This is a genomic window from Pseudoalteromonas sp. Z9A6, from assembly GCF_011378805.1.
GTDB classification, from domain to species: Bacteria; Pseudomonadota; Gammaproteobacteria; order Enterobacterales; family Alteromonadaceae; genus Pseudoalteromonas; species Pseudoalteromonas distincta.
In genome coordinates, this window is sequence record NZ_WTKZ01000001.1 from 115,344 (window position 1) to 173,014 (window position 57,671).

The following is a 57,671-nucleotide window of genomic DNA, read 5'->3' on the forward strand; positions in this document are numbered from 1 at the left end:
AGTAAGGATGACAGGTTCCATGCCACGTTCTTTATAGTTAAATGCAGATTGTAATAACGTGGTTGATTTACCTGCGTTCATTGCAGAGTAGTAAAAGTATAATTGAGCCATTGCGGTGCCATTTTATAAAAAGTGCGCTTATGCTACCTTAATATTAAATTAATACCAATTTACAAACGCGAATTTAATGAGGTTATTTAGGTGGTTGTAAGTATTTAATATACACAGGTGCACTTTCAAATTTTGATAACCATTGCCACATTTGCAAGCTTAGAGTGCTATTTTCTTCGTAGAATTTAGGAAAAAATAAGGTAACCATGGCTGGTTTCGTACGGTGGGTAGATAGGTTTAACATTTTTACTTTTATAAGGGTAACTCGACACTTTTAAGCCATCTACTTGGCATAGATCGACACTTGCCTGCACCACGCCCTTATCTAGCAACTCAAAAGCTTTGCTTTTAGAGAACGTATTATGAATAAAAAATGGTTCTTCTTTCAACGCGCTATTTAGTCCATAGCCATTAGGAATAGCTATCGTAAATGCTTTATTTTGAAATACTTCGCGAGTCTCCCATTCCTTATGAAATTTATAACGCCCTATAAGGCAGCTGCCAAATTCACTTACTGCGTAGTCATCTTGTAACTTACCTTGCTCATCAACAGGGTAAACAGCAACGTTTTCTCGCCCTTTGCGGTAACTTGCAATAACAGCATTAACTCGATTAAATTCTAAATCGTTTAAGCATCTACGCCATGGCTTTCTAACAAATGATATTGCTACATTGGGCAATGCTAAATCAAGTTTTTGAAGTATTTCGATTGATGCACCAGGTTTATCTGTTGGTATATTTTGGCCATCACCTAAAAACATAGGAGCTATATTTTTGTCTTCGTAACAAAACACGAGACTTTGCGGCTTGCTAAACGCAGTAGCGGTAAACATTAAACTGGCAATAAAAAAGTACACTAAGCTATTAATACGCATAATAATTTTTATTAGTTGATTATTTAAATTATAGGTTGAGTTAAGCAGACTGGCTATATTTTATCAATTAATTTACATTAATCCTTCGTGTTTCAGCAACCAAAGTTTCCTATCAAGCCCACCAGCATAGCCCGTTAACTTTGCATTTGCGCCAATAATTCGGTGGCAAGGCACTATAATACTAATCGGATTTTTACCATTCGCAGCACCTACTGCCCTCACTGCTTTTGGATTATTGAGTTGGTTTGCAATATAGCCGTATGTTTGCGACTTTCCAAAAGGTACCGTTAATAGTGCTTGCCATACGCTTTGTTGAAATACCGTACCATTTGTATCAAGTGGTACATCAAAAGTAGTACGTTTTTTTGCAAAGTACTCATTTAACTGCGCAGCACAAATAAGCACCGCCTTGTTAGCGACTTGCTCAAATGGCGTATGAAGGTGCTCAACTGGAGGATAAAACCCAACGTAACTCACTCCTTTATCTGTCGCTTGAATAATTATGTCGTCTATAGGGCTCGAAATGGATGTTTGAATGATCATTATAATTGCTGCCAAAGTTGAAAAGTTAAGTAAGAGCGAAAAGGAGCGCTGTTAGCAGGTACGAAAGGGTTTGCCGCCGCTTGAGCTTTTTTAACACCTAAGTCGCCATCAAGTAATATATCGGGCTGGCTTTGCCCTCGCAACTTTGCATAATTTACCGTCCAAGGACCAATTCCCTTTAAATTAAGCCATTCGTCTAAATCGTCATTTTCAGGATTTAGTGCACAAAACTGGGCTAAGTTGTGTAGCGCATTTTTGCGTGCTTGTGGCATTTTAAAAAATGCAAAATCACTATTAGCAACAATTTTAGCCGTAGGAAAATAAACGGCATCGCCCTCTTTTTCGCCTAATTCGTCAACTAACTTTGTTACTAAATTATGCGCCGCAGTAACACTCACTTGTTGTCCGAGTACCGCCCTTATACCGGCTTCAAAACTTGACCAAATCCCTAGAAGTCTGAGCCCTTCACACACTGTAAACGCATTGTTTATATTGGCGCTTAAATGCGTTTCAATTAAATTAATATCAACATCTAAATCAAGCACACGGCGTATATTATTTATAACAGGTTGTAAGTACACCGTATTGTCTATATTGATAGATACACTAAAGTGATTTTTACTCGCTATAAATTCAGCGGTAAAGCTTCCTTTATATTCCTCACTTGCAAAAGTACGTCCGTAGCTCGTTTGTGTTATCCACTCCATTGGTTTTATCAAGCGCCTTTGTAAAAAGCTCTGCAAAGCAGGCCAATTATAAGGCGGCCTAAATGGCAGGGTTAAAATGAGTGTTGACGTTGGTTTTTTATCGCCACTGCGCAGCTTTGAGGGAGCTATATTTAACTGCTGTAAAAAAGCATCATTAAAACGCCTAATACTTTTAAAGCCAGCGGCAAATGCTATTTCGGTAAGGGGTAAATGTGTTTCTTGAATCAGTTTTTTAGCAAAGTGGCATTGGTTAAATAATCGATATTGCGTAATCGACACGCCAAAATACTGCTTAAACAACTGCCTTAAATAACGACTACTTACGCCTAAACGAGCTGCTAATTTTTCGCAGTCGTGCTCGTCATTTTGATCTATTAACTGTTTTGCTCTAAGTGCCGTCGTTTTTGTACCCTGCCATGCTGCGCTGCCTGGGGCACTATCGGGCCTGCAACGAATACAGGGCCTAAAACCATCTTGCGCCGCGTTATGGGCAAACTGATAATAAGCAACGTTTTTTTCGTGAGCCGTTGGTGCAGGGCAAATTGGTCTGCAATAAATACCGGTACTTTTTACCGCTACGTAAAAAAGCCCGTCAAAACGAGGATCGCGACTCTGACGTGCTTTTTGCCAATGTGAAGTGTCCATAAACGGCTCTATAAATTAATCTAATAGAGCCTAGCTTATAGAAAATAAACTGTATTACTAGCCATATTCGGCACTCAACTTACTGCGGCTAGGTAGCGTTTTTCAACTTCAGTCCAATTAATTACATTATAAAAAGCAGCAATATAGTCAGGACGCTTATTTTGATACTTCAAATAGTAGGCATGCTCCCATACATCAAGTCCCAAAATAGGGGTATTTCCCTGCATTAAAGGGCAATCTTGATTAGCACTATTTTCTACAATCAACTTTTTATCTGGGGTCACACATAGCCACGCCCAACCACTGCCAAATTGACTAATTGCAACAGCAGTAAATTCCTCTTTAAACTTATCAAAACTGCCAAACTGTTCATTTATTGCCTGAGCTACACTACCTTCAGGTTCACCTCCTCCTTGAGGGCTCATTACTTGCCAAAATAAGCTGTGATTAAAATGCCCTCCTACATGCTCTTGTACTGCTTTTTGTAAATTACTAGGCAGACTGTTTATTCCCTTAAGTAATTTTTCAGCATTTGCGGTTGCATAAACAGTATCTGCTAAAGCAGCATTGGCTTTATTGATATACGTTTGATGATGCAATGTGTGGTGAATATGCATTGTTTTACCATCAATATGAGGCTCAAGCGCATCGTACTCATAGTTAAGTGCAGGCAAAGTAAAAGCCATAAATACTCCTTTTTCTTTTAAATTAGTGCAGTTGATTGTTTGTAGTGCTCTCTGAGCATAAGCAAAAATTCACTTGCTCTATTAGCTCAGGTAAAAAATGATAGCGTCTTGCAAATAATACAAGTTCAGAGGACGTTTTAGTGTAATGATGCTTACTCACTTTTTGTATATCGTAATGAGTATGCTTAATTAGCGAACAGAGTGTTAAGTGTACTTCGCATAGCCATTTGCATGCATTTTCTGGCTGCTGCATAGCTATATAGGTATCAGCTAAATTATGCGACGCAACAACAAGTGCGGGTATACAATGCTCAATAGCATAAATGGCATTGTTATTAATCTGAGCATATAAAAACTGCTGAAGAAGATGATCTGCAAGTGTTTTAGCTAATAAGTATTTATCGCGGGCTTCGAGAAGTGCACCTTGTTCAAATGCATAATTACCTTGCATTATATTCGACTGCCAAGGGCTTAATGCTTGATCAAGACAAAGTAAATCTGAGTGGGATTGTTTTTGACCTGAGATCATATAATCATCTGCACGTTTATTTATGGGCGTGTAGTTAACTTACACACCCACAAAACTAAATGCAAATGATTTTCATTAACTATTTAGCGAAGTCTAGTAATTCCTGCCCTGTTAAGCGATATATAATCCATTCGTTTTGCGGCTTTGCACCAATGCTATTGTAAAAATCGATAGCGGGTTTATTCCAATCAAGCACTACCCATTCAAAACGACCACAGTTATTACTAATCGCCTTATTAGCTAAGTGCTTCATAATGGCTTTGCCTGCACCATTGCCACGGCTATCTGGGCTTACGTATAAATCTTCAAGGTATAGGCCATTTTTACCTAACCATGTAGAGTAATTATAAAAATAGACCGCAAAACCAATTGGCTCATCACCTTCTAAACAAATTATGCTGTGCGCAGTAGCACCTTCACTAAACAGAGTATCTAAAATAGCCTGTTCATCGGTTTTTACCGCATCCGGTTCTTTTTCGTATATGGCAAGTTCGGTAATAAAGTGCAAAATTGTTTTTGCGTCACTTGGTTTTGCATCACGTATTATAACGGGTTGGCTCATTGTATTTTTACCTTAAATATACTGCTCTAATTTATCTTTTAAAATATCTAATTGAATAGGTTTACTCAAATAATCATCCATTCCAGCGGTTATACAACGCTCTTTATCAGAGCCCATTGCGTTAGCCGTAATAGCAATAATTCTAATATTTTTGTGCTGTTCACCCGCTAATCCTTTGCGAATAGCCGCGGTTGAAGCAAAACCATCCATAACAGGCATTTGGCAATCCATAAGTACTAACTTAAAGAACCCTGAATCGTGAGCTTTTAATATATCAATTGCCAGTTGACCATTCCCGGCAATTGTAACGTCACAATTAAGCTTTTTGAGCATTAATGTAGCCACTTGCCGATTAATTGGATTATCTTCTACAAGTAATATTTGGGTAGGTTCCTGCACCTTTTCTTTTTTAAGAGAGGAAATATAGCCTGAAGTAACAAGTGGGAGTGTCTCATCTGAATCATTACTTGTTATGACTGACAGTGCAGAAATTAAATCGGCAGTGGTTACAGGTTTGGGGAAATATGCCTGAAAGCCTGCATTAGAATAGCGCTGCGCACCTTCCATACCAGCAATACTGGTCATCATTACAAGTGGCATTGATTTATAATGTTCATGTGCTTTTAGTGCTTTACACAGCTCTATACCATCCATTCCTGGCATTTGCATATCAAGCACTGCAATGTCATACATGCAATTGTTACTTTTATACTGCTGCGCGCACATATCAAGAGCTTCGCGTGCGTCACATGCAAGCGCAACTTTAGCGCCCCAGTGCTCAAGCTGCTGTGAAATTACAATTCGATTTGTCTCGTTATCATCAACAACCAAAACGGTTAGCTCTTCCATATTAATATTAGGAATATAACGTTCTTTTTGATCTCCCGGAGTCAGCATTATAGTGGCAGTAAAAGTACTCCCTTTACCGGCTTCGCTAGTGAGAGAGATAGCTCCCCCCATTAGTTCACAAAGCTGCTTACAAATAGCCAGCCCTAAGCCACTGCCCCCGTACTCACGCGTTGTTGATGCATCTACTTGAGAAAACGGAGTAAATAATTGCTGTTGTTTGTCTTCACTTATTCCTATGCCTGAGTCTTTTACACTTACAACAAATTCTAAACCTTGAACCACTTTATTAATTTTCGCACTTACCACAACCTCGCCTTTAGCCGTAAACTTAACGGCGTTACTCAGTAAATTAGTAAGCACTTGGCGAATTCGCCCGGGGTCACCACATAATTGCGAAGGCTCCAAGGCTAACAAATCTAAAATTATTTCAATGCCTTTGTCTTGAGCAGTAAATGCTTGCGCGGCGGCAACTTCGCCAATTAAATCTCGTCCATTAAAGTTAATTTCTTCAAGTTCGATTTTACCAGCCTCGGCTTTAGAAAAATCTAAAATATCGTTAATTACGGCTAATAAAGAATGTGCGCTTGTTTTGGCAATGTCTACTTTTGTCTCTATTGACTTAGGTAATGATTCTAATTGAACAAGCTCTAGCATACCGAGCACACCATTCATTGGCGTTCTTATTTCGTGGCTCATAGTTGCTAAGAATTGACTCTTAGCAAGCGCTGCATCTTCAGCTTTAACAAGCGCTACTTTTAACTCCTCACTGATTACTTTACGCTGCTGAGAAACTAAAGAGCTTCCCACTAAAGTAGCTAATGATCGAAGATACGTTTCTTCGCTTTGCGTCCAATTGTGGTGCTCGCCTACCGTTTCAGCACACAAAATACCTAAATTACCATCGCCAGTTGCTATCACTGCATCAAGCATCGATTTAATATTTAGTGGTTTTGCATACGCTTCTATAAAATCAGCAGTTGCTGGGTGCGTATAAACATCATCAATAGCTACTAAGTTTTGCTTATAAATGGCGTTATAATATTCAGGGTAGTCTTTAGCAGTTAAAACAGCATTTGTATCTACAAAACCTTGCCCTTTAATGTATAAACCATGACATGTCATCACATCTCTTTTATCGTTAAAAATCCATACCGAAGCGCGAGTAATATCTAGCACTTCACACATAGATTTAACTGCTAACTTTTTAACTTGTTCTACATTACTGTTTTGTACTTCAGGGGCAACAGTAAGTGCGGCTAAATTTTTGTTATACCTGTTTGTTTTTTCGCTTTCGAGTTCAAGTCGCTTATGCGCATCAATACTTTGAAACGAGCCAAAAACACGTACGCATTTTCCATCTCTAAGCTCTGCTTGGCCCATTGATTTAACCCAACGCTCCTGCCCCGAATAAGTTAAAATAATAAGCTCAACACTCCAACTTTCACCTAGAGTCACAGCGCATTCAAACAAGGTACTAATAGTGTCTCGGTGTACTCCTGGTTTATAAAAATCAATTGCGGTATCTATGCTAGGCTCATAGCCCTCTAGTACCTCATGAATAACTTTAACTTCATCAGACCAATAAAGCGTATGTGCCTCTAAGTCAATTTCCCATGCGCCAATCTGACCTTGCTTACTCATGGATTCGAGTAAATTTTGCTGACGATTTATTTCTAATTGAGTGTTGTAACGATCCGTAATATCTAAAATAAACCCATCTAAATACAATATGTTGCCATCATCTGCGTAAATCGCTTGGCCTTTTTCGTTTACCCAATGCAAAGAGCCATCGCGGGCTTTAATTCTATACTCAACAGACCATGACTGCTTAGCGCTAACACAACGGACAATTTCATCTTTTATTTTTTTAGAATCGTCTTCACATATTAAATCAAAGAAGCAAAGGTCTTCATTGTGTATCAACTCATCGGGTGAATAACCAGTTATTTCACTCGCTTGCTCGCTCATGTAAAGCATGCTTAATTTGTCATCAAACTTACATCTATAAATAATGCCAGGGATATTTGATACCAAAGATGCAAATCTGTCTCGGCTTCCTTGTAGCTCAAGCTCTGTAGATTTTCGATCTGATATATCTAAATGCGTACCGATCATGCGTTTTGGAGAGCCATCGGTATTCCACTCAACTATTTTTGCAGTATCGAGAACCCAAATCCAATGTCCGTTTTTATGCTTCATGCGGGCTTCACTAACATAATAGTCAGTCTCGCCGGAAAAATACGCTTGAAGTTTTTTCTCCGACATAGCTAAATCATCAGGGTGAGCGTAGGTATACCAAGTATCTATAGTACAAGGTTCAATATCACTGAGCTTGTAACCTATAATCTCGGCCCAGCGGTTATTAAATGTCACATTTTTAGTATCAATGTACCAATCCCAAATACCCACTGCTGTTGAGTCAATCACTAGCTGCAACTGTGTTTTGTGTTGCTCAAGCTCTAGCTCTTGTAATTTCAGGGCTGTAATGTCAGTACGAATAGCAATATAGTTTTGCGGTTTTCCATTTTCATCTAAAAATGGTGCAATGGTGGTATCTACCCAATAAAAACCACCATGCTTAGCTTGATTGCATATTTGCCCGTTCCATATATCACCACGTTTAAGCGTTTTATACATATTTTTAAAAAATGCTTTTTCGTGTTTACCTGAATTTAAAAGGCGATGGTTTTCGCCTATTAATTCGTGTTCATCGTAGCCACTAATCTCACAAAATTTCTTATTTACAAAAGTGATGGTGCCATGCAAATCAGTTACAGCAACAATAGCGTGTTCATCTAATGCACTTTTTTGCTCGGCTAATTGTTTTAATGCAATTTGAAGTGCAGAGCGTTGTTTTTGTAATATACTTTGTTGCTCTTCTTTTACGGCTACTAAATTACGTAAACCCAATGAAAGCTGGTTAAACTCAATACTGTCGTTTATTACAGGGACTTTTACCTTGTCTCCTTTTGTAATACTTTCAACAATTTTAGCTAAGTTAATTAAAGGTCTAGAAAGTCGACGCCCAAACCACCACGATGACGTTAATATAAACAGCAATGCCCCCGCATTTGTTAATAAAGCAAGCTGTTTATAAAAATTAGCACCTTGTAGTGCAACTTCTTTTGGTTTTGTTACAAGTAACTGCCATCCAGATTCATTTAAAAACTCTAGAGAATCAATATACCCGTATAAAGTCTCTTCATTTTTATTACTGTAAGAAAAGACACGTTGCGTTGGGGAGCCGTTTTGAGAGAAAAATACTGGTTGAGAATCGTCTGAATTATTATTTTTTTGAATTTTATTATTATGCATAACATAAAATGTTATGTCTTTATTTACAGCGTGTATTTTACTTAGATTATTTAATAAGCCGTTTAAATTTATATCTGAGAGCAATATGGCTTGTAGCTTATTTTCGGTATTTACTAACGGTAAGCCAATAATATGATACTCACGCCCTGAGACTGTCATTGACTGAAATTGGATTTTACCTGTATTTTTAATACCAGAGAGTATGTTATTAAAACGTTGATCTTTAATAATATTAAAAAAGGGAGATGAAGGTAGTGATTTAACGAGGTTTACATCAATAAGCTCTACATGATTAACAAAATCATACTGCTCAATAAATTGATTAATTAATTTTTGCTTTTTATTGGGGCTGATATCAAACTGCGCCCTAAGCAAATATAAATCTTTAACATGGTCTGTAAACCAAATATCAGCAAATTGCTTACCTATATTATTAAGCTCGTTAAGTTCAGTGTCTGCATTTTGTTTAAGCGTGCTATTTACATGTTCAAGACTAAACCACGTAAGTATACAAAGTGGCCCTAAGGCTATAATTATAAAGGTTATAATTAACTTACTTCGAACAGACTGTCCTTTACCTGTTAATTCACCAAAGTTTAAACCTTTGTCCATGCTTAATATCCAGCAACTTATAATCATTTAATATTACTTACATTAATGCACTAAATATATAAAGACGCAAGTTTTGAGCGGTAAACTCCTTAAAAACTGGGTATTTAGCGTTACAATCTTAAATTCACATTTTTTAAAAAATACGCCTTTATTACTAACTTATAATTACGCTTGCTTACGCTACAACTTCTGTAGCTGTTTTAAACTCCTCGTGATATAAGCAGTATTTAATCAATGCGTTTGAGGGCATTATGGCGCACGATCACTCACATAGTCATGTTGACGAAAATCAAAGCAATAAAGAGCTCACCGTTGCTGTGGTTATTAATGTATTGCTAACCGTAGCCCAAGTTATTGGCGGGATATTTTCGGGCAGTTTGTCACTTATAGCCGATGCACTTCATAATTTAAGTGATGCTGCCTCTATATTTATCGCGCTCGTTGCACGTAAAATTGGTAATAAACCTGCTGACACCACTCATCATTTTGGCTATAAACGCGCTGAAATACTTGCCACACTTTTTAATAGCAGTACATTGATATTAATTGGTGTGTATCTAATTTTTGAAGCCATTTCGAGCTATTTAAGCCCTCAACAAATTAATGGTTGGATAGTTGTGTGGGTGGCAGCAATAGCATTGATTATTGATTTAGCAACCGCATATTTAACCTACCGAGCTGGCGCAAATCACAGTATAAATATAAAAGCGGCCTTTATTCATAACGTATCAGATGCAATGGCATCTATTGTTGTTATTATTGCAGGCACCTTAATTATTTTATACCAGTGGTATATCGTTGACTTAATTGCCACTGTGCTTATTTCTCTTTATGTAATTTATCATGGCATTTTACTATTAAAGCAAAGCTGCAAAATTTTAATGCAAGCAGCGCCTAGCAATATTGATACAGATGCAATATCACATGCTATTAGTAATGAATTTAATATCGAATCGGTAATGAGCATCAAGCTTTGGCAACTAGACGATAAAGAAAATTATTGCGAGCTTATTATTAGCACTCAGCACGTAATTGATTTAGCCGCAGTTAAAAGTTTTTTACACAACAATTTTAATATCGAAAATTGCATAATAGAAATCCGACCAATCGCGAATAAAAGCCTAATTTAATGTTCTTAATAACAAGCTAAACCAAATACATAACTATTTAATTGAAAACAGCTCGTATTATCATTTACAATATTGTCATTAACTCATAATGAGATACCGTTTTTGAAACTTTGGTTACGTAGAATTCATTTAGGCCTTGCCCTAATTAGCGGACTATTTTTATTAATAGTGAGCCTAACCGGTGCTGTTATGATTTATGCAAAAGACATACAGCACCTAATAGAGCCTGAGAAATGGCAAGTAACACCCAAAAAAAACTTAATGCCTTACGATGAACTTATACAAAATGTACAAGCTCAAACTAAGCAAAAAATCACCTTTTTTATGCCCGAACAAGCGCCAAACGCAGCATGGCAATTTCGGTTAGCCAATAAACACTACGCCAGTGTTAACCCCTACTCTGGGAGTGTACTAAACATCTATGAATCAACCGATACGATTTATGGGTTTGCTATGGGATTACATCGTTGGCTGTTGTTTGAAAACAGTAAAGGTGAAAAAACCTTTCGAAATTGGATGTCGGTGTGTGCATTGCTACTTTTAATAAATGTATTACTGGGCTTTTATTTATGGGTAAAGCCCAAAAACAGAGTTAAACGTTTAGCTATAAAACCAAAAGCCAAATTTAGAGTGCTCATGTATCAATTTCATACAGTGCTTGGTGTTTACTTTTTTATACCGCTTATACTGATTGCATTTACTGGTATGGCATTTAACTGGAAAACACAAACTCAATCGGTATTAGAATTTGTGACCTTAAACAAGGTAGAACAAAGACCTAAAGCACCAAAAGTAATAACCCCTTCTCAAGCTGCTTTAAACTACAATGAAGCAATTAAAAATGCAGAGAACGTATTTCCAGACGGTAAATTATATAGAATTTACTTACCTAAAAAGGATGACGAAGCAATTGCACTGAGAATGCAAAACCCTGGCGAAAGCCACGCTTACAGCTGGGTTTGGACTAACCCATTTACTGGTGAAGTATTAAACTCATTTGACGCCAGTAAAACCAACTTCACAACACAAGCATGGAACTTTAAGTATAAGTTTCACATTGGTGATTTTGCAGGTCCTATTGTGCAGTTTTTATGGTTATTAATAGCCCTTTCACTCGCATTTTTTATTGTAAGCGGTGTATATTTTTGGTTAAAACGTCATAAATGGAAATAAATCTCATTAACACTTGCGTCATTAGTTGATAATAATTACCATTACGTAAATTGTTATCAACTAAGACACCCCATGTTAAAAACTTCGCTTTGCCTTATTGCTATTGCAATAAGTACTAACACGTTAGCAAATGAAAATAATAAAAATGAATACACTTCTGATCAGTTAGAGCATGTCATTGTTTCAGGCAGCCGCATATCAGAAAGCATTGACGAAGTACCTGCCTCGATTACCGTTATTAATCAGCAACAAATACAACAGCATTTAAAAGTAAGCTCAGAATTGGGAAGTTTACTCGCGCAAATGGTTCCTGGCCTTGCCCCAAATACAGGCAGCTCAAGTAATTCAGGACAAACGCTACGCGGCCGCGCGCCATTAATAATGATTGATGGTGTACCGCAATCAACTCCTCTTCGTAATGGTTCTTTAGGCGTAAAAACACTTGATGCAAGTGCAATAGCGCGCATTGAAGTAATAAAAGGCGCAACGTCTATTTATGGTAATGGTGCCTCAGGTGGCATTATTAACTACATAACAAAACAGGCTCGCAGTGATGGTAAACCAGAAGGCGAAATAAGTATTTCAAGCCGCTTTAGCGCTGTTAAGTTAGCAGAAAGTGGTGGCGGCAGAATAGCGGCTGCAGTAAACGGTAAGTTCGAAAAACTAAGCTACCTGTTAACAGCAAGCTATGAAGAAAATGGCGTACAACGCGATGCGCAGGGCGATATTTTAGGCTTGCAATATGGTTTATCAGACTCTGAGACTCAAAACTATTTTACCAAACTAACTTATGATTTTGACGACGAAAAGCAACTGCAGTTTAGCTATAACTATTTCAGTTCACAGCAAAAAACTGATTTAGGCGATGTTACTGGCGATGGCAATATAGGAGAAAAAACATACGCTATACACGTCCCCTTAGAGCTTCAAAAACAAGGTAAGCCGCAAGGACCCGATGGCAACGAAAATATAACCCTAAAATATGTTGATTACGCGTTGTTTGAAAACACACAAATGACCCTCGATCTTTATAAACAAGATATAGAAAACGTATTCTTTTTCTCCACTAACCTAGCTAACCTCGATGAAGGCTATACAGGTGGCCAATCCGTTATTAAATCAGACAAGCAAGGTGCAAGGGCTACATTTAATAGTCAGTTTGATTTTGAAAACGTAACAGCCACCTTAATCTACGGTATTGATGCCTTAAACGATAAAACCTCGCAACCTTTAGTGGATGGCCGTGTGTGGGTGCCCGAAATGGACATGGAAAGTGTGGCTGGCTTTTTACAAACCAAATGGGTAATAAACGACGATATTATTGTAAAAGCAGGTGTAAGAAACGAAAGTATTGATTTGAGCGTAAGTGATTACCAAACATTAAAACTGTGTAGAACCCCTTCGCAATGCTCAGTCCCATTAAATGTGCGTGGTGATACCATAAACTATGACGCTACAACGTATAATGCAGGCATAAAATACAATTTAACAGATGCATTCAGCCCATTTTTTAGTTATTCACAGGGATCTGATATTTCTGATATTGGGCGCTTACTTCGCGCTGCAACCGTCGACGATATTGCACTTATTCAGACACAAGCATCTATAATTGACAACTACGAAGTTGGTTTTACTTCACAGTTTGAAAACGTTCGTTTTGAATTTGCACTGTACAGAAGTACTTCAGAGCTTGGCACCAGTAATGAATTTAACGAAGTAACGGGTGTTTACGAACCCGTACGCGCACCTCAAGAAATATGGGGTTACGAAGGTTTAGTTAATTATACTATTAATCAAGATCTTAAATTAAGTGCTACATACAGCTACGTAGAAGGTAAAAACACCGAAGCGGATGAATATTTAGGGGCAAAACAAATCAGCCCGCCGAAAGCCACTGCTAATTTAACATGGCAAACCAACGAAAAGTTATCACTTGCAATGAGTTTTTTATATGTAGGCGACAGAAAGCGTTTTGATAAAAATGCACAGGGCCAATACTCTGGCGATCAGGGCCCTGTTAGCAGCTACAACACATTTAACTTAAGTGGCCAATACAATGTTAACGCCAGCTGGAGTGGCTATTTTGGTATCGAAAACCTGTTCAATAGCGATTACTACCCTGCCCGCGCACAATCTTACACTTACGGTGGATATAACATTAAAGGATTAGGAACAACGGCTACCCTAGGTGCTAAATACCAGTTTTAATTAGTAATAAACTCAATAAATAGGCATCATCAGCATGCCTATTTATTTAAAAAGATAATATGAAAAGCAGTATATCTACTTATTATTTATAAATACCTCTAGTAATCATTCTCAGATACTAATACAAATAAAAAACTTTCCACAAACCAAGCAGTAACGCAAACTTAAATAAGAATCAAAACCAATAGTAACGCAATGATTTTTATAGAGAAAACTTGCAATATTGGCTATTTGTACTACACTGCATACAATTGAAATAGTTAAGGCGATTTATCATGAAAGGTAATCAAAAAGTAATCGATGCGTTTAATACATTGTTAGCTAACGAGTTAGCAGCAATCGATCAGTATTTTATACACTCGCGCATGTATGACGACTGGGGTTTAAATAAGCTATACGAGCGCCTTAACCACGAGATGGAAGAAGAAAAAGATCACGCAGACTGGCTTATTAAGCGCATCTTGTTTTTAGAAGGTGTACCAAATATGACTAAGCGCCGTGATTTACTTATCGGTAACGATGTAAAAAGCATGATGCAAAACGATTTAACACTAGAGCTTGAAGTAGTTGCGTGTGTTAAAGACGTCATCGCAATATGTGAAGAACAACAAGATTATCAATCTCGTAGCATTTTAGAAAAACTGTTATTTGATACCGAAGAAGACCATGTTTACTGGTTAGAGCAGCAACTTGGCTTAATTGATAAGATTGGTTCTGAAAATTATCATCAAGCACAAATGGCTTAGTAGGAGCATATTATGAAAGGCGATAAAGACGTTATTGCAGCGCTTAATAAAGTACTCGCTAATGAGCTTGTTGGTATTAACCAATACTTTTTACATGCACGTATGTTTAAAGATTTTGGCTTTACACAGCTTGATAAAGCAGACTACAAAGTATCAATTCAAAAAATGAAAAACGCTGATCGTTTAATTGAACGTATTTTGTTTTTAGAAGGCTTACCAAATCTTCAAGACCTAGGCCGATTACGTATTGGTGAAAACAGCGAAGAAATGATTGCTGCTAACATGAGTTTTGAACTCGATACTATTGATGAGTTACGTAGCGCAGTTAAACTGGCTGAAAGTAAAAAAGATTACATTACCCGTGAAGCCCTTGATCACATTTTAAATGAACAAGAAGAGCAAATTGATTGGTTAGAAACCCAACAATTACTTATTAAAAATACGGGTATCAAAAACTACTTACAGTCTCAACTGTAAATAGTAACAAGCATAGAAAAAGCAGCTAAAAAGCTGCTTTTTTTATATCTAAATTTTATATGTAATTAAGCAACTTGATCCGTTACATCCGCAATTTGAATAAGTCTGCGATTAAGGATCTTTTTAGTACAACCACAACACTTACCGCATTGGCTGCCTACTTTAAGCTCTTTGGTTAATTCACGCATGGTCGTTGCACCATCGTCAATTGTTTGCTCAATTTTTTTATCAGTCACACCGTGACAAAGACAAATATACATCAATACAAACCGTGTTAATTACATTCAATAGATGCATACTAATCTAAACGACAATTGTTATCAATAGCTTCCTCACTAATAAATATAAATTATTTATTAAAAGATGGTATTTGTTCTCTTAACTATATTTACCTAAGAATAAAGTTATGGAATAATGGCCGCCTCTTAGGGGAGTAGCCCGCTCAGTAATGAGTAAACTTATCAACATAATTGCACCTCATGTGCATGGTAAGTTTGTAATGTTGTAGCAAGCGTTATCGGCGAGACCTAGGTAGACACTATCCTCATGGCGGGAGATAGTTGTTTGCCTTGGTTTAGTATTCCCGCCTGTAAGAATCAATAATGGAAGTTTTTTTAACCTCAACCGTCACTGTTACACTTGCCGAAATTGGCGATAAAACCCAGCTTTTATCACTCCTGTTAGCTGCCCGTTTTCGTAATAAAAGCGCACTTATTCTTGGTATTTTAGCCGCAACTTTACTCAATCATGGCCTATCAGCGTGGTTTGGGCAGTGGTTAAGTAATAGTTTTTCTTCTGAATATTTACCTTGGCTTGTAAACATCAGCTTTATTGTTGTTGGCCTTTGGCTATTAGTTCCAGACAAAGACGAAGATGTAAGTAGTAAATACGATAGCTACGGGGCTTTTTTAGTTGCTTTTGTATTATTTTTTATTGCAGAAATTGGTGATAAAACACAAATAGCGACAGTGTTGCTAGGCGCACAATATCAGTCTGTGTTTTGGGTAACGGTAGGAACCACGTTAGGTATGCTAATTGCTAACGTGCCTGTTATATATGCTGGTAATGCATTACTAAAAAGAATATCTCTAAACACCGTACGTGCTATTGCTGCTTGTGTGTTTGTGTCATTAGGTATTTATGGCTTAGTTACAATTTAATCAATGTTAAAGCTCGAACCTATTAATTTAAGTGCGAGCTTTAATTTTTTCTGCACGTTATTTACGCATTATTTACACAATAACATCCCTTGGTTTGTGTAATTAAGAGGTTTGAGTTAAAACCTGCAGCTAAATTAGTGACCGCAGTTTCAACAAAGCCACTTCCCTGGGCACACGCTAACCCTTCGGAGAGCGGCCCTGCATAAACAAAATCACCGTTTTTATTAATAATAACGGCGGCAGGCGTTGCCGGAATAACAAGTTTAAGCTTTGGTGTTAATTCAACTTGTACAACCTTCATAGCTTTATTGGCAGCAAAGGAGCTTAACGATGAAATATGCGGCTTGGCTTGTATGGTGCACCCGCAATTTTTTTCAGTTATAAGCACTAACGACGCTTCATTAGTGTCAACCCAGTCCAATTGCTTTTTAAAGTTATTAAACCAGTGCTTTTGCAATAAAACTTTTGAGCTATCAAACGGTTTAAGTTGCTCTAACTGAAAATAAACTAACCCTGCAACAACACAAACAAGCCATATAGTTATAAGCGAAAATACGAAAGTGTTAGATTTATTTAAACTTGGCAATGCTTTGCTCTAGTACATCTATACTTACATCAATTAGCTGCACTTTAGCGGTTAACTGCTGCACTATTTGCGTATCTTGGTATTGATTTTGTCGCATATTATCAGTACTACTTGCTATTAACTCAGTATTACCTGCTTGCTCAGCTACCACTTGTGCAACTGAGTCAGAGCTTGAAGACACAGCGGCTATTTGCTCGCTCATTGCCGAAATATTTTCTTTCATTGCAGCGCTAATACTTGTTAAATCAACTACGAAATTTACACACTGACTCATTGATTGCGTTGACGTTTTACTATTATTAACAAGATCTTTGAGTGTTACGCCTATTTTGTCGGTGGTTGCTTTACTGTGGTTCGCCAACGATCTCACTTCAGATGCGACAACTGCAAAACCTCGTCCATGTTCACCTGCACGGGCAGCCTCAATAGCAGCATTTAAAGCAAGTAAATTTGTTTGCTCAGCAATACCTGATATTTCATTAAGTAAGCCCGAAATAACATCGCCCGCTGCCACTAAGTGGTTTATTTTTTCTTCAGTATGATTAAGTAGTGTTAACAGCTCTCTACTTTTAGCGTCTGTTTGAAGTACTTCTTTTAATGCGTCGCTTGCAGCTTGTGTAATATGGTCTACTTGACGCTTAAGCACCTCACTTTCTTCTTCTACAAGCTTAAAACCATTAGCAACTTGAGCGCCAGAGTTAGCAATATCATTTGTTTGTTGTGTACGCTGCACTGCACCACCGGCCAGCTGATCATGAACATGTATAAGCTCTTGTGAGTTTTTTTGCAGTGATTCTGATTGAGTTTGTACCTGCTTAATAACATCAGATAAGTAATCTAGTAACGTGTTAAACCCTGCTACAGCCTGGCTTTTAGTGTCATCAGCGCGTAGAGATAGTTTAATATTCTCAGGATCTTTCATTATTTGCTCTGTCGCATAACTTAAAGATAAACCCGCACGACGTTCGCGTTGTAATGTTTTAGCTATATAACCTGCAACTAACACTTCAACTATTGCATATCCTGCATGTATAAGTACTGTAGTAAAAGCAAGCCTATCGGGGTCAAATACGTAGAAACCCGTATTTTGAGTTTGTAGATAATAAAAAGATAAATGGTGAACAGCTACAAAAATAATCGCGGTAATAAACACTCGCCACTGTACAAAAACAATTAACATGGGCATTAAAATAAATATTTCAAAATGTACTTCAATCAACCCAAAAGTTTGTTGTATGTGCAAAAATGAAAACATCATTATGGCCGCAGCCACCACATGCGGCGTTACAGGACTATCCCCCTGTGTGTTTAAAAGCCATATAGGTAACAAACACAATGGCAAACCTATCATAAAAGCCTGCGCTAACGTGTCGAAGTACAAACCAATAGCGATAGACTCGACAAACAAAAGACTGAAAATAATCGTAAATAACCGGCCAATACTAGACATAAGAACCTTAAAATTGTTGTTTGCATTATTGTTTATAAAAGCAGTCTGCAATATACGTACATAAACAAGTTTCAGTTCACTGAGCACAGTAATAAACTATCTGCACAACCATAAACATATTCAATTTACATTACATTCCGTCTACTTAATTATAGGCAGTATTTTTTTAAACGTAAGCGTTGCTGCTTTTTTTGTCCATTGAAAAATAACTATTTCAGCGCATGAAATTACCGCACCTGCTTGGCGTAATTGCTCAACTGCCAGGTTTTTATGTTCTGGATTTCTAGAACCAATTCCATCGTGTGCAACAATAATTTCAAAACCATTTTTAATTAAATCTAAGCATGTTTGTAAAACACACACATGTGCTTCAGTGCCAACAACAACAACTTGCTTTTTACCATAGCTTTTTAACTTATCAACAAAGCTAGGCTCTGCACACGCACTAAAGTACGTTTTATGAAGATACGTAGCATTAGGTAACGTATTTTTAATTTGCTGATTAGTCTCGCCCAACCCTTTGACATATTGCTCGGTTATTAAGACTGGGACACCGTGAATAATACCCGCCTGCGCTAACTGCAATGTACTTTTTAAAATATTCGGAAAGTCTTTAATTGCAGGAGCAAGCAACTCTTGTAAGTCTATTATTAATAACACGCTATTTTTTGCATCAATATTAGATAAAACCACTATACTCTCCTTATGAACATTAACTGTTATCTATATAGATTAGCTCACTATTTGAAAATAGAGCTTTTAACTTTACGTATATTATTTGTAATTAAAAAATAAAAACTTATGCTATATTTACTATCTAGCTAAGTATCATCCTATCCTCCACTGAGAGTGTTTATAAGTGCGTTTGAGCAAACTTTTTTTTCATATCACTATTGTTTTTTTGCTATGCATTCAAAGCACTTTTGCATCACAAAACTATGCTCAACAATTACAACGAATTTCTACTGACGAAGGCCTATCACAAAGTTACGTTTTGCAGACTCAAGAGGATGATATTGGTTATATTTGGATAGCAACCCAACAGGGTTTAAACCGTTTTGATGGATATAATGTAAAAACTTTTAGTGGCGGCTTTGGCCTAGATAAACACTATATTTATGCATTATTTAAAGCCGAAGACGGAAAAATCATTGTCTCAACAGACCTTTCTGGTGCTTATATAATAGATCCCCTCACTTTAAAAACCGAAAAAATCTATTCTGGTCAAATAGATAAAGAACAAAAAATGTTCTCTCCGATCTCTGCAATGACTCAGCAACAAGGTACTTTTTACTTCGCCATAGATGCCCAAATATATACATTTGATGAGACGAGTAAACGCTTCACATTTAAGCTAATCCTGCCAAATAAAGGTGACTACATTCGGTCATTAACAATATATAAAAACACTTTATATATTGGTACAAATGATGGTTTATACACTGCAAATATAGATAATTCAGAACTTGTAAAAATACCTCTTCATCCCCCTGAAAAAAATACGATAGATAATGTAAACGTCAAATTCTTAAGTGTTGATAATGAATTAGGATTACTTGTTGGTACTGTTGAAGGCATGTATCAATTAGCATTCGATAATAACAAAAATATATCTGCAGCAAATATTACAACTTTAATCCCTGATTATAATATATGGGATTATGCCAATACTGTTTACGGGGAGTTTGTAGCAACCCAAAGTGGATTGTTCAGTTATCACCGCGAAACCAAAGAACTAGAATTCGTATTAAATTATGAAAAAAGTAAGTTTAATATTAATGAAAACTCAATAAACGATCTAATGGTTGATAAGTCCGGCGTACTTTGGCTCGCATCTAGAACCCAGGGCGTGTTTACATGGCCAATTAAAACCCGACGGTTTAAACACATTACTTTACCCGGTAACAATACTATTCATGCCACCTACCAAGACAAAAATAATATTATTTGGTTAGGAACAGAAGATGGAATTGCACGGTACGACAAAGCAACAAATAAAAGTGATGTATATCTAAGCTCAACCGACTCAAAAGCAATATACGGGGCATCTGCCGTTTATGATATTTTTGCGTCTTCAATTGGTGATAATCAATTCCTTTGGCTTGTTACTTTCGATGGTTTTAAACTGTTTGATAAACAAACGGGTAAAATTATTGAAAATAAAGACACAGAAAAAGATGTAATTAACCAATCCAACTTATTTGGCTTTGCCCAGTTATCTGCAGACACATATGCATTTATGTCGGATGATAATTTTTATGTTTTTAATGAAACAACAGGAAAAACAAGAATTATTAAGGGGCTCAAAGAGCAAGTTGACCCTTTATTTTCTTATGCTTTTTATAAACCCCTCGACACACATCCTGAAGAGTTTGTACTTGGCACATCAAAAAGCTTCCTTAGGTACAACGAAAAAACGAAAACTTTAACGACTATATTTCAGTCTTTTAATCCTAAAGAAGATATTTTTTACACTGTAGAAAACTTTTACTTAGACTCAAAACGAAATATTTTATGGTTGGCAACCACCCACGAAGGCTTGCTTGGTGTTGACCCAGTTACTTATGAGAGAAAACACTACATAGGATTAAAAAATTCATTTAATACTGACTCTATCTATTCGTTACTTCCTGATAAAAACGGCTTTTTATGGGCAAGTACCGACAATGGTTTATATCAAATAAGCCTAGATACACTCAATGTGGTGAGTTATTCAGTAAAAGACGGGTTGAATATAAACCAATTTACTCCTATAGCAGCAACAACATTAAATGATGACCGGTTAATTTTTGGTAGCAATGCCGGAGCTCTACTGTTTAACCCTTTAGACTTTGATGAAAAAGAATTATTTAAAAAAAATAATGTAGCGATTACCGATATAAACCTTTTTACCAAAGAGCTCAATTATTACCCTCATAAATACCTTAGCCAACCACTTGATCTCAGTTATGAAGACATGGGCCTTACAGTTAGTTTTTCTAACTTTTCTTACCCTAATATTGATAAAGCATATTATAAAGTAATCCTTTCAGGGCCTACGTCTCTTACATATGAAGATTTACAATCTAATCAAGTGTTTTTCACAAAGCTTCAACCTGGTAATTACTCACTAAAAATATCAGCACATAATCGTGATGGTATTATTACAAGCGAGCCTACAACACTTAATATCAACGTGGCGTATGCTCCTTGAAGATCGCCCATTGCTATAGCCGCCTACATTATTTTAATTCTTGGGGTGTTATTTTTTGGCAGTATCGCAGCCGCCGAGTAGCAATTAAACAAGCCCATAGAGCGACTATTCATTCGCAAAAGCAAACAGAACTCGCGCTTAAAAATAATAAAAGCGGCGTATGGGATTATAACTTTAAAGACGCTTCCGTAAATACGCTCAGAGGAAGTGAATTAGGCTATACAGACTTACCTGAACGCGTGCATATAGATCAATTTTTAGCGCTTATACACCCAGACGATCGACGTCGTTTTGAAAACCAATGGGAAAACTACTTCAAGTACAAAAAACAACAAAACTGGCAAGCAACTTACCGTTTACAGCATAAAAATGGCCATTGGCTCTGGTATCAAGATACAGGACAAGTTATATACAATCCTCAAACAAATGAGCCTCTATATGTTTCTGGCATATATACCAATATCACCGAGCAACGAGCTAATGAGCAACAAGCAAAAATTTTAGGTGAAGCGTTTAGCCAAATAAACGATTGGTTACTTATACTCGATAAGCGTTTAATGCCATTTTCTGCGAACAATAGTTTTATTGAAACATTTTCAAACGAGCAAACGGCCACCAAAATTAGCCCTAAATTGTTTATTAAAGCAATTGGTAAAGATAAGTGCAGAGAGTTTGCTAGTATTTTAAAAAAATTAAAACCAACTGAAAACTGGCAAAGTGATGTTTATATAAGAACAGCAAAAAGTAACGAACATCCAATACATATAAGTGCCACAGCTGTAACAAAAGACACTGCAAGTTACTATGTGGTTGTTATTAAAGATTTAACTGAACAAAAACGTGCTGAAAACGAACTGCGCTATTTGGCTAATTTTGACCCTCTAACACATCTACCTAATCGTAGTTTAATGTATCAAAACATTGAAAAGGCGATTAAATATGCCGATAAAAACAATACCCAATGCGCATTATTATTTATTGATTTAGATAAGTTCAAACCTGTTAATGACTCTTTTGGTCATGCAGTAGGTGACAAGTTGTTATGTAATATTACCCAAAGAGTAAGCGGCATGCTTAGCGAAGACGCTATACTTGGCCGCCAAAGTGGTGATGAATTTTTAGTGCTGATTCAAAATATAAAATCACTCCAATCTCTTCGCGATACCGTAAGAAAAATTAGTAATGAATTAGCTAATAAAGTAATTATTGAAGACTTTTCTATTAATATTTCAGCAAGTATTGGCGTAGCTCTGTACCCATTCGATGCTATAACCACAGATATACTCATCCGTAATGCCGATGTTGCAATGATGCACGCTAAGCAAGGCGGGAGAAACGACTTTAAGTTTTTTAGCGATGAAATGAATGAGCTAATAAAACAAAAGTTACTGCTTGAAAATGATTTAAAAGATGCAGTAAAAGACAACCGATTTTTTAATCACTATCAGCCCATTATCGACATAGAAGAAAAAACAATAAATGGCGTGGAGTTACTCATGCGCTGGAAAAATCAAGGACAGTTGGTATCGCCAGCACTTTTTATACCGGTAGCAGAAGAAACCGGTTTAATAGAACTTCTTACTGAGCAAGCCTTGCACCGTTCACTAATTGAACTTGCACCTATACTCAGCGAAAACCCGTTGTTTTATATATCTTTAAACTTATCGCCTAAACACATTTTAAAAACAAACATAACACAGCGGCTGATGTCTATATTAGCTGACTCTCAAGTTCATCCAAGACAATTAAGGCTCGAAATAACAGAGAGTATTTTACTAGAAGATAAACTCAAAGCAGCCAAGCAGCTACAAAACTTAAAAGCTGCTGGGTTTAAATTATTACTTGATGATTTTGGTACTGGTTACTCGTCACTCACCTACTTGAGCCAATTTCCTATTAATGTTATTAAGATAGATCAAAGCTTTGTAAATAGTATTGGTATAGATAAGGGAGATGAATCAATTATTAAAACTATTTTTTCATTGGCAGAAAACTTAGATCTATACTGCATTGCAGAAGGAGTAGAAACGCGCGAACAGATGCTCTTTTTAGCCGAGGTTGGCTGCCATGTATTACAGGGTTATTACTTTGCAAAACCAATGAATGCTAAAGACTTACGTAAAAGCGATTGTTTTAGCAATATCATTGATTTGATTTGATTTGATTTGATTTGATTTGATTTGAAACATTAAAAGCGTGCTAATCATTATTACACGCTTTTATATTAATTAGATGCTATTAATGGATATGATGGCATTCATGGCTTTCAATTTGTAATACACTATTACGTACATTAAATTTTTCGGCTAACAATTGCTCTACCTTCATACGACACGCTTCATCATGTTTTTCAATCGTACAATGTTGTTTAAGGACAACGTGTGCGCCTACTACAATACCATTATACTTGCGCGTTACAGTGACGTTATGGACATTATAAACATGTTCCATATCTGTAATTTTACTTTTAATATCTGCAACTTTAGGAAGTTTGGCCTTATTTAAGCGTAAACCTTTTATACAACTAATAATGACCTTAACACCGGTAAACAACACGAAAGAGGCGATTAACATGCTCGATAAAATATCGATAACAACCCAGCCCGTAAAATATATAAGAATACCAGCCACAAATGTCGATACGGTAGAAATCAAATCAAAGAATGAATGTAAAAATACCGCGTAAACATTAATACTCGCTTTGCGGCCTTTATATAAAACCCATGCAGCAGCACCATGAAACAAAAAACCAATAGCAGCAATAACCGACATTAAATAACTATTAATAGCCAGCTCATTTCCTTCATGCTGGTGTATATAGCGCTCACCACCTTCATACAAAATAATTAAACTGATTGCTAGGTATAAAAATCCGTTCACCAGACCACCCAAAAGCTCGGCTCTTTGATGACCATCGTTATAAGTTTTAGCAAAATGAATAGCGAGACTTGATGCAATCAGTGCGATGAATAACGAGCTATTGTGAACAAACAAATGCCCCGCATCGGCAAGTACAGCAAGCGAATTAGAATAATAAGCACCTATAACCTGAATTACCATAAACGAACACGTAATTGCTAGCGCAATAAGTAACCGACGACGAGAAGCTTGGTGTGTAGTGATTTCTGTCATGAAATGCTTGAATAACCTATACTTAAAGTGCAAATAAACCAAAGATGGCTTAGAGTAGAAAAGGGTAATGATATACAGTATCAATTATAATACGTACTGCCCTCAAACGCACTAAAAACTTAGTAAATCAAAAAAAATGTGCTAATAATTAGTAGGGCTTGTTGAACTTCGGTGGTTGGATTTGCAGTAGTATTTTTGGTTTTGAGGCAAGGCAGAGTCTATGTAGTGTAGCTATTCCCCATAAATAGGCGATAACGCAGCATAAATACCAAGCATGAGCTGCCCTTTGAGCTCGATCTAAGGACGATTAACACGCCCAAGTAAAAACAATAAAAATACAATAGATAACAATTTAATTGTGGCTTAAACACATGGAGAGTTGAGTGAGTAATAACCTATCAAATGAAATATGGCGAAACTTGGAGTTACTGCCGTTTTGTGTATTACTTTATGATGCCAATGAAAATATATTTAAAGTTAACAGCCAAGCACAGGGCTTGTTTGGCTTAAGAAATAAATCACATTTTAATAAAATTGATTTTTCACACATCACTTTGACCAATCATCACAGTAAAAAAGAACTATTAGTCGAGGAGCTATTCTTTGATTATTTCACTGCAAATAACCAATGCCAGTTTGTTTTATCAAAACAGGTATCTAAATTGCTACTCAATGTAAAATTTGCAAAATTACCTAACTCAAGCTCCATTATTATAATCGATGTATTGAATAATAATGTAGATGAACAATATGATTTTGATAATATTATTTCGAACATATCAACTGACTTAATTGATATTCAAAACGACGACGTTGCTAAGCATATCAACTACGCATTAAAAGCTATTGGTACCGTTTGCCACGCAGATAGAAGTTATCTTTTTAAGTTTGCCGAGGATGGTAAAACCATAAATAACACCCACGAATGGGTCAATAATGATATACAAGCATTTAAAGAGGACTTACAAAACCTTCCGAAAAGCGATCTCCCATATTTTTTTAGTTTGATGGCACGTACTCACTTATTTAGAGTTAACGATGTAACGTCGTTACCCATTCAAGCAATGAGCGAAAAAACAATTTTCCAGCGACAAAAAATAAAATCAGTACTTTGCATTGGATTACGTTATGACAAAGATCTGGTTGGCTTTATAGGCTGTGATTGCGTTGTTCAAAAGCGAAACTGGACTGATTTAGACCTTATTCGCCTAAGGTTAGTAGGTGAAATGCTTGCTAATGCTTTCAAAAATTTAAATTATAAGCAAGAGCTTCAACAAACTCAGCAGCAACTCATTAACGCCAACCAAAAACTCAATAAGCAAGTCAATACTGATGGCCTTACAAACATTGCTAATAGACGCTGTTTTGATCAGACTTTAAAATGCGAAATTAAGCGCTGTGCACGTAATAAGGAACCCATTAGTTTAATTATGTGTGATATTGATTTTTTTAAGCGTTATAACGATAACTATGGGCATCAGCTTGGCGATGAAGTGCTAAAGCGAGTGGCCAAAGCGCTACACAATATTTGTAAACGGGAAGGTGATCTAGCAGCTCGTTTCGGGGGTGAAGAATTTGCGATAGTTTTACCTGCAGTCGACACAGAACACTGTCAAAGGTTTGCTGTTCTTATTCAGGAAAAAATCGCAGAACTCGCAATTGAACATAATTTTTCAAGTGCTAGTAATTACCTTTCTTTGAGTATTGGATTTTATAGCCTTATACCCAATCAAAAAACAACATCTAAAGAAGTTATAACTAACGCCGACATAGCCCTTTATAACGCAAAAGAAACAGGCAGAAATAAAATAGCCAGTTTTTAAAAAACCGACTAAGTCGGCGCGCTACAGTGAGTTTTAGTGGTTAAAAGTTCGCTGTAGTGACAATCTATACACGCTTAAGTTATAAACAATACAACCACTCAACGTTTAATTATTAACACAAAACAGCGCCTTCTCCATAGAGTACTTTGGAGTACTAATCAGCTATCACTAAATATAACACCTCACTAATTGTTGATGGAGTTAATTTACTTATCAGTGATTGACGCTTACAAAGCTAAGTATGGCGTTGAAATGAGGTCCCAGGTACAGAACAAGGTTTAACTACACATCAATACTCTGGTATCAGCTGGAAACTCAAAAGTGAGCAACCAATTATCGCCGGTACTGAGGTTTTAGTAACCAAAAAAGAAGTGGGTGTTATGTGGGTTACGCCTAAAAGCTAATCATCACTGTAAATTACAAGTCACAGTAAAACGGGCGGCTCAAACTGCCCTTTTTTTATACCGGAGATCTGAAATACAGCGCCTTGTTCACTAACAGTATTATTAATCGCTTCATCAAATGCCGATGTCACAAGTAACAATTCAGCATTTTCACCACCAAATGCGGTGCATGTCGGTTTTATTGCACAAAGCTTTATTGTTTTAATTAGCTCACCGTCTGGGGATAAACATATAACACACCCCATTCCCCACACAGCTAGCCACAAATTACCTAATTGGTCGGTTACGCAGCCATCGGGATCAACATCAGTATTATTAAATTGATAAAAAACACGTGGCTCAGAGCAAGGTTCGCCAGTTTGCTCATCCAAATCTAATACATAAATACAACTCGTTAAAGAGTCGCAGTAATAACCGCGTAAACGTGGCTTATCAAAGCACAATCCATTTGGGATACTCAAGTTACTTACAACGACTTTAAGCTGGTGTTTATAATAACGGTATATTTTACCGTCACCTTTTTTAGCATTTACGTCCATTGTACTTAACCAAAAACCACCCCATGGATCAGCGCGGCCGTCGTTTGAACGTCGATTTAGCTGTGTATTTTCAATACTAAGGATAAGATGGCGAGTGCTTGAATTAATATGGTATTTGTATATACCAGTACTTGTACCTAGCAATAAGTGCTGCTCATCAATCCACGCTATTGCACTGAGCGTATCGGGCATATTCACGGTTTTTAGTTGGCTTTTGCTGTGTATATTTTTGCTTAAAAGTAATTTTTTATTTATATCGACCCAAAAAAAAGTGTTCAGCATAGGATGCCAAAGAGGACTTTCTGCAAGCTGACTCTGTGTGCTTTCAAAAATGGTTACGCTAGGATCAAACATAAGTAATTATTCTTTATTACTAACAAAGCCTTGTAATACTAAACCTTACCAGAAAACAGTGAATTTCGCGATGTGTACCCGGCTTTAATTTTTTATCATCTTCAGTAATCTCTATCGCATTTTTTAGACTGAGTTGATAACATCAAATTTCATAAAAAGGATTGGCCATGAACAACAATAATAAAAACACACTCGTCGTTGAAGGCGGTGCAATGCGCGGTATATTTGCCGCAGGTGTGCTTGATGAGTTTTTAAAACAGCAATATCAGCCGTTTGAACGCTATTTTGGTGTTTCAGCCGGGGCAACTAATATAGCCGCATTTTTATGCAAACAACCAATGCGAAATTATAAAGTGATTACTGACTACTCATGCCGTCCTGAATTTATTAATTTAGCGCGCTTTATTAAAGGTGGTCATTTATTTGATTTAGATTGGTTATGGCAAGAAACTATTCGCGAAATACGCCTTCATACGGAGGTCTTTGAGCAAACTCCACACGATTTTTATATTGTATCTACGGCAATCGAATCAGGCAAAGCACACTATTTAAAGGCCACCAGCGCCGATATGGTGGATCAATTAAAAGCATCATGCGCTATACCCATTGCATATCGTGACTACCCTATTATTAATGACATAGCGATGACCGATGGCGGTGTTGCTGATTCAATTCCGGTAATAAAAGCTTACGAAATGGGTGCACGCGAAATCACCGTTATTTTGTCTCAATGTTTAGGCTATCGTAAAAAACCAAGTAAGGCACCTTGGCTCACTAAAAAAATGTATAAAAACTATCCCGCATTAATTCAAACGACCTTAAACAGGGCTGATTTTTATAATAAGTCTATCGATTTTATTATGAATCCACCTAATGACTGCAAAATCAATATCATTGCACCACCGGCTAATTTTAAAGTTGGGCGTACCACTAAAAAGTTTGAAATACTTAATAGTGGTTACAACATGGGAGTTGATACTGCTAAGGTCTTTTTAGCTAAATAACTGCATTATTTAACCTAATAATTGCGGTGCTTTACCCGCAATAACTGCGGTTAGTAAACCAGCTAACATAGCTCCCACAACGGTGCATATTGCACCGCCTAAAATACCGTAAACACTCATAAAACATATCAGTGCTAAACCAAATAGCAGTGCACTTAAAAATGTTTTAGTCGCTAATGTAAGTGTGTTTTTTCGTAGGTTGAGCATCATGAGTAGTAAACTTACCATCGCAATTGTAATTAGTAGCTCGTTCATACGGGTTGTACCTCAATTTGTAATTTTTGTGTGTTTTTTATTTTTAAGGCAACAAACATACACACGATACCCACCACCATAAAGCTTATATCTACTACCGCGACAAGCGAGCTATTAAGGTTAATAACATTGCTAACGCCAAGTAAAATATTAAGTGGCAGCACCAAAGCAAGCGAAGCGCCGCATAGTAAAAGTGTCAGCTTAAAATAGTTTTTATAACCTATGGGCAATACACTTAATAGTAACCATGCCAACCACGTATAAAAGAACACGGGTCCAAAAAAGCTATTTTGCGCCACACCAACAACGCTATAATTAAGTAAAACTTGCACAGGAAATAGCACAAAGCTTGCTAATACCAAACCGCCACAACTGCCAATAATAAAACGATTCCAGCGTGCATATGCCTGCATACTCAGTGAAGGGCTACTGCCACGTGTGCGCTTTGTTAGCCACATCATCATGCCCGAAATAGGTAAAAGCGCAGTACTTAAGCCAAGCAATACCCAAAGTAATTTTACAAACACTCCTGCAAAGTTCCCAAAGTGCAGCGGAAACATCAACTCAATTACTTTTATCGAAACACCTGAAATATCACCAAAACTACTCATCGACTGCACAAACTCACCATTGCCCTGATAATGCAGTAACTGAGAAGCAACAGCCTCGCCACCTAACAAACGCAAATATACCTGCGCATTCGCATCGTTATGCGCCATTATTGTGACATCCCTAATTATTGCTTCAGGGTAACGACTATGAGCATGCTCTAAAATAGTGTCTATTTTTGTAGGTTGCTTAATGTGGCTAACTACAGGTTCAGGAATGGCAGTAAACGTTTCTATTAACTTATCTTGATCGCCACCAAAGCTCACAAACGCAGCTGCTGGTAGTAAAATAACGGTCGCGAGCCCTAAAAATGATCCTGTAAAACCAATCACAATATTAAATACGCTGCCCCAAATACCTATAACCTTATGAGCATCGCTTACTGCAATATCTAACCCTTTATCTCGCCTAAACGTAAAGAGCTCTTTTATCAATTTGCGATGAATAAACAAGCCTGTCACTGCACTTACTAAAAGCGTTAAACCTAAAAACCCAGTGAGTATTAACCCAATTGGTCGCCCTAAATGCAAATCTGCATGAAACTCACCTATATAAGTTGGCGCATCCGTTTTTTTATTGGCGTAAAACTCTTTACTAGGCCCATAGTAAGTATTTTCCAGCGCCAACGTATCGGGATGAAATTGAAATACTCTGGCCACCTCTTGGTCGTAATTTTCATCGCCATGGTGGGATTCAAATAACAACGTTAACAAATGAAAGTTATGCCCACTTGGTAAAAACACATGAATGTTTTCGCCAAATTCACTAGGTACTTTTTTATGGTATTCGTTTACTAGTCGGTTAATTTGCGCGCTGGCAACGTATTGGCTAGATTGTAGTTCTGGGTTAGCCCATATTTTTAACTCAGGTCGCGACAGAACTGCTAACGCCCCACTAAATGCAACAATAAATAGCAGTACCGCAGTAATAATTCCTACCCAGCTATGTAATAAAAATAGCTTTTTTAACGTAATCGACTTCATCCCTGCCCCTGCGTTAACGCCCAAAAACTCAATAAACCATGTAATACACACAATGCAATCATTACTACAAAAGGTTGCCATACTTTTTGCGCCAAATACGCATAAATAAACAACGCAGTCCAAATAACAGGAAAGAGTAAAATAGGCAGTAATATTTGTTCATTCATTTGAAACGGTAAATAGGTTGTCATACCCGGAATCATTATTACCGCTGTAACTAGCGCTAATACACACGCAATTAAGTGCCTTCGCCGTGTAGCTGTAAACGTTTTTTTATTATTCATTATTCGCTCAATAAATTTGCCCAAACATATACAAAACAGTACATACAAATGATAACGATTGTTATTATATTGTGCATTTACTGCTTAATGCAATTTATTAAACACATTAAGTCTAAAAATACTGTTGGTTTGCTTTAAGAGCTTTTATGCTACGCCTCGCAATTTAGGTACGCAGTAATGCGTCATTTCAGTTAAGCCGAGTTCGGGCTTTTTAATTTTTCAGGAAGCAGTAAACCGTGGATATAATTAACGCGATTATTTTAGGTATTATTGAAGGTATAACAGAATTTTTACCCATATCATCAACCGGGCACTTAATTGTAGCGTCAAAGTGGTTAGGCATTGAATCAACAGACACTAACCTCGCCTTCGAAGTCATTATTCAACTTGCCGCCATTTTAGCGGTACTAGCTAACTATAAAGACAAGTTTAGCCCTAAACATTTTAATTTATGGATTAAAGTTGCCATTGCATTTATTCCTTTGGGTATTATTGGTTTTATATTTAGTGATGTAATAAAAACACTGTTTAGCGTACCGGTAGTAGGTGTTATGTTTATTGTAGGCGGTGTGATTTTTTTACTATTAGAGCGCAGTTATAAAGAGGCTCACTGCACAACTACCGATGTAACCCAAGTTACTTATAAACAAGCACTTTGGATTGGCGTAGCACAAGTATTTGCGTTAGTTCCAGGGACTAGTCGTGCTGGAAGTTCTATTGTTGGTGCCATGTTGTGTGGTTTAAACCGAAAAACCAGCGCTGAATTTTCATTTTTACTTGGTTTACCTGTACTTGCAGCAGCCTCAGGGTACGACTTACTTAAACATTACCAACTGTTTAGCTTAGATGACCTAACTGCCCTTGCTGTGGGTTTTTTAACGTCTTTTATAGTTGCTTATTTTACTATTAAACTATTCATACGCTTTCTAGAAAATTTCACTTTTGTTAGTTTTGGTCTTTACCGAATCGTATTTGGTGTTATTTTACTAACTAACCTGAATTCTGGTTAAGAGATTTAAAAACACTATAAATAATAACGATATTTAAGTCTGTTTCTCTCTAGCTAGAAATTTTTGGTGAAAACAAGGCGAATTTACGCGTCAATAGCTGGTCTATTGCAAGGAAATTCAACGCAGTTAGCGCTAAAAATAGCTGCTTGAGATAGATTTATTATCCAGAACTCAGGTTAACTATAGCCTACACATAAGAGAATATTATGAGCGAAAAAATAAACGAAGAAGCACTCCACGCCCTAAAAATAGCTTTTACTTACATGCCTAAAGCGATTGAAGTGACAAAGTATGAATATGGCGAGCGCTACCAAAGCGTACTTGATCACATTGAGGCTGTACGTGAAACACTGCTTATTAACGATGTTGACCCAGAGGAAGTAGGCGGCGATATCAACCCGCAATATACCCCAAATTCAACGTATTAAAAGTATACCGCTGAGTATTATATGCTCGGCGGCATGCTGCGCTATATACAAGGGCCGGTTTATCTTTCGAGGTTAAATTTGCAGCAGAGTGTTTGGTATTTAGGCAAGGCAGAGCCTATTTAGTGTGGTTATTCCCCATAAATAGGCGATAACGCAGCATAAATGCCAAACATGCGTTGCCCTTTGGGTTCTGCCTAGGGACAATTTTTAATCCTGAAAGGTCAACAGGCCCTACTACTATTAATAAACCACTAACTTAGTTCATAAAAACATAAGGTTATAAAATTTAATACGTATCAATTTTAGTTATTAGTAATTAAAACTGCTAAACTGGATTTTAAATTAATACCAATGCCCTTATTGGCCTATGTATTATATAAATTGAACAAAAGCTTACGGGGTGTTTTCTTTTGAATTTTTTACGATGTTTTCACGATATAGTTTCTAATCAATCTCTTGATTTTGAAAATAAAATTAATAAGCTCTTAGTGTTTGGGTTAGAAGTTTTTGACCTTGAGCTAGGTATTATTAGTAAAGTAGATAAAAACAGCTACACCGTTTTATATGCCAAAACCCCTGACAACTCACTTTTACCCGGTACCGTGTTTGAATTACAAGGCACCTATTGCGTACATACGCTCGCTGCTGGCTCTGCACTTGCCTTTCATAAAGCATCTCAAAGTGCAATTGCAAACCACCCCTGTTATATAAACTTTCAGTTAGAGTCTTATATTGGCGCGCCAATAAAAATTGGTGATAAAATATTTGGCACCGTTAACTTTTCATCCGCAAAAGACTCCCTCGCTTTTAACGATGATGCTTATGACTACATCGAATTATTTGCACAATGGCTTGGATCGGAATTTGCTCGCACCCAAGCTAAAGAACAACTCATAAAAAATAGTAATACTTTATTAAAGTTAGAGCACATTGCAAATATAGGCACGTGGGAAGTTGATCTAATCTCCGATAAAATTACCTGGAGTGAGCAAACCTACCTCATACATGAGGTGGATGAACAATTTCAACCGCAAATGAATTCTGCAATCGAGTTTTATAAAGAAGGCCCAAGTCGTGAAGGCATTACTCGCGCGGTAGAATTAGCCATAGAAAAAGGCAAAAAATGGAATTTAGAACTAGAAGTAGTAACCGCTAAAAATAAACACTTATGGGTGGCTACCTTTGGTGAGGCCGAATTTGATGAAGGCCGATGCGTGCGGTTATTTGGCACCTGCCAAGATGTAACCGAATCAGTAATGCTACGAGAAGAGCTTAAACAAAAGCAAGCTCAAGCAGAGCGCCTACTTGAAGACAGAAGCATGCTATTTGCTAAAATCAGCCACGAATTAAGAACCCCACTCAATGGTATTACAGGTATGCTTACAACATTAATCGACGAGCATAGTGAAGAAGTGCGTGCCGAAAAAATTAAAATCGCACTTAGAAGCGCCGATATTTTACTCAGTATAATTAACGAAGTTCTCGATTTTTCTAAAATTAATCATGGTGAGCTAAAGCTTGAACCTACTGACTTTTTACTAAAAACAATTTTTACCGATTTAACTTCTTTGTATACACCTCTATTTAAAAACACGCATGTAACGCTACAAGTAAATAATACAATTGATGACAACTGCTGGGCGTTTAGCGACAACACACGCCTTAGCCAAATAACCTCTAACTTACTAAGCAATGCGCTGAAATTTACTGAAAATGGTTCAGTTACATTAAACACAAACCTTTCTAAAATAAAAAATAAGCTAATTTTAAATATTGAAGTGTCTGATACCGGCCGAGGAATGAGTAAAGGCTTTTTAGAATCACTGTTTTCTCCTTTTTCTCAAGAAGTAGATGCTAAAAATTCAAAAGGTGGAACAGGCCTTGGCCTTGCAATAGTAAAAGAACTTGTTGAATATATGGGCGGCAAAATAAAGGTAAAAAGTACACCTAATAAAGGCACTACGTTTTTAGTAAATATTCCTATTGAGCAAGGGACAGAACAAAAACAAGAAAGTCTTAAATCAACGTTAGATATCAACGGCAGTGAACTATCAGTGCTTGTAGTAGATGATAACGACATTAATAGGTTGGTACTTCATGCTTCTTTAGGCAAACTTAATATAAAAGCCGACTCTGCAGTTGATGGCCAAGATGCTGTATTAAAATGTCGCCAAAAACATTATGACCTTATTTTTATGGACTGCATAATGCCCATACTCGATGGATTTGAGGCAACAAAGCAGCTTAGATCAGAAAACATCTGCTCGCATGAAGAAACCTACATAGTGGCTATAACTGCTAATACTTCATCACAAGACAAACTTGCCTGCAAACAAGCCGGTATGGATATGTTTATATCAAAACCGTTTAAACTACCCATACTTGAAAAAGCGGTTATTAACGCGCTTGAGCATACAGCTAAAGTTAGCTAACGTTTGTAGTCAACTGATTGGTTATATAGGATATAAAATGAAAAACATAATTAGAACTATATTACTAACAGTACTTATTGTTGCAGTATTTAAAGGCGTTTCCACTGGGCAATGGAGCTCATCAATAACAATAGTTATCGTATCAGGCGTATTGCTGTTAGTTACATTTATCAGTGCTAAGTCATCACGTGGATCATCCGCTTATACTGGCAGTGACTCATCAGTTTCCTCTAGCAGTAACTCATCGCATTCTCATACAAATTGTAGCGGCGGCGATTCTGGTGGTGGGTGCGATTAAATCGTGTGCTAATTCTTAAGCATTAAAAAAGCCGCCTTTGGAGAAGGGCGGCTTGGGTTAACAAACAGCTATGGGTGTAGCCTTGCTGTTATATCAAGAGAGTTTTTACTAATTACATTAAGCAGCGCTTTGATCAGCTTCTTCAGAGTGACGAATTAAATAATCAAATGCACCTAAACTTGCTGTTGCACCGCTGCCCATTGCAATAATAATTTGTTTAAACGGAGTATTGGTTGCATCCCCCGCGCCGTAAATTCCTGGTAGTGAAGTTGCGCCTTTAGCATCAATCAGTATTTCACCAAATTTGCTTAATTCAAGGTCGCTGTCTTTTAACCATTCGGTATTTGGTATTAAGCCTATTTGTACAAATATACCGGCAAGTTCAAGCTCTTTGCTCTCTCCCGACACTCTATCTGTGTACATTAAGCCAGTTACTTTTTTACCATCACCAAGTACTTCGGTAGTTTGTGCACTTTTGATAATAGTAATATTAGCCATGCTTTTAGCTTTACGAATAAGCACTTCATCAGCACGTAGTGTGTCTGCAAATTCAAGTACCGTAACACTTTGCACAATATTAGCTAAATCGATTGCTGCTTCTATACCTGAATTACCACCGCCAATTACGACAACAGGTTTACCTTTAAATAAAGGGCCATCACAATGTGGGCAATATGCCACACCATGGCCGCGATATTCTTGCTCCCCTGGTACGTTCATTTCGCGCCAACGTGCACCAGTGGCAAGTACGAGCGACTTAGCTTTAAGCACTGCGCCATTTTCTAGTGTAATTTCGTAGCCATTGTTATAACCAAGTGCCGCTGCACGCTGATTATGCATTACATCTACATCGTATTCTTTAACGTGCTCTTCAAGCTGAGCAACCAATTTAGGACCTTCAGTCGCTTTAATCGAAATAAAGTTTTCTATTGCTAGTGTATCGGCAACTTGTCCACCAAATCTATCAGCCACAATGCCTGTATTTAACCCTTTTCGTGCTGAGTAAATTGCAGCCGACGCGCCCGCTGGGCCGCCACCAACTACCAGTACATCAAACTCGTCTTTTTCGCTTAGTGCTGCTGCTTGTTTAGCAGCCCCTTTGCTATCTACTTTATTAAGTATGTCAGTAAGGCTTAGTGCACCTTGGCTAAATGGTTCGCCATTTAAATATACAGCCGGTACAGCTAAAATATTTCGCTCTTCTACTTCATCTTGAAATAATGCACCGTCAATCATGGTGGCTTTAATATTACTGTTTGTTGCTGCCATAGTGTTAAGTGCTTGCACTACTTGCGGGCACGTTTGGCAACTTAAACTTATGTATACTTCAAAGTTCAGCTCTTGAGTAAGCGATTGTATTTGCTCAATGTCTTCGCTTTTAGCTTTACTTGCGTGTCCGCCAGTATGCAAAAGTGCTAACACTAAACTTGTGAATTCATGACCCATAGGTACGCCTGCAAACGTAATATGAGTGTTTTTAATAGGTGAATGTACAACCATTGACGGGCGACGCGCGCTTGTATCTGGGTTGTTCATTACCGTAAATTTATCGCTCAGTGAGGCTAAATCGTTCGCTAAGCTTTCTACTTCTGCTGATTTTTTGCTGTCATCCAAGGCAATAAGCAGCTCAACAGGTTGAGTAAGCGATTCAAAATGGCTTTTTAATTGATTTTTTATGTTGTTATCTAACATGGCTTAACCCTTTTAGGAAAATTTAAACAGCAAGCCTCCCATGCCAAATAATGCATGTGCTTAAACAAGTATATTGATATAGGAGGCACCAACAAACGGATGTTCGTTGATTTAAGGGCAGTTACCTGCCCTTATAGTAGGAATAAATCTATACTTAGATTTTACCAACTAGGTCTAGTGAAGGTGCAAGTGTGTCTTCACCTGGCTGCCAAGATGCAGGACAAACTTCACCGTCGTGAGTTGCAATGTATTGTGCAGCTTGTACTTTACGAACAAGTTCTTTAGCGCTTCGGCCAATCCCTAAATCGTGAGTTTCGATAATTTTAATTTCGCCTTCTGGGTTCATTACAAATGTACCGCGAAGTGCTAAGCCTTCTTCTTCAATCATTACGCCAAAGCTACGAGTAATACGTCCTGTTGGGTCGCCAATCATTGGGTAAGTAATTTTACCAATTGTGTCTGACGTATCGTGCCATGCTTTGTGAGTGAAGTGAGTGTCAGTAGATACTGAGTAAACTTCTACGCCCATTTCTTGAAGTTGTGCGTAATAATCTGCAACATCACCAAGTTCAGTAGGACATACAAATGTAAAGTCTGCTGGGTAAAAGAAGAAGATTGACCATTTACCTAGAACATCTTTTTCAGACAATTCTACAAAGTCACCGTTGTGGTAAGCGGTTGCATTGAATGGTTGTAATTTAGTATTGATTAATGAAGTGCTCATGGTATTTCCTCATCTATATTTAATGTATTTAAAAAGTAATCAACGCTCTCGTTTAAAACGACCTTCTGCGTTGGCTTGGTTAATACAATAAGGCTAATGGATAATTAAATAAAATTGATTGTTTAGATTAAAACAATCGGTTTTTTTGGATTGAACTATATAATCCCTGTTATCGTAAGCATTATTTGGATTGTAAACGCTGGCGAATTATTAAGATCGCTAATCGCAATACTGCTACAATAGCCGCGCTTCAAATAAGTCATTAAATATAAGGCACGCCGTAATGGAAAAATTTTTTAACCACATACAACTAGGTTACTTAGGCTTAATCCCGTTTTTAGGGTGTGTGGGTTGGCCACTTATGTTTGGCAGTAATAGCCTTAACTTAGAGTTTTTTACTTTTTACAGTATCGCCATTTTAGCATTTATGGCAGGTAGCTTGTGGCGCGCCGGAGAGCAAAGCTATAGCAATGCAATTAAAGCGGTATTACCTGTTATCCCAGTTCCATTTTTATCATTTTTACCTGTAGAGTGGGCACTGGCTTGGCTAGGTGCTAGTTTTTGGTTAGTACTTATATTTGAAAAAGCCACGCCGCAATGGCAAACCTATCATAAAGATTATCAAAAAATGCGTGTAGTACTTACCTCTGTTGTGTTTGTTTGTCATATCCTTACTATTGGTATGAGTATTTACCCTAAATAGCAGCTGTAAACTTAAATATTGCGTGGTAATAAGGTAATATCCGCGCACTGCTATTTGAGGACACACCATGATTGACCAACTACGCCAACAACTCGATGAACTTGGCGAAAACTACGTAGAAAAAAACGCTGCATTTAAAATCAAAGTGATCCCATTTTTTTGTGCTATTCGCATTAAAAAAGATCATAAGAGCGAAGGTCGTTTAAGCTTTTATTCAAGTCAATTACTCGAAATATTTTTAGTTGTCTTATTTTTGCTATTCGGTTTAACACTGTACGATACAGATGCAGGGTTCACTCACGGCCCTATTCATATTGCCTTTGCCATTTTAATTACCTTTAATCTTATTATTAAACAAATCGCTATTGAAGGGTTAAAAACCAGACTTGCGTTTCATCGTTTACTAGCAAAAGACTCACAAACAAATAGCGATATAAATAATACTGCTACAAACATAAACGCTAAATAAAATATGTATTTAAATCCTCAATGGCGAATACTCACCGTAGGCGATGGCGATTTATCGTTTTCGAACGCTATTTACACTCATCTATCGCCAAAAGCTTTGGTTGCATCCACTTACGATGACCAAACTACTATTGAGCAAAAATACCAGCACAATGCACTTAGCAACTTAAAAGCGCATAACGTTGAGGTACTTAATAGTTTTGATGTAACAAACCATGCATGTTGGCAAGCTCTAAGTGAAAACCAGCACAGCTTTGATGTGGTTATTTTTCAGTTTCCGCTTATACCTGCATTTGTTGGCCGTGAAGCGTTTGAAAACAACACGCGCCAAACCAGTATGAACGTATTAAACCGCGCTTTACTGCACCAATTTATTAAATACGCTAACGAATACGCGCTTGATAAAAATGGGCCAATGCTTTGTTACATCACCTCAAAGGATGTAAAACCTTATCGTGAGTGGAATATAGAGGGGAGTTTAAATAACGGTTTAACCGCAGATTATTTAGGCCAAACCCCATTTGATATTAGCCATTTTGAAGGTTATAAAATTCGTAATGTTGACCGCGACAAACACGTTAAAGACACAAGCGGCATAACTTACGTTTTCAGCCCAAAAAGTCTCGATAAACATACTAGCGAATTAAGCTCACGCCTTACAAAGCCTGCATACTTAACATCTAACCATTGCCCCCTATGCCGCGTTGGGCCTTATGTGGCAAGCGAGGACGAAGCCAAGCATCTAAACGCTAAAAAGCATCAGCAAATGCTACATCTTGAAAGCGATTGGCAACAATGGCTAAATGAGTTTTATCGCTAATTAATAGCCCTGCTATTGTTAATTCAATTATACGTTTTCGTGTTTAATTAAATCAGCCGCTTTTTCAGCAATCGCAATTACCGGCGCATTTGTGTTGCCGGTAATAATAGTAGGCATAATCGACGCATCAACTACGCGTAAGTTACTTACCCCGTGTACTCGTAAATTAGTATCTACTACTGCCATTGAGTCTTGCCCCATTTTACATGTCCCTACTGGGTGATATTCGGTATCTGCAGTTTGGCGTATAAACTCAATTAGCTGCTCATCATTATTTATATCAAGCGGGTAGAGCATTTTACCGCGTATGTTATCAAAAGCGTTGCTTTGCATAATAGCGAGTGTTTTTTTAAGACCAGCAAGCATTACAGTTAAATCATCTGGATGGCTTAAATAATTAGGGTCAATAAGCGGTGCACTACGCGGATTGTTATCAGCTAATGTAATAGTACCTCGGCTTTTGGGGCGCATAATACTGCTGTGTATACTGTAACCATGCCCAGTGTGTAATTTACGACTATGATCGTCCACCAGCCCAATTACAAATTCTAGCTGCACATCGGGCGCTGGCGAGCCTTCAAATAATTTAATAAACGCGTGCGACTCTGCAAAATTACTGGTTAATCGCCCTTCTCGTTTACTAAACCAGTTAACGCATCCTTTTAAAATGCTGGCAATGCCAAGCGGGCTTATACCAAATGTGCCTTTACTTGTTTTTGATTTATAAAGTGGCACTACCGTTAAGTGATCTTGTAAATTAGCGCCAACACCTTCAAGTACGTGCTGAACCTTAATGTTATGTGCACTTAACTGCTCTTTTGGGCCAATACCCGAAAGCATTAATATTTGCGGCGAATTAATAGAGCCAGCACTGAGTATTACCTCTTTTTTAGCACGTAAATTAATAACCTCCTTATTACGCCCTATTTGCACGCCTTGCGTTATCTTATTAGCTATATTTATTTTATTAACGTGGCTATGGGTTAATACCGTTAAATTCGGGCGGTTTAAATGCGGTGTTAAATATGCTTTTGCTGCACTACAACGCTCGCCATTGTGCTGAGTTACCTGCGATAAACGCGCGCCGCTTTGCTCTTTACCATTTATATCACCGCTTAAATTAACGCCCTGCTCAGCACAGGCATTTAAAAAATATTGGTTTACATTGCTTGGGTTACTTAGCTCTTGTATATGTAGCGGGCCTTTTATTCCGTGCAACTCATTATTTATAAACGCTTTATTGTTCTCAGCTTTAATAAAGTACGGGAGTAAACTCTCAAAATCCCATCCCGTATTGCCATTAGCAGCCCATTGGTCGTAATCGTATTTGTTACCGCGAATATAAACCATTGCATTGGTAGAGCTTGACCCACCCAATACTTTGCCGCGCGGCACAAAACCACAGCGGTTATTAAGCTCTTTTTGTGGCACCGTATTGTAATGCCAGCTATTTATGCCATAAGGCACACTCGCTGCTATGCCAGCTGGCATTTGCACAAATGCACTTTTATCGCTGCCGCCAGCTTCAATTAAACACACACTGACATTTTTATCCTCAGACAATCGCGATGCCATAACGCAGCCGCCACTGCCTGCACCAATTATGATGTAATCATACTCTGTGCTCATACAACTTGCCGTTTACTTTTTATTTACACCACAATACATAAAACCAGCTCATTAATCGCTATTTATATTGCATAAACCCTCAGCTAAAAAACGACGTTAATTAAAGCCTAAACACATTAAAAACTTAACCTTTAAAACAAACACGCCAAAATTTAAAATGATACAATTATCGCTCTTATATTTTCCAAGGAGTGAGCATGAACTTTGTTATTGTTGGCACCAATTTTATTAGCGACACATTGTTAGCCGCTGCAAATACGTTAAACGATTTTAATTTATATGGGGTGTGCTCGCGCGCAGTATCTAGCGGCGAAGCATTTTTAGCCAAACACCCACAAAATGCACAAGCAAAAATTTTCACCTCAATCGAGCAAGTTTGCCAAGATCAAAATGTCGATGCTGTCTACATAGCCGCCCCTAATAGCTTACACAAACAATATGCCGTTATGTGTCTAGAAGCGGGTAAACATGTCCTTGGCGAAAAACCATCAGCTGCCAATTCTAAAGAGCTTGCAAGCATTATAGCTACAGCAAAAAAACATCAGCGCCTTTACATGGAAGCCATGATGACCACTCACTTGCCTAACTATGAACAGCTACAACAGGCAATGGTAAAAATTGGCACACCACGTAAATATATTGGCCAGTACAGTCAATACTCATCGCGTTACGATAAGTATAAAAATGGAGAACGCCCAAACACATTTTTACCCGAGTTTGCAAATGGTGCTTTAGTTGATTTAGGGATTTACCCGCTGTATTTATTAATTGCACTTTGGGGGGCACCAAAAAGCGTGAGTGCCAGTGGCGTATTGCTCGATACTGGTGTAGATGGTGCGGGCGATGTATTACTAAACTATGCAGATAAACAAGCCGTTATTAGTTACTCCAAAATATCGCAAGGCGACAACATAACCGAAATACAAGGCGAGCTTGGGCGCATACGTATAGAAGCCGTATCGCAACTTAAAAAAGTGGAATTTATTACTAATAATGGTGATGTAGAGATTATATCCCAGCCGTTTGATGAGCACTTTATGAAATACGAAGTTGAGCATTTCATGTCATTAGTGAAGCAAAATATCCTTGAGTCACCTGTTAATACGCACATTTTAGCCAGTAACGTAATGAGCGTTCTTGATGAAGCGCGCAAACAGCTTGGGGTTGTGTACCCTAACGACTAATTAAATAAAATATGGGCGTTAACCAACGACAGCTAACGCCCAGAAGAAAGCTTAAATAGCTCTCGTACAACGACACATTTTACAAAACACTTTAAAATAGCGATCCCCATCCATGGGCAATCAAATACTTCTACAACAAACTTAACACTGACAACCCAACTCGGTTTATTACCAATATTTATTACTCAATAACCTTAAATCTAACCTAACACATAAAAACATTACCAATCAAGCTGGCCAATTACATTATTTTAAACTAAATTGGTGATACAAGAATGCAACCGTTGGTGTAAAGTGGTTTTTAACCCTAACATCGCGTTAGAATTTTGACATAATAGTGAATTTTAAGGTAACCTCTGACATTAACAGTTGGTTTTGACTTATAGGCCCCAGAGGCCACTATTCCTTAAGGTAATGAAGGTAAAGTATGGGTAATCGTCGCTTATTTTGGCGCATAGTTGATAAAATTGAGTCTTTAATAAATCAAGGCGAATTTTCTGCTGGGAGTCGTTTACCACCTGAACGTGAACTTGCAGAAATGTTTGATGTAAGTCGCCCTACCATTAGAGAAGCTATTATCGCATTAGAAGTACGTGGCCGAGTTGAAGTTAAAACCGGCTCTGGTGTTTACGTAGTAGAACAAAAAAATGCATCTATAAAATCAAAAGAGATCAGTGCATTTGAACTTACTCAAGCTCGCGCATTAATTGAAGGCGAAATTGCCGCTTTAGCTGCTCAAAGCATTACAGAAGAAGAACTAGAGCAACTAAATAAAACATTAATTGCTATGGAAAAAGGCCTGTATGTTGAGCAAGCCGACCGTGAGTTTCACGAAATTATAGCTAGAGCAACGCGTAATAAAGCACTTGAATTTGCAGTGTCTAACTTGTGGGATTTACGTTTAACAAACCCACAAATTGTTGCTGACTATGGCAGTGTGTGTAAAAACAATAACGAATGCGTTATGGACGAACACACCGCTATTTATACAGCCCTAAAGTCGCATGATGCAAATGCAGCGCGCAGTGCAATGCACAAACATTTTAACCGCTTAATTAATGCTTTATTTGACGCTGTAGAATCGCGTGCACTTGAAGAAATTAAACGCAAAAATGATGAAAAACGAGGCCTCTACTCGCTTGATGGCTTAGTTAATAAAAGTGCCCACTAAGGCCTTTTAACCAACTGATTAAAGTTAGCAAACGCCTGTTTGCTAACTTTACCTCTTACTTTATTTACCTGCCCTATTTAATATACTTTTAATTGCGCTATTTTTGGTCGCAAACACTTACCTATAAATTTAAAAAAAGATACTATGCCGCCATTAATATCGGGCGGGTTTAGCTTTTATACTCCCTGCATTACAATTTAACTAATTGATAGAGTTACTCAACTCAAGGATAAAAATGCAATCATCTTCAAAAAGCTTTTTACTAGCAGTGTTGTGCGTACTAATGGCTATGGTCACCATACAGTCTGGCGCCTCAATTGCTAAACAACTTTTCCCAATTGTTGGCCCTGAGGGTACGACGGCACTTAGGCTTGGTTTTTCTGCTCTAATACTTTGTTTAGTGTTTAAACCGTGGAAACACTTACCCACACGAGGCAATCGTATTCCTATAGTTGTGTATGGTTTAAGTTTAGGCGGTATGAACATTTTGTTTTATTACGCCATTGAACGTATTCCACTTGGCATAGGTGTAGCGCTTGAATTTACAGGCCCGCTTGCTGTTGCCTTATTTTCATCGCGCCGTAAACGTGATTTATTTTGGGTTGCCTGTGCTATTGCCGGTATTTTGCTTCTGCTTCCAGATATGAGCGGCCAAGACAGCCTTGATCCATTGGGTGTAGCGCTTGCGCTTGGTGCTGGTGCATGTTGGGCAGGTTATATATTATTTGGTAAAAAAACGGGCACACAAAGCTCTGGTGGAGCAACTGTCGCATTGGGTATGACCGTTGCCGCTATAGTGCTAGTACCATACGGCGGCATTATGCAAAGCGCCGCGTTTACGTGGGAAATTATCCCACTGGGTATTGGTATTGCTATTTTATCAAGCGCACTGCCTTACACACTTGAAATGGTTGCACTGCGTAACATGCCTTCACAAGGGTTTAGCGTAATGATGAGTTTAGAGCCTGCAATAGCTTCGCTCGCAGGGTTTATTATACTGGGTGAATTGCTTACTTTATGGCAGTGGCTCGCTATTTTACTTGTAATTATTGCATCTGTTGGTAGCTCGTTTTCAAACGCAAAAAAACAGACTACTTAGTTAACTACCAAATAACCTAAATAATCTAAATAAAGTCACCACGCAACATGGTGACTTTATTCTGTTGTATCCAGTAATTTTTTAACTCACAGCCTTACTTTGCTTTTTAGTTGTAACCAAATAGCCAATCAACGAAATAAGCGGCATGCCCGTCGCGACCAGAGCAATACCTGTCCACCCGCACGCTTCATATAATGGGCTGGCAATAAGCGAGCCTACTGCGCCACCTACAAATATACTCGTCATGTAAATAGCGTTTAAACGCGCACGGCTTTGCGGCTCTAGTGCATACACTGCACGTTGACCCAATACCATATTGGCCTGCACAGCAAAATCAATAAACACACCGGTTAATGCCAATACTATAATGCCGTAAGGTAGCTCAAATAAGCTTGGTAAAAAGCACACTGCTGCAATTACTTTGGCCAGTAACGATACCTGATGTGTATAGCCTTTATCTGCCAAGCGACCAACAATGGGGGCAGCTACAGCACCTGCCGCACCCACTAATGCAAACAATGCTATTTCTGATTGCGATAAACCATACTCACGGGCAAGCACAACCGGTACGCTCGTCCAAAATAAACTGAACGATGCAAACATTAATGCTTGAAAAAGTGAACGTTGGCGCAGCATTGGTTGGCTAATCATTAACTGTTTAAGCGATTTTAATAACTTAAAATACGTTGTTTTATGGGTAGGTTGCCTGCTTGGAATAGCAAAATAAATTACGCCTGCAATAAACACCATACACCCTGCTGCAAAGTAAAATACAGCACGCCAACCAAAGTGATCGGCTATTAAGCTCGATATTGGCCTTGCAAGCAAAATACCTAACAGCAAACCTGCCATAATATTACCAAGCACCTGTCCGCGTTTTTCATCCGACGATAAATGCGCAGCAAGCGGAATAAGAACCTGAACAGACACCGAGCTTATACCTATCATCAAACATAAAATAAGCATTACATTAGGTGAATCAGCCAATGCCGTACCCACTAAACTTAAAAACGACACAGCGAGCGTTATAAGCATTAAGCGTTTGTTTTCTATTAAGTCAGCTAAAGGCACTAAAAAAAACAAACCTAAGGCATAACCTATTTGTGTAAGCGATACGATAAGGCTGGCACTATGCGAGCTTAACCCCACCTCTGGTGCTAGTAACTCAATGATAGGTTGAGCGTAGTAAATATTGGCAACAATAAGGCCGCAGCACAAAGCAATAATAGTGACGAGTGTATTGCTAAGTGGTTGTGGTGAAACGCCTGTTTGGGTCATGTGTATCCTACTTTACAAAAATAATAAAACCCAACCAGCAAACGCTGATTGGGTTTTTACAAAAAACTAAACTTTACTTAATTGGGGATGGCTGCCCATGTGGGCTTGAGCGTAAATACTGTTTAGGTGCAGTCACTGTAGCACCAAGCTCTGCAGCAACATGCCACGGCCAATGCGGGTTATATAAAATACCACGCGCAAGTGCTACGCCATCGGCTTGCTGCTCACTAATAATATCTTCGGCTTGTTGCGCCTCAGTGATTAAACCAACGGCTATTACAGGCATTTTAACAACGTTTTTTATCGCTGTTGCAAATGGCACCTGAAAATTAGGTTTTACTGGTATTTGTTGCTCAGGACTTAAACCCGCCGTACTTACATGAATAAAATCACAGCCGAGTTCATCAAGCGCTTTACTAAGCACTATCGATTGCTCTAAATCCCAGCCGCCTTCAACCCAATCGGTTGCCGAGATACGCACACCCACTGCTTTTTCACTTGGGAATACCGCGCGTACTGCTTTAAATACCTCAAGCAATAAGCGCATTCTGTTTTCTAGGCTACCACCGTAGTTGTCATCGCGCTTGTTTGAAAGTGGCGACAAAAACTGGTGTAACAGGTAACCGTGCGCACCATGTAGCTCGATTAAATCAAGGCCGAGTTCATCAGCGCGTTTAGCTGCACTGACAAAGTCTTTAATTAGTGAGTCAATATCGGATTGGCTCATTGCTTTTGGTACTGGGCTGTTAGCGTCATACGCAATTGCCGAAGGGGCGAGCGTTTGCCAGCCATTAACATCATCAGGTGCAATGGCATCGCCACCGTCCCATGGTTTTTCAGTTGATGCTTTGCGCCCAGCATGCGCTAACTGAATACCAATAGGCATAGGGCTGTATTGCCTTACTGCTTTTAGGCTTTTGTCTAGGGCTTGCTGGGTTTCGTTATTCCAAAGCCCTAAATCGCCATAGCTAATACGCCCTTCTGGGTTTACTGCTGTTGCTTCTAAAATAAGTAATCCTGCACCACTTAAACTCAATTGGCCCAAATGAATAGTATGCCAATCGCTAGCAGCGCCATTGTTTGCTGAATACTGGCACATGGGTGCAATAATAATACGGTTATCTAACGTTACTTGCCCAAGTGATAAAGGCGAAAATAGTTGGCTCATTGTTAATCCTTAAAAACACGCACAAAAAAGTGCTGACAAAACAAAAAAAAGAATACGAAGCGGCAATCAAACACGCTCACTCAATAACTTACACAGTTACTTATAATTCCGACTTAACACTCTTAATGGGGATAAAAATATACTTTAATAGTGCTGATAAAAGCATAATTAATAACATTATAAACTATCAATTTTAATGTAATAATTTGTTTAACGAGCACATCATAAAGCCATTTTTAAAAAATGAATGACTATTTACCTTTAAACAAGAGTGCGATTTTTAACCTAGCTGTACCTAATAGGACTAAGCTATTGCTTATATTGCCTATTAACTAAATACCCCCCCCCCACAAACAAAATATATTTATTCTATAAAAGTGAATTAAAATTCCAAGCTACTTCACTCCCTGATAAACTGCTTAACTTAATTTACTAATGTAAAACATTTGAACCGGGGATCACTTTTTATGTTTAAACCAAGCTTGTTAACCTTGGCTATTTCGAGCGCTGTTTCTAGCGTATTTTTATTGCCTAATGCCGCACTTGCTCAAGAAGAAGTTGCAGCTAAAAACAAATCACTCGAAGTAATCGAAGTTACAGCAACAAGGCGCAGCGGCTCTGTGCAAAATGCACCGCTAAATATTACAGCCCTTGATGCAGATATTATGAAAGATCAAAATATCAATGAGCTTGCCGATGTAGCGCGCTGGGTACCTGGTTTAACAATTACCGATCAAGGTGGTCGCTCAGGCTCGCCTATTATTGTTCGTGGTTTAAATACCAATTCATCTGGTCCATCATCAGATGGCGGCACGGTATCTACTTACATTAACGAAATTCCGGTTTCGGTAGATATGCGCCTTGTAGATATTGAGCGTGTTGAAGTATTAATTGGGCCACAAGGCACCCTTTATGGTGCAGGCACATTAGGCGGTGCAATTCGCTACATGCTTAAACAGCCTGAGCTTGATTTTACATCGCTTGAAGTTTACGGCGACCTGTTTCAAACAAAAGAAAGTGACTCTCTAGGTGGCGAAGGCGGTTTTATATTTAACCTTCCTATTATCGAAGATAAATTAGCGGTACGCGCCAGCTTAAATGTATATGAAGATCCGGGTTTTATCGATTACGGCTATGTAGTACGTGAACCTGGCGTATCGTTGCCAGATCCAGATTGGAGCGATAGCTCAGCAGTTAATAACAACCTTAAAAATGTAAAAGACGCCAACGGCGAAACCACCACAACAGGTCGTATTTCCGTACGCTTTAAACCAAATGAATCGTTTGAAGGTACGCTTAACTACTTTTACCAAAACCAAGACAGCGAAGGCCGCTCGATTGTTCATTACAACAGCCTTAATGCAAATAACGGTTTAAGCGATGTAATAGGTAAATACGAATCGGCTTATCGCTTTGAAGAACCTCGCGAGAAAAAAGATCAATTACTAAGCCTCGAACTAAAAGCCGACCTAGGTTTTGCAGAGCTAGTATCGGCAACCGGTATTTCAAGCTTTGATGCCGACGGTCAACGCGATCAAACAGACTTACTAATTCGTCTTGATTACGGTTATGAAGAGTTTCCTTCGTTTTCAACGTTTACCCGTGAAATTGACGAAGAAGATACCTTTACTCAAGAAATTCGCTTAGTGTCGCAAGGCGACAGCGACTTTAACTGGATTGTGGGTGGCTTTTACAACAAAACAGAAACCGAAGCATCAAGCCGAGAGTTTACCCCTGGGTTTGACCAATTCGCTATCGATAACTTTGGTGGCGAGCAGCTAAGACCTGACTCATTAGAATACTTAGAGCTTACAAAAAGTACCGTCACTGAGTCTGCACTATTTGGTGAAGTTGGCTACCAAGTTACCGACAAATTAGATGTGACCATTGGTGCCCGTTTTTACAAATACGATATAGAGTCGCAAGCGGCTTTTGACTTCCCGCTAGCAAATACATTATATGGTGGAGTAGATCCTGATGTAACCACCGTTGCATACGAAAAAGACGAAGCAGGCGATAACGGTAACTTATTTAAATTTAATGCTAAATACCAGTTCACTGACTCAGTAATGGGCTATGTAACAGTAAGTGAAGGCTTTAGAATTGGTGGTTCAAACGGTTTAGTGTCTTGCCCTGATCCAATTGTTGAGGATCAACAAACAGGTTGTGGTAAACCTGACGAATTATTATATGAAGCCGACACCACAACAAACTACGAGCTAGGCTTTAAAAGTACATGGTTTAGAAGCCAGCTACACTTTAACGCCGCGTTATTTAACGTAGATTGGGATGATGCACAAATTACAGGCGCTACAGATATAGGTCAATTAACGTACCTTTCAAACGCAGGCAGCGCTAATGCAAGAGGGGTAGAAATTTCAACCCGTGCTATTTTATCTGACTCGTTTTCAGTTTACGCAACCTATGCTTACACAAAAGCAGAGCTAACATCAGACGCACCATTTTTGTTTAATGCCGATGGTACCGATGGCGCAGAAGACGGCGACCGTTTACCAGGCTCACCTGAAAATCAATTTTCTATGGGTGTAAACTATCAAACAGACGTGTTTAACGACAAAACGCTTGATATTAACTACGGTTTAACCGCGCAAAGCGACGTGCTTTCAAGAGTAGGGCTTCGTGATAACGGCGAAACACTACCAGGTTACAGCTTAAGTAATATATCAGCTAAATTAACAGCCGATGCATGGTCAACTACGCTATATGTTGATAACCTATTCAACAAATACGCGGTTACATCCGTTCGTCGTTCAGATGAAGACATAACATCAGCTAATGGCGCCGACATACAACGTAACTACGGCCATTACATTAATCGCCCGCTTACGGTAGGTGTTAAATTTAACTACAAATTTGAAATATAATTTAAGCGACTTTTAAACAGTCTCACTTTTTAAATACTGTTTTAAGGCTCAAATTTATTTGAGCCTTTTTATTTTCTTTTACAAAATAATAATTACCAAAACCATGCAGCCAAATTTAAAGCAACTTCATCAAAGCGCAATACACTCCCTAAACCAAGGTAAAATAGAGCAAGCACACAAAGCCCTAGTGGAGTTAGTGACACTCAAACCAGACTTTGCTGATGGGTATTTTTTGTTAGCTATGGTTAATTTAACTGTTGGGCAAATACACAAAGCAATAAAGCTCATCGAAAAAGCCCTTACCCTTGGCCAAAGTATTGAATACACCGCGCAACTTGCTAAATGTTACGCACTTACTGGCGAATTACAAAAAGCAAAAAATACCGCACTATCGGTGCCATTAAAGCAAATAACTAAAGCCCTTGATGCCGACACACTTGGCGTTGCACTTACTCAAGCAGGTATTCACGAGCAAGCACTTAACTACTTTGAGCGCGCTATTACACTGGCTACAGCGGCTAACAAAGCTCAACCACCGTTTTATTATAACTACGGTGTAAGCGCTAAGTTTTTAGGGCTATTTGATAAAGCCCAACTCGCTTTTGAAAATGCCATAGCGCTTAACCCGCTGCACCACCAAAGTCATTTTGCATTAAGTGATTTAACTAAAGTAAGTACACAAAACAATCATATTGAGCGCTTAAAAAATGTATTTGAGCAAGTAACACACCCCGATGCAAAACTGCATATTGGCCATGCACTCGCAAAAGAGTATCAAGATATTGGTGAATATTCAGAGGCTTTTAACGCGTTAGAGCAAGGTAAAATAGTAAAACGTGCTGTGCAGCCGTTTGATCATAAAAGCTCAACTGAGTTATTTGAACACATTAAACACTTAAGTGAGCAGCACACACAAGCGCTGACACAAGGTAACCCAACGGCCGAACCTATTTTTGTATTAGGCATGCCCCGCTCTGGCACCACATTGGTTGAGCGTATTTTATCGAGCCACAGCGACGTGCAATCAGCCGGTGAATTACAAGACTTTGGCCTAAGTGTTAAAAAGCTGAGCCAAACACAAACACCCCATGTGCTCGACACTCAAACGCTCAGTAAAGCCTACGAGCTTGATTTTAATCAGCTTGGGTCAACCTATTTAAACGCAACACGCGTAATAACAGGCAGCCATAAACACTTTATTGATAAGCTCCCGTTTAACTTTTTTTATATCGATTTAATAACCAAAGCACTGCCAAACGCCAAAATAATTTGTATGCTGCGCGATCCAATGGACACCTGTATTGGCAACTATCGCCAATTATTTACCATTAATAACCCCTACTACGCGTACTCGCTCGACTTACTCGACACAGCAAAATTTTACAGCCGTTTTTACAAACTAATGCAGCACTTTAGTACCCTGCACAGCAATATAAAATTAGTAAAATACGAAGAATTAGTCGCACAGCCCGAGCAACAAATTAAAGAGTTAGTCAGCTTTTGTAACTTAGAATGGCAAGCACAATGTATAGACTTTCACTTAAACACCGCTCCGGTATCTACGGCCAGTAAAGTGCAAGTACGCCAACCATTAAATAGCAAAGCAATTGGCCGTTGGAAGGCATTTAAGCCCCATACTGATAAAGCAGTGGAGTACTTTTTAAAGCAAGGTATTAGTATTGAATAAACGTTTTATTTTACCGGTGGGAAAATCCAAATAGGCGGCTTTGTGCCAATGTAGGTCGGATAAGCGAAGCGCCATCCGACACAGTAAAATACCTTGCCAATTATTATCAACATTTTATGTTGTGGAGTGGCGGAGAATGCCAACAGCAGATATTACCTTTCAAAGCCTTTGAGTGGGACTGCTAAGCCACCATTGCAGTCATTGAGGTTTAAGTTAAAGAGCCAATAAAACTAACACTTCACTTTGTCATCCATTGCTCTACTATGTATAACCAAAATCAGGATGAAATAAGGCCATACATTTCTGTTATTATGAAAAATCTATTATCTATTCGTTCTTATAGCACAAAACCAACCCGTCACTCACATCACTTTAATCAATTGGTTTTACCTTTACGTGGTGTCATAAATATATGCGTTGGTGATTTCAATGGTAAAGTTGCGCCAAGTGAATGTGTTGTAGTTAAAGCCAATGAAGAGCACTTGTTCACTGCAGATACTGAAGCTAGATTTGTAGTTGTGGACATGAAAAACCTACCCCTAAATATTTCATCTTCACACTGTATTGTTTTTGCAATTAACTCATCCCTTAAAAGTTACTTAACCTTTATCGAAAACCAATTAGAAAATAAAGTTAATGCTCAATTAGAACAGGCGATGTTTGAAATGTTCAATTTACTGCTTGCAGAGCAACCTTTATTGCCAAAAGTAGATAACCGTATTGGTACAGCAATATCCTTCATAGAGCAAAATATTGCAGAGCAACTTCACATTAAACGCCTGGCTGAATCTGCTTTTCTAAGCGAAACGCAGTTTAAGAAACTATTTAAGCAACAAACAAATATGACTGTGATGAAATACGTAACCAAACTTCGTATGGAAAAAGCGCAAGCTTTACTAACACACACAGATTATCCACTATCAATCATTGGTGAAAAAGTAGGCTGCAAAGAGCCGTCAGCCTTTAGCCGAAAGTTTTCACAATACTTTGGCCTACCACCTAATAAATTCAAAAAGTAAACTTAGTCTTTATTGTCAACGATAGCGTCTTAATTGTTAAAAACTCCTTTCATCATTAGCATACAATTTCTGTATTGAAATAATAAAAAAACAGGTATCACTATGCAAAGTCATCACGGAAGTTTTAAAGGTGTAATTGCTATCATTATTGCTAGTTTTTTGTGGGGAACAACAGGCACCGCAGCAAGCTATTCCCCTGATGTGAGTCCGTTTGCAATTGGTGCATTCTCTATGGGAATAGGGGGAGTGCTACTTGTTATTACAGCACGAAAAACGTTATTTATAGATTATAAGCTCATGATTTCACAGCCTAAGGTATTACTTTTAGGTGCCGCTTCTGTCGCTATTTATCCATTAGCATTTTATACTTCAATGCGTTTATCAGGTGTTGCAATTGGCACTGTAGTTTCAATTGCTACGGCACCTTTTTTTGCTGCAATCCTTGAAAGCCTAATTAGTAAAAAAAATATATCACTGGAATGGGTACTGAGTTTTGTTATTGGAGCTATAGGTATTACTTTATTAACGTTAGGTAGAGATCAGAGTAATGATCCTTCATACAGTATTAATCAACAGAGCCTGGGTATTCTTTTGGGGTGTATTGCTGGATTAACCTATGCAGGTTATTCATGGGCAGCAAGGAGTTTAATTGAAAGTGGAGTTCATTCGAAATCGTCAATGTCAGGACTGTTCGGTTGTGCTGCTTTATTGTTACTCCCTTCATTATGGTTTACAGGTGATAACTTATTTTCAAGCGCAACCAATGCATTGGTATCTTTGTATATGGCAGTAATTCCAATGTTTTTAGGATACTTACTATTTGGTTTTGGCTTGAATTATATAAATGCAAGTAAAGCGACATTACTTACCTTAATAGAACCATTAGTTGCAACTGTTTTAGCCGTTTTCGTTATTGGTGAAAGGTTTAAGATAATTGGTTGGATAGGTGTGGCTTTGGTATCACTATGCCTATTAATGCAAACCATCAAACCTCAAAAGCAATTAAGATTACCTATTAAATCTATGTAGCTTAAGAGCATTAACAATACTTTTAAAAGCCTGCCATAGGGTATGATTCATTTGTATAAAGTAAAAAACATGAACGCTCGTAACGAACGTTCATAAAATGTAATAACCAAGGAGACGAGTATTGACTTCATACATCATAATTTCTCACAGTCTGCCTCACGCTCACAGCCGAACTTCGCTAAAGTGCCATTTATAGTATTTGAATTTAGGTCTAGATTGATGATCGTAAATGCCAGCATAGCGGTTGTTCAAGTATTTATATTTAGATGACTTATTTGTATCCCCCTAATCTCTGCCATATTAGAAAGTTACTGGTTAAGATTAGGTTTTTGTATCGCTGATAAAGATGCATATCATGTTCATCACTCTTCTTTATCCAGCAACTCCATTAATCCAACCAGTGCAGCGAAAAGTACAGGCCAAATTATCCAAGTTACGCCCCAATCCATAGTCCATAAGCTCCAACCAAGAAAGATAGCGATTAGCAAAGGCCAGTAGAATGCAGCGAGTTTTTCAGCACGTTTTACACGTCTACTCTTTACGGTATCTAGAGGCTCGGCGAAATTAGACAGCCACTTTAATTATACATACCAAACTGTGTCATAAAATTTATCTTTTAGGTTAAAAATTTACCTTTCCTACCAACGGTGAAACTAGACAGCCACTTTAATTATAATTAATCCAACCAGTGCAGCAAAAAGTACAGCCCCTACAGGCCAAATTATCCAAGTTACGCCCCAATCCATAGTCTATAAGCTCCAACCAACGGCGAAGCTAGACAGCCACTTTAATTATACATACCAAACTGTGTCATAAAATTTATCTTTTAGGTTAAAAATTTACCTTTCCTACTGGATTACTTCCATTTCACCTATTAAATAAGTCATTAACTCTATTAAACCTAAATCACACGCATAAAAATGGCTGCATGGTGCAGTTGTGATTTATTACTGAATAGTTTTACTGAGTAGCTTAAGTTTTATGCAAGTAGCTTTTCGCAGTTACTGATATTCGCCCGTCGCTTTCTGTTTAAATTTTACAGTAACTTGCTTGTGAACTTGGCCTGCCTACTGCACCATGAAATACACGCGTAAATTGTGTGGTGAGTTTTAACCAGTTTTCGGGGGGATATATTCACTCTTTCGAGTAAGGGTAGGTGCGAACTTTCAATATAACCTCGTTTGTCTTCTCGTATACAATGTCCAGTTAACTCAACAAGTTCAAGGTACGATTTAAACTGAAACGGCAGCCCTTTTGGCATAATTTGACATGGCATGCCTGCAAAGCGCAGTAGTTGTTTTGGTTGCTTGCCAACCTTTACATACGTTAAACGCTGTTTGATGCTGGTATGGTATGACTCCTCTGGGGTGTTAGCCATTTTGGCTCTAATTGGGTTTAAATCGACATACGCCATACAAGCAGCAAGTGCCGCTTCATCCAGAAGTGCTTGGGACGTAAAACGTCCCTCCCAAAACCTACCTGTGCAATTATCTTCTTTGTTCGCTCTGCGGGCAATATCTTCATTTAGTAATCGCATAAACCAGCTAATACTGGATAGGCGCTCGCGGTATTGGTTTACTGTTTGATTGAAAAAGATAAGTTCGGCTTTACTTAGCTTTTCACCTTGTACATATTTTTGCGTAAGTACAGTGCCTTTACAGAGCTTATGCCAGCGAATGATAATCGCTTTATCGTTTAATCGATTCGCTTTTTTATCATCAACATACAGTACTAAGTGGGTGTGATTACTCATAACAGCGTAAGCACATACATCAATACAAAATACCTTCGCTAATTCAAGCAGCTTATCTTCAACCCAGCCTCTGCGGTGCTCGTAAGACTTGCCTGTAAAGTGGTCTTCACCACACAAAAGCACGACGCACGCAACGAGAAATACAGTGGTAGTATTTTGTATCAACCAAACTTATTAGGCCCTTTCTTGCGATAGCCATAAGACACTCTGCTTGTTTTGTGAACTAAATAAAGCCCAGTACTTCTTTTCATAAAGTGCAAAATTTAGAGTGGGTGTCTTTTCTATTGTCTATCCGACACAGTAAAATACCTAGTCAATTATTATCAACATTATATGTTGTCAAGTGATTGGAGGGTGGCCATAAGCGGACTTTACCTATAGTATTTTCTTATGTGCTTAAAGCTTGAGCTCTAAACCATAGCCAACAAATTACAGAACTGTTTTAATTTTATATCCTTTTATTGGCATTACATTCTTACTCCAGAAATCTTATGCAGCTCAATTGTTTTATAACACTGCAGATATATCGCTATTTCTCGAAGTGATTTACTTGCTGCCAACCCTCGTGAAATGCTTTCTCGTTGTGCAAGAGTTAGTGTTACTTGTGAGCATTTCGGCTCAAGCGGCCATACGCCGCCTGTTTTATGGATAATACCTAATATAGATGAATAGTATCGTCCAAATAATCTTCCTATATCATCCGCACTATCACCATGCTAATTTCGACCCCAAATTAACCTTTTTTGTTCTGCATTATTATAAATACGCTTTCTCTGTTTCATGTAAACGCTTCTTTAACTAATAATAAGGATAGCGTTGCATTCTTCAGTTGAACTCTCAGCCTCAAGCAGAAGTAATGTAACTTGATTGTTCAAAAGTAGCACCCGATCGACAAGTTAACACCAAAAACTTAAAAGATTGTTTTATGTTTTGAATAGTAAGATAAAATTTACACCTTAAAAGTACAAAACATTTATAGTAAACGTTTAATAAAGCTTAATTGGATCGCTTTATTTCGGCATGACCAAGCCATAAACTTATCGCTACCAATAAAACTATAATAGCTAAGTATAGTAGTTCAACCATAGATTTAGGTTTAATTTCAACAAGGTAAGCAAATACCTTGATCACTAATAGCATGATAACAACTTTACCTAGCTTAGCTTTTAGCTGATCTATCGTTTTTATCTCATAAGCTTTTGATGTATGCTGCCGTGAATTTTCTATTGGACTGATAAACAGTTCGTATAAACCAAAAGCAAAGATAAATAATATAGCTGACAGCAGAAACGTATCTAAAATTTCAACTACAAAAAGAATAATATTGTCGCGGGTTACATTGCTTGAGTGAGTAATTAAATAATCAAATAAAGCTGAAATTAGATGAATAACTTCATATAAGCCCAAACAAATCAAAGCGACACCAGTCACCATACATGAGATAACACCAAAAACGAGTACAATTCGGCTGTTCCAAAGCATTGACTCAAACAGTTTTTCCATACTTCCCTCTTATAATTAAGCGCGCCATTCACTAATTTTTTTAATGAATGGTTTAAAATGGTTATTTTTTTCAGTGAACATACTTATATATTCAGGTAAAACAATGCCGCCAGCCATATGCCTATGTCCGCCACCAAAACCTCTATTGGTATTATTTAAGGTTTCTCTTGCTAACTGCCCAACATCAACATATTGGCACTCAGAACGAAACGATAGTTGCAAACCATTATTTTGTTTAACAGCTATAATAACAACATCAAATTCGTTAACGGATAAAAGAAAATCTCCCAGCATACCTAGCATATTCTTAGGACATGGTTCAGGTAGTATCACAGAGGCAACACCATTATTAACAGACAAATTTCTAAACGCGTGCTCAAAATTCCTTAGTTCCTCTTGCATCAAGGTATTTCTCAACACACGATTAACAAAGGATAAATCTGAGCGGGCATTTAAGTAAACAAAAGCCTTAATATCAGCTTTACAGAAGCCCCTTGTCATATTCGCGGTATCAACATTTAATCCTACTAATAACGCGCTCGCCACCTGTACTGACATTTCTATACCAAGTAACTTATAATATTCCCAGATAATGGTCGCAGTGGCTCCATAATCACTACGAATATCTTTAAACCAAAATGATTTAGTAGGTTTAATAGTGTGATGATCTATTACTGCTATCTCATCGCCCGGCACGTCTGTTACATTTTTCTCACCGATGCAACCATCAACATTAATGATTTTATC

46 protein-coding genes and 3 pseudogenes (2 of these 49 cut by a window edge) are annotated in these 57,671 nt (G+C 37.9%); 24 read left to right on the plus strand and 25 right to left on the minus strand.

The window, feature by feature from the left end; genetic code table 11:
• The 8 genes from GQR53_RS00490 to GQR53_RS00525 all read right to left on the minus strand — a co-directional run.
• Nucleotides 1-111: the beginning of a thymidine kinase gene (locus GQR53_RS00490; protein WP_007582344.1), read on the minus strand. Its footprint begins 483 nt before the window's first position; 111 of the gene's 594 nt are visible here — the first part of the coding sequence; the start codon lies at nucleotides 109-111; its stop codon lies off the left edge, out of view.
• A 185-nt stretch (nucleotides 112-296) separates the two neighbouring features.
• Nucleotides 297-986 carry an amino acid ABC transporter substrate-binding protein gene (locus GQR53_RS00495; protein ID WP_240917420.1) on the minus strand — a complete coding sequence of 230 codons (690 nt, stop codon included), beginning with the start codon at nucleotides 984-986 and terminating at the stop codon, nucleotides 297-299.
• A gap of 72 nt (nucleotides 987-1,058) precedes the next feature.
• A complete protein-coding gene (locus GQR53_RS00500) occupies nucleotides 1,059-1,529 on the minus strand; it encodes a methylated-DNA--[protein]-cysteine S-methyltransferase (RefSeq protein ID WP_024605686.1) in 471 nt (156 codons plus the stop codon).
• Nucleotides 1,529-2,881 (minus strand): AlkA N-terminal domain-containing protein, encoded by a 1,353-nt coding sequence (locus GQR53_RS00505; protein ID WP_024605685.1) that lies wholly within the window; start codon nucleotides 2,879-2,881, stop codon nucleotides 1,529-1,531. Before GQR53_RS00505 ends, GQR53_RS00500 begins: the two co-directional genes overlap by 1 nt.
• A gap of 74 nt (nucleotides 2,882-2,955) precedes the next feature.
• Nucleotides 2,956-3,567: a superoxide dismutase gene (locus tag GQR53_RS00510; protein ID WP_024605684.1), complete on the minus strand. Its 612-nt coding sequence runs from the start codon at nucleotides 3,565-3,567 to the stop codon at nucleotides 2,956-2,958.
• A gap of 22 nt (nucleotides 3,568-3,589) precedes the next feature.
• Nucleotides 3,590-4,096 carry a hypothetical protein gene (locus tag GQR53_RS00515; RefSeq protein ID WP_024605683.1) on the minus strand — a complete coding sequence of 169 codons (507 nt, stop codon included), beginning with the start codon at nucleotides 4,094-4,096 and terminating at the stop codon, nucleotides 3,590-3,592.
• Nucleotides 4,097-4,175: 79 nt separating this feature from the next.
• The gene (locus tag GQR53_RS00520) at nucleotides 4,176-4,658 is read right to left on the minus strand and encodes a GNAT family N-acetyltransferase (RefSeq protein ID WP_024593105.1); all 483 of its coding nucleotides are present in this window, start codon (nucleotides 4,656-4,658) and stop codon (nucleotides 4,176-4,178) included.
• A gap of 12 nt (nucleotides 4,659-4,670) precedes the next feature.
• Nucleotides 4,671-9,434 carry a PAS domain-containing protein gene (locus GQR53_RS00525; protein ID WP_165742560.1) on the minus strand — a complete coding sequence of 1,588 codons (4,764 nt, stop codon included), beginning with the start codon at nucleotides 9,432-9,434 and terminating at the stop codon, nucleotides 4,671-4,673.
• Between the two features lie 251 nt (nucleotides 9,435-9,685).
• Between GQR53_RS00525 and GQR53_RS00530 the strand changes: the two genes are divergently transcribed.
• From GQR53_RS00530 to bfr (GQR53_RS00550), 5 genes are all read left to right on the plus strand, one after another.
• Nucleotides 9,686-10,564 (plus strand): cation diffusion facilitator family transporter, encoded by an 879-nt coding sequence (locus tag GQR53_RS00530; protein ID WP_165742561.1) that lies wholly within the window; start codon nucleotides 9,686-9,688, stop codon nucleotides 10,562-10,564.
• Nucleotides 10,565-10,666: 102 nt separating this feature from the next.
• Entirely contained in the window at nucleotides 10,667-11,737 is a 1,071-nt protein-coding gene (locus tag GQR53_RS00535; protein WP_165742562.1) for a PepSY-associated TM helix domain-containing protein, read from the plus strand.
• Between the two features lie 72 nt (nucleotides 11,738-11,809).
• Nucleotides 11,810-13,945 (plus strand): TonB-dependent receptor, encoded by a 2,136-nt coding sequence (locus GQR53_RS00540; protein ID WP_165742563.1) that lies wholly within the window; start codon nucleotides 11,810-11,812, stop codon nucleotides 13,943-13,945.
• A 275-nt stretch (nucleotides 13,946-14,220) separates the two neighbouring features.
• The gene (gene bfr / locus GQR53_RS00545; protein ID WP_002958985.1) at nucleotides 14,221-14,691 is read left to right on the plus strand and encodes a bacterioferritin; all 471 of its coding nucleotides are present in this window, start codon (nucleotides 14,221-14,223) and stop codon (nucleotides 14,689-14,691) included.
• 12 nt (nucleotides 14,692-14,703) lie between these two features.
• Nucleotides 14,704-15,168 carry a bacterioferritin gene (gene bfr / locus GQR53_RS00550; protein WP_002958984.1) on the plus strand — a complete coding sequence of 155 codons (465 nt, stop codon included), beginning with the start codon at nucleotides 14,704-14,706 and terminating at the stop codon, nucleotides 15,166-15,168.
• Nucleotides 15,169-15,233: 65 nt separating this feature from the next.
• Here the strand turns inward: bfr (GQR53_RS00550) and GQR53_RS00555 are convergent, their stop codons facing one another.
• Nucleotides 15,234-15,428, minus strand: coding sequence for a (2Fe-2S)-binding protein (locus tag GQR53_RS00555; RefSeq protein ID WP_002960627.1), 195 nt, complete (start codon nucleotides 15,426-15,428; stop codon nucleotides 15,234-15,236).
• 342 nt (nucleotides 15,429-15,770) lie between these two features.
• Between GQR53_RS00555 and GQR53_RS00560 the strand changes: the two genes are divergently transcribed.
• Complete coding sequence (locus tag GQR53_RS00560) at nucleotides 15,771-16,328, plus strand: TMEM165/GDT1 family protein (RefSeq protein ID WP_024605680.1); 558 nt, start codon at nucleotides 15,771-15,773, stop codon at nucleotides 16,326-16,328.
• 61 nt (nucleotides 16,329-16,389) lie between these two features.
• Here the strand turns inward: GQR53_RS00560 and GQR53_RS00565 are convergent, their stop codons facing one another.
• From GQR53_RS00565 to GQR53_RS00575, 3 genes are all read right to left on the minus strand, one after another.
• Entirely contained in the window at nucleotides 16,390-16,914 is a 525-nt protein-coding gene (locus tag GQR53_RS00565) for a DUF6436 domain-containing protein (protein ID WP_165742564.1), read from the minus strand.
• Nucleotides 16,898-18,364, minus strand: coding sequence for a methyl-accepting chemotaxis protein (locus GQR53_RS00570; protein ID WP_165742565.1), 1,467 nt, complete (start codon nucleotides 18,362-18,364; stop codon nucleotides 16,898-16,900). Before GQR53_RS00570 ends, GQR53_RS00565 begins: the two co-directional genes overlap by 17 nt.
• A 141-nt stretch (nucleotides 18,365-18,505) precedes the next feature.
• Nucleotides 18,506-19,057, minus strand: coding sequence for a hydrolase (locus tag GQR53_RS00575; protein ID WP_165742566.1), 552 nt, complete (start codon nucleotides 19,055-19,057; stop codon nucleotides 18,506-18,508).
• A 166-nt stretch (nucleotides 19,058-19,223) separates the two neighbouring features.
• On the opposite strand from GQR53_RS00575, the pseudogene GQR53_RS00580 reads away from it, so the two are divergent.
• Nucleotides 19,224-23,716, plus strand: a pseudogene (locus GQR53_RS00580) (EAL domain-containing protein).
• A 79-nt stretch (nucleotides 23,717-23,795) separates the two neighbouring features.
• On the opposite strand, the gene GQR53_RS00585 reads toward GQR53_RS00580, so the two are convergent.
• Nucleotides 23,796-24,689 (minus strand): cation diffusion facilitator family transporter, encoded by an 894-nt coding sequence (locus GQR53_RS00585; RefSeq protein ID WP_165742567.1) that lies wholly within the window; start codon nucleotides 24,687-24,689, stop codon nucleotides 23,796-23,798.
• Between the two features lie 383 nt (nucleotides 24,690-25,072).
• On the opposite strand from GQR53_RS00585, the gene GQR53_RS00590 reads away from it, so the two are divergent.
• Nucleotides 25,073-26,512, plus strand: coding sequence for a diguanylate cyclase (locus GQR53_RS00590; protein ID WP_165742568.1), 1,440 nt, complete (start codon nucleotides 25,073-25,075; stop codon nucleotides 26,510-26,512).
• A gap of 266 nt (nucleotides 26,513-26,778) precedes the next feature.
• A pseudogene (locus tag GQR53_RS20705) lies at nucleotides 26,779-26,916 on the plus strand (NfeD family protein); the annotation flags it as partial.
• A 20-nt stretch (nucleotides 26,917-26,936) separates the two neighbouring features.
• On the opposite strand, the gene GQR53_RS00600 reads toward GQR53_RS20705, so the two are convergent.
• Complete coding sequence (locus GQR53_RS00600; RefSeq protein WP_165742569.1) at nucleotides 26,937-27,809, minus strand: SMP-30/gluconolactonase/LRE family protein; 873 nt, start codon at nucleotides 27,807-27,809, stop codon at nucleotides 26,937-26,939.
• Nucleotides 27,810-27,976: 167 nt separating this feature from the next.
• Between GQR53_RS00600 and GQR53_RS00605 the strand changes: the two genes are divergently transcribed.
• Nucleotides 27,977-28,813 (plus strand): patatin family protein, encoded by an 837-nt coding sequence (locus GQR53_RS00605; protein WP_165742570.1) that lies wholly within the window; start codon nucleotides 27,977-27,979, stop codon nucleotides 28,811-28,813.
• A gap of 9 nt (nucleotides 28,814-28,822) precedes the next feature.
• Here the strand turns inward: GQR53_RS00605 and GQR53_RS00610 are convergent, their stop codons facing one another.
• Genes GQR53_RS00610 through GQR53_RS00620 form a run of 3 tightly spaced genes read right to left on the minus strand, consistent with a single transcriptional unit; the run spans nucleotide 28,823 to nucleotide 30,944 of the window.
• Entirely contained in the window at nucleotides 28,823-29,068 is a 246-nt protein-coding gene (locus GQR53_RS00610; RefSeq protein ID WP_007581829.1) for a hypothetical protein, read from the minus strand.
• On the minus strand, nucleotides 29,065-30,660 hold the full coding sequence (locus GQR53_RS00615) for a PepSY-associated TM helix domain-containing protein (protein ID WP_206013068.1): 1,596 nt from the start codon (nucleotides 30,658-30,660) through the stop codon (nucleotides 29,065-29,067). Before GQR53_RS00615 ends, GQR53_RS00610 begins: the two co-directional genes overlap by 4 nt.
• Nucleotides 30,657-30,944 carry a hypothetical protein gene (locus GQR53_RS00620; protein WP_024600574.1) on the minus strand — a complete coding sequence of 96 codons (288 nt, stop codon included), beginning with the start codon at nucleotides 30,942-30,944 and terminating at the stop codon, nucleotides 30,657-30,659. Before GQR53_RS00620 ends, GQR53_RS00615 begins: the two co-directional genes overlap by 4 nt.
• Before the next feature lie 236 nt (nucleotides 30,945-31,180).
• Between GQR53_RS00620 and GQR53_RS00625 the strand changes: the two genes are divergently transcribed.
• The 4 genes from GQR53_RS00625 (at nucleotide 31,181) to GQR53_RS00640 (ending at nucleotide 35,112) form a co-directional block, all read left to right on the plus strand.
• On the plus strand, nucleotides 31,181-31,954 hold the full coding sequence (locus GQR53_RS00625) for an undecaprenyl-diphosphate phosphatase (protein WP_165742571.1): 774 nt from the start codon (nucleotides 31,181-31,183) through the stop codon (nucleotides 31,952-31,954).
• Nucleotides 31,955-32,160: 206 nt separating this feature from the next.
• Entirely contained in the window at nucleotides 32,161-32,382 is a 222-nt protein-coding gene (locus GQR53_RS00630; RefSeq protein WP_007581825.1) for a hypothetical protein, read from the plus strand.
• Between the two features lie 410 nt (nucleotides 32,383-32,792).
• Nucleotides 32,793-34,814, plus strand: coding sequence for an ATP-binding protein (locus tag GQR53_RS00635; protein WP_165742572.1), 2,022 nt, complete (start codon nucleotides 32,793-32,795; stop codon nucleotides 34,812-34,814).
• Between the two features lie 37 nt (nucleotides 34,815-34,851).
• On the plus strand, nucleotides 34,852-35,112 hold the full coding sequence (locus GQR53_RS00640; protein WP_010555288.1) for a hypothetical protein: 261 nt from the start codon (nucleotides 34,852-34,854) through the stop codon (nucleotides 35,110-35,112).
• Nucleotides 35,113-35,229: 117 nt separating this feature from the next.
• Here the strand turns inward: GQR53_RS00640 and ahpF are convergent, their stop codons facing one another.
• On the minus strand, nucleotides 35,230-36,804 hold the full coding sequence (ahpF, locus tag GQR53_RS00645; RefSeq protein ID WP_165742573.1) for an alkyl hydroperoxide reductase subunit F: 1,575 nt from the start codon (nucleotides 36,802-36,804) through the stop codon (nucleotides 35,230-35,232).
• 154 nt (nucleotides 36,805-36,958) lie between these two features.
• Nucleotides 36,959-37,528, minus strand: a complete 570-nt coding sequence (ahpC, locus tag GQR53_RS00650) for an alkyl hydroperoxide reductase subunit C (RefSeq protein WP_007581822.1) — start codon at nucleotides 37,526-37,528, stop codon at nucleotides 36,959-36,961.
• A 283-nt stretch (nucleotides 37,529-37,811) separates the two neighbouring features.
• Between ahpC and GQR53_RS00655 the strand changes: the two genes are divergently transcribed.
• The 3 genes from GQR53_RS00655 to GQR53_RS00665 all read left to right on the plus strand — a co-directional run bounded on the left by GQR53_RS00655 (nucleotide 37,812) and on the right by GQR53_RS00665 (nucleotide 39,519).
• Nucleotides 37,812-38,231, plus strand: coding sequence for a DUF3429 domain-containing protein (locus GQR53_RS00655; protein ID WP_165725021.1), 420 nt, complete (start codon nucleotides 37,812-37,814; stop codon nucleotides 38,229-38,231).
• Nucleotides 38,232-38,298: 67 nt separating this feature from the next.
• Complete coding sequence (locus GQR53_RS00660; protein WP_002960599.1) at nucleotides 38,299-38,700, plus strand: hypothetical protein; 402 nt, start codon at nucleotides 38,299-38,301, stop codon at nucleotides 38,698-38,700.
• A gap of 3 nt (nucleotides 38,701-38,703) precedes the next feature.
• Nucleotides 38,704-39,519 (plus strand): class I SAM-dependent methyltransferase, encoded by an 816-nt coding sequence (locus GQR53_RS00665; RefSeq protein WP_165742574.1) that lies wholly within the window; start codon nucleotides 38,704-38,706, stop codon nucleotides 39,517-39,519.
• 27 nt (nucleotides 39,520-39,546) lie between these two features.
• On the opposite strand, the gene GQR53_RS00670 is transcribed toward GQR53_RS00665, so the two are convergent.
• Nucleotides 39,547-41,148, minus strand: coding sequence for a GMC family oxidoreductase N-terminal domain-containing protein (locus GQR53_RS00670; protein ID WP_165742575.1), 1,602 nt, complete (start codon nucleotides 41,146-41,148; stop codon nucleotides 39,547-39,549).
• A gap of 197 nt (nucleotides 41,149-41,345) precedes the next feature.
• Here GQR53_RS00670 and GQR53_RS00675 point away from each other — a divergent pair, with 197 nt between their 5' ends.
• The 3 genes from GQR53_RS00675 (at nucleotide 41,346) to GQR53_RS00685 (ending at nucleotide 44,602) form a co-directional block, all read left to right on the plus strand.
• Nucleotides 41,346-42,332, plus strand: a complete 987-nt coding sequence (locus GQR53_RS00675) for a Gfo/Idh/MocA family oxidoreductase (protein ID WP_165742576.1) — start codon at nucleotides 41,346-41,348, stop codon at nucleotides 42,330-42,332.
• Nucleotides 42,333-42,759: 427 nt separating this feature from the next.
• A complete protein-coding gene (locus tag GQR53_RS00680) occupies nucleotides 42,760-43,503 on the plus strand; it encodes a FadR/GntR family transcriptional regulator (RefSeq protein ID WP_002960591.1) in 744 nt (247 codons plus the stop codon).
• A 235-nt stretch (nucleotides 43,504-43,738) separates the two neighbouring features.
• Nucleotides 43,739-44,602 carry a DMT family transporter gene (locus GQR53_RS00685; protein WP_165742577.1) on the plus strand — a complete coding sequence of 288 codons (864 nt, stop codon included), beginning with the start codon at nucleotides 43,739-43,741 and terminating at the stop codon, nucleotides 44,600-44,602.
• A gap of 81 nt (nucleotides 44,603-44,683) precedes the next feature.
• Here GQR53_RS00685 and GQR53_RS00690 read toward each other — a convergent pair whose 3' ends face one another.
• Together GQR53_RS00690 and GQR53_RS00695 are read right to left on the minus strand one after the other, a co-directional pair.
• Nucleotides 44,684-45,880: an MFS transporter gene (locus tag GQR53_RS00690; protein ID WP_165742578.1), complete on the minus strand. Its 1,197-nt coding sequence runs from the start codon at nucleotides 45,878-45,880 to the stop codon at nucleotides 44,684-44,686.
• Nucleotides 45,881-45,953: 73 nt separating this feature from the next.
• On the minus strand, nucleotides 45,954-47,048 hold the full coding sequence (locus tag GQR53_RS00695; protein WP_165723381.1) for an NADH:flavin oxidoreductase/NADH oxidase: 1,095 nt from the start codon (nucleotides 47,046-47,048) through the stop codon (nucleotides 45,954-45,956).
• A gap of 467 nt (nucleotides 47,049-47,515) precedes the next feature.
• Here GQR53_RS00695 and GQR53_RS00700 point away from each other — a divergent pair, with 467 nt between their 5' ends.
• The 4 genes from GQR53_RS00700 to GQR53_RS00715 all read left to right on the plus strand — a co-directional run bounded on the left by GQR53_RS00700 (nucleotide 47,516) and on the right by GQR53_RS00715 (nucleotide 53,668).
• Nucleotides 47,516-49,933 (plus strand): TonB-dependent receptor, encoded by a 2,418-nt coding sequence (locus GQR53_RS00700; RefSeq protein WP_165742579.1) that lies wholly within the window; start codon nucleotides 47,516-47,518, stop codon nucleotides 49,931-49,933.
• A gap of 103 nt (nucleotides 49,934-50,036) precedes the next feature.
• On the plus strand, nucleotides 50,037-51,620 hold the full coding sequence (locus tag GQR53_RS00705) for a sulfotransferase (protein ID WP_165742580.1): 1,584 nt from the start codon (nucleotides 50,037-50,039) through the stop codon (nucleotides 51,618-51,620).
• Between the two features lie 311 nt (nucleotides 51,621-51,931).
• A complete protein-coding gene (locus GQR53_RS00710) occupies nucleotides 51,932-52,639 on the plus strand; it encodes an AraC family transcriptional regulator (protein ID WP_165742581.1) in 708 nt (235 codons plus the stop codon).
• 102 nt (nucleotides 52,640-52,741) lie between these two features.
• Nucleotides 52,742-53,668 carry an EamA family transporter gene (locus tag GQR53_RS00715; RefSeq protein WP_165742582.1) on the plus strand — a complete coding sequence of 309 codons (927 nt, stop codon included), beginning with the start codon at nucleotides 52,742-52,744 and terminating at the stop codon, nucleotides 53,666-53,668.
• Nucleotides 53,669-54,647: 979 nt separating this feature from the next.
• Here GQR53_RS00715 and GQR53_RS00720 read toward each other — a convergent pair.
• From GQR53_RS00720 to GQR53_RS00730, 3 genes and pseudogenes are all read right to left on the minus strand, one after another.
• Nucleotides 54,648-55,620 (minus strand): annotated as a pseudogene (locus GQR53_RS00720) (transposase).
• A 797-nt stretch (nucleotides 55,621-56,417) separates the two neighbouring features.
• Entirely contained in the window at nucleotides 56,418-56,924 is a 507-nt protein-coding gene (locus GQR53_RS00725; RefSeq protein ID WP_165742583.1) for a YqhA family protein, read from the minus strand.
• Nucleotides 56,925-56,939: 15 nt separating this feature from the next.
• Nucleotides 56,940-57,671, minus strand: partial view of a DHH family phosphoesterase gene (locus GQR53_RS00730; RefSeq protein WP_165742584.1) — the 3' portion only. The gene runs 255 nt beyond the window's last position; only the last 732 of its 987 coding nucleotides appear in the window; its start codon lies off the right edge, out of view; the stop codon is at nucleotides 56,940-56,942.

Excerpts from the sequence above, each read along its gene's own strand:
- GQR53_RS00495 (WP_240917420.1), bottom strand. The coding sequence starts at position 986 with ATGCGTATTAATAGCTTAGTGTACTTTTTTATTGCCAGTTTAATGTTT.
- GQR53_RS00500 (WP_024605686.1), bottom strand. The coding sequence starts at position 1,529 with ATGATCATTCAAACATCCATTTCGAGCCCTATAGACGACATAATTATT.
- GQR53_RS00505 (WP_024605685.1), bottom strand. The coding sequence starts at position 2,881 with ATGGACACTTCACATTGGCAAAAAGCACGTCAGAGTCGCGATCCTCGT.
- GQR53_RS00510 (WP_024605684.1), bottom strand. The coding sequence starts at position 3,567 with ATGGCTTTTACTTTGCCTGCACTTAACTATGAGTACGATGCGCTTGAG.
- GQR53_RS00515 (WP_024605683.1), bottom strand. The coding sequence starts at position 4,096 with ATGATCTCAGGTCAAAAACAATCCCACTCAGATTTACTTTGTCTTGAT.
- GQR53_RS00520 (WP_024593105.1), bottom strand. The coding sequence starts at position 4,658 with ATGAGCCAACCCGTTATAATACGTGATGCAAAACCAAGTGACGCAAAA.
- GQR53_RS00525 (WP_165742560.1), bottom strand. The coding sequence starts at position 9,434 with ATGGACAAAGGTTTAAACTTTGGTGAATTAACAGGTAAAGGACAGTCT.
- GQR53_RS00530 (WP_165742561.1), top strand. The coding sequence starts at position 9,686 with ATGGCGCACGATCACTCACATAGTCATGTTGACGAAAATCAAAGCAAT.
- GQR53_RS00540 (WP_165742563.1), top strand. The coding sequence starts at position 11,810 with ATGTTAAAAACTTCGCTTTGCCTTATTGCTATTGCAATAAGTACTAAC.
- bfr (WP_002958985.1), top strand. The coding sequence starts at position 14,221 with ATGAAAGGTAATCAAAAAGTAATCGATGCGTTTAATACATTGTTAGCT.
- bfr (WP_002958984.1), top strand. The coding sequence starts at position 14,704 with ATGAAAGGCGATAAAGACGTTATTGCAGCGCTTAATAAAGTACTCGCT.
- GQR53_RS00555 (WP_002960627.1), bottom strand. The coding sequence starts at position 15,428 with ATGTATATTTGTCTTTGTCACGGTGTGACTGATAAAAAAATTGAGCAA.
- GQR53_RS00560 (WP_024605680.1), top strand. The coding sequence starts at position 15,771 with ATGGAAGTTTTTTTAACCTCAACCGTCACTGTTACACTTGCCGAAATT.
- GQR53_RS00570 (WP_165742565.1), bottom strand. The coding sequence starts at position 18,364 with ATGTCTAGTATTGGCCGGTTATTTACGATTATTTTCAGTCTTTTGTTT.
- GQR53_RS00585 (WP_165742567.1), bottom strand. The coding sequence starts at position 24,689 with ATGACAGAAATCACTACACACCAAGCTTCTCGTCGTCGGTTACTTATT.
- GQR53_RS00600 (WP_165742569.1), bottom strand. The coding sequence starts at position 27,809 with ATGTTTGATCCTAGCGTAACCATTTTTGAAAGCACACAGAGTCAGCTT.
- GQR53_RS00605 (WP_165742570.1), top strand. The coding sequence starts at position 27,977 with ATGAACAACAATAATAAAAACACACTCGTCGTTGAAGGCGGTGCAATG.
- GQR53_RS00610 (WP_007581829.1), bottom strand. The coding sequence starts at position 29,068 with ATGAACGAGCTACTAATTACAATTGCGATGGTAAGTTTACTACTCATG.
- GQR53_RS00615 (WP_206013068.1), bottom strand. The coding sequence starts at position 30,660 with ATGAAGTCGATTACGTTAAAAAAGCTATTTTTATTACATAGCTGGGTA.
- GQR53_RS00620 (WP_024600574.1), bottom strand. The coding sequence starts at position 30,944 with ATGAATAATAAAAAAACGTTTACAGCTACACGGCGAAGGCACTTAATT.
- GQR53_RS00630 (WP_007581825.1), top strand. The coding sequence starts at position 32,161 with ATGAGCGAAAAAATAAACGAAGAAGCACTCCACGCCCTAAAAATAGCT.
- GQR53_RS00640 (WP_010555288.1), top strand. The coding sequence starts at position 34,852 with ATGAAAAACATAATTAGAACTATATTACTAACAGTACTTATTGTTGCA.
- ahpF (WP_165742573.1), bottom strand. The coding sequence starts at position 36,804 with ATGTTAGATAACAACATAAAAAATCAATTAAAAAGCCATTTTGAATCG.
- ahpC (WP_007581822.1), bottom strand. The coding sequence starts at position 37,528 with ATGAGCACTTCATTAATCAATACTAAATTACAACCATTCAATGCAACC.
- GQR53_RS00655 (WP_165725021.1), top strand. The coding sequence starts at position 37,812 with ATGGAAAAATTTTTTAACCACATACAACTAGGTTACTTAGGCTTAATC.
- GQR53_RS00660 (WP_002960599.1), top strand. The coding sequence starts at position 38,299 with ATGATTGACCAACTACGCCAACAACTCGATGAACTTGGCGAAAACTAC.
- GQR53_RS00665 (WP_165742574.1), top strand. The coding sequence starts at position 38,704 with ATGTATTTAAATCCTCAATGGCGAATACTCACCGTAGGCGATGGCGAT.
- GQR53_RS00670 (WP_165742575.1), bottom strand. The coding sequence starts at position 41,148 with ATGAGCACAGAGTATGATTACATCATAATTGGTGCAGGCAGTGGCGGC.
- GQR53_RS00675 (WP_165742576.1), top strand. The coding sequence starts at position 41,346 with ATGAACTTTGTTATTGTTGGCACCAATTTTATTAGCGACACATTGTTA.
- GQR53_RS00680 (WP_002960591.1), top strand. The coding sequence starts at position 42,760 with ATGGGTAATCGTCGCTTATTTTGGCGCATAGTTGATAAAATTGAGTCT.
- GQR53_RS00685 (WP_165742577.1), top strand. The coding sequence starts at position 43,739 with ATGCAATCATCTTCAAAAAGCTTTTTACTAGCAGTGTTGTGCGTACTA.
- GQR53_RS00690 (WP_165742578.1), bottom strand. The coding sequence starts at position 45,880 with ATGACCCAAACAGGCGTTTCACCACAACCACTTAGCAATACACTCGTC.
- GQR53_RS00695 (WP_165723381.1), bottom strand. The coding sequence starts at position 47,048 with ATGAGCCAACTATTTTCGCCTTTATCACTTGGGCAAGTAACGTTAGAT.
- GQR53_RS00700 (WP_165742579.1), top strand. The coding sequence starts at position 47,516 with ATGTTTAAACCAAGCTTGTTAACCTTGGCTATTTCGAGCGCTGTTTCT.
- GQR53_RS00705 (WP_165742580.1), top strand. The coding sequence starts at position 50,037 with ATGCAGCCAAATTTAAAGCAACTTCATCAAAGCGCAATACACTCCCTA.
- GQR53_RS00710 (WP_165742581.1), top strand. The coding sequence starts at position 51,932 with ATGAAAAATCTATTATCTATTCGTTCTTATAGCACAAAACCAACCCGT.
- GQR53_RS00715 (WP_165742582.1), top strand. The coding sequence starts at position 52,742 with ATGCAAAGTCATCACGGAAGTTTTAAAGGTGTAATTGCTATCATTATT.
- GQR53_RS00725 (WP_165742583.1), bottom strand. The coding sequence starts at position 56,924 with ATGGAAAAACTGTTTGAGTCAATGCTTTGGAACAGCCGAATTGTACTC.